The sequence below is a fragment of the Flavobacterium ustbae genome, assembly GCF_003946915.1.
Classification (GTDB): Bacteria; Bacteroidota; Bacteroidia; order Flavobacteriales; family Flavobacteriaceae; genus Flavobacterium; species Flavobacterium ustbae.
Genome location: NZ_RPOC01000001.1, coordinates 346,029 through 403,699, shown reverse-complemented (window position 1 = coordinate 403,699; position 57,671 = coordinate 346,029). Strand labels below are relative to the sequence as shown.

Genomic DNA, 57,671 nt, shown 5'->3' with positions numbered 1-57,671 from the left:
GTAGTTCTTTCAATAAATTCAAATCGACATCTACAATTAACGTCATTTCTGTGTTCGGAGTTGCTTCGGCTTTGATTCCGTTGCTTGGAAAAGCAAAATCAGATGGCGTAAATACAGAAGATTGCGCATATTGAATATCCATATTGTTTACTTTCGGAAGATTTCCAACGCAACCTGCTATGGCTACATAACATTCATTTTCGATCGCGCGCGCCTGCGAACAATGTTTTACACGTGTATATCCGTTTTGCGTATCAGTTAAAAACGGAACAAATAAAATATTCATTCCTTCATCTGCCAAAAGTCTAGAAAGTTCAGGAAATTCAACATCATAACAGATTAAAATTCCGATTTTACCGCAATCCGTATCAAAAGTTTTAAATTCAGATCCGCCTTTCATTCCCCAGTGAATTACCTCGTTTGGCGTAATATGAATTTTGGTATACATTTCTGAAGTTCCGTCTCTTTTGCATAAAAAACCAACATTATACAAATTTCCGCCTTCAAGATAGGGCATACTTCCAGTAATAATATTGATGTTATAAGAAATGGCAAATTCCTGGAAGCGCTTTCTAATTGGGTCAGAATGTCTTGCCAGTTCACGGATAGCTTCTGCTTCAGATAAATGATTGTAATCGGCCATTAACGGTGCGATAAACAATTCGGGAAATAAGGCAAAATCAGATCCATAGCCAGAAACGGCATCAATGAAAAATTCTGCCTGTTCAAATAAAGCTTCTACATTGTTTAACGGACGCATCTGCCACTGGATTAATCCTAATCGAATGATATTTTTCTTAAGATTAATCAGTTTCGGACTATCTTCGTAATAGATATTATTCCACTCTAATAGAACGGCAAATTCTTTTGATTCTTCATCGCCTTCCAAATAGTTTTTAATAATTCTTAAAACATGAAAATCATTGCTTAACTGAAAAGAAAGAACAGGATCGTACAATTCTTTAGTTCTAACTTTTTCAATATAAACTTTGGGCGTCATTTTTTTTGCATGTTCTCTGTAACTCGGGATTCTTCCTGCAAAAACAATCGCTTTTAGATTCAGCTGTTCGCAAAGTTCTTTTCTCGCATCGTACAATCGTCGGCCTAAACGAAGACCTCGATAATTTGGATGAATAAAAACATCTATTCCGTATAAAATTTCAGCATTTGGATTATGGGTAGAAAAGGTATAATCGCCACTAATTTGCTGATAATTATGCCTTTTTTCTACTAATTTTTCGTCAACAATAAGAGACAATGCAGAACCGACCACTTTTCCATCTACTAAAATCACAAGTTGTCCTTCCGGAAAAATAGAAAGCAATCTTTCTATATCGTCAGAACCCCAATAAGAATCGGCCATTTCAGGATACGATTCAATCATTGATTTTTTTAGTTGTTTATAGTCTTCAATTTCAAGATTTCGTAATTCGACTTTATTAATTTTTGCCTGCATATGGTAAGGTTTATCTCAAATATACAAAAAACAATTTCCAATTACAAACGCTTACAAATAGTTACAGTCGACAATAAATAGTTAATAACCGACTGTCGTTACTGGAGTTTTCATCTTTGCAGTGTTGAATTAGAGACATAGTTCAATTTAATAATAACAGTAAAATAATATAAGCCATGAATGCACTGAGAAACAAAGTACAATTAATTGGGAATGTAGGTAACGATCCTGAAATCAAAAATTTTGATAATGGTAAAAAAAATGCGCAATTGACTATTGCAACACACGAAAGATATACAAATGATAAAGGAGAAAAAGTAGAACAAACCGAATGGCATCGCGTAATTGCCTGGGGAAAAACTGCCGAACTTATTGAAAAATATGTTGTAAAAGGCAAGGAAATCGCTGTTGAAGGAAAATTAACTCATCGATCTTATGACGACAAAAACGGCGAAAAAAGATATGTAACAGAAGTAGTAGTAAATGAGATTTTACTGCTAAGTAAATAATCTTTTGCAAGCCTAACAGGTTTTAAACCTGTTAGGCTTATTAATTTTAAAGATTATAAGATAGATGCGCCGTTTGTATCTGTAGTAAGTACTTCGCTCATATAGTCAAAAAATGGACGCATATTTTTGAAAGCATCCAAAGCTAGTTCTAAAAATTGAGGACTCAAGACTTCTTTGTCTGTAAAACGCTTGATAACCAAATATTGTTTATAACGAAGCAAGTCAATGGCTGGATGGTCAATGTCGAAATCTTTTGGTTTTGTTTTGAGTTGTTCGCCTTGTAAAGTTCCAAAATTACTAACGAAAGATTTGGAGTTTAAAATTTTCTGAAATGTCTCGGGATCATTTGCAAATTCAGATCTTATTCTTTTTAAATCTGTAGCGTTTGGTCCCCAAAAGCCACCCGCAAAAAAACTGTTTCCTTTTTCGAGATGAAAGTAATAACCGCCACGTCTTGCTGCGGTCGCACGGGTGTAACTGCCGCCCCAAAATGTTTTAAAAGGCGTTTTATCTTTAGAAAAACGAATATCACGGTAGATTCGGTAAACGCTTTTTTTACCCGAAGCATTTTCTAAAACGTCGGTTTTGGAAAGTTCCTTGAGCAAAGCGTCGGCAAAATTTTCGATATGATTGAGTTCTATCAAATACTGTGGTTTATGCTCTTCAAACCAAGGTTTATTGTTGTTTTGTTTGAGCTCAACCAAAAAGTCAAGACTAGATTTGGGTATTGTAAAATCGTTTTTCATAATTGAATTTAAAAATCGAAAGTGAACTGCAATTTAAAACTAAAAAACCCACCAGAGAAATCTGATGGGTAATTCTATATGTTTTAAGCAGTCTTTTTGAATAAATCGAACATAGGACAGCGTGTGCAGCGTTTTTTCTCGCTCTTTTTGTATTTTTCACAGCAAGAAGATTTACGGTTTTCAATCTTCTTGATCTTATCAAGGATATCAGAATTCTTCTTTTTCTTTTTATCCTTTTTCTTGTCCTTGTCTTTTTCTTTCTTGCCCAATTTTCCTCTGTATTATAAAAACAGAGACAAATATAAACGAAAAAAGTTATTTGTAAATATTCTAAATAAACTTTAACTTTTTTATTTTGGATTAATAGCGATTGAACTTGTAACTGTTAACTGTTGAATATCACGATCAAACAAATAAAGTCCGCCTTTGTCATCACCAATTAAGTTGATTTTATCTAAAATAGATTTAGCTGTAGCTTCTTCTTCGATTTGTTCAGAAACATACCATTGTAAGAAATTGTGTGTAGCATAATCTCTGTCTTCAAAAGTAATATGCACCAGTTCGTTAATAGATTTCGAAACAAAAAGTTCATGATTATAAAGCTCTTCAAACATTTCTTTGAATGTAGTATAAGTAGTTTTAGGCGCTTTTAAATCTGTAACCTGAGCATGACCTCCGCGTTCGTTTACATATTTAACCAATTTAAGCATGTGTGCACGCTCTTCGTCTGACTGTGTGTACATAAATTGAGCAATTCCTTCCAATCCGTGTACTTCTGCCCAACAAGCCATAGCAAGGTAGGTTTGCGAAGATTCTGATTCGATACGGATTTGCTTATTTAAAGCCGATTCAATATTTTTTGATAGCATAATAGATGTCTTTTTTGTAAAATTAAGAAAAATTATTCATTTCATTTTTTTCAAAGCCTAGAAAACATAAGTGATTTGATTTCTTTTCAATAATTAATTGCGGTGTACTACTGCCAAAAAAAGTGTTTTGAGAAGTGAGGCACTATCATTACAAAATAAAAAGTCCTTAAGATAATTTATCTTAAGGACTTCGGTTTATAATTAAAAAAAGGAATTATTTAACAATAAACGTAACTCTTCTAGCTAATCTTCTAGCTTCTTCAGAATCTTTTTGAATTGTAGTATCTGCGCCATTAGCAATAACATTTAAACGAGAAGAAGCAATTCCGGCTTTTTCAAAAATAGTTTTAACGTTTGTTGCTCTAATATTAGATAGTTTTTCATTGTATTCTGCTTTTCCAACTTGGTCAGCATAACCAACAAGATCAAGATTAGCAGAAGGATTTCTTCTTAAGTAGTTTAAAACAACATCAATTGCTGCAGTTGAGTTATCGATTGGAGTTGTTTTATTAAAGTCAAAATACACACTGTAATATTTATCATTGATCATTCTTTTGATCAATTCATCATTAGTAAGCTGTGGATTGTTAACTTGTTTCTCAATAACTAACTCTTTTGGTGCAGGTATGTTCTTGATTTGAGCTTCAAGATCTGCTACCTTATTTTCTAAACCAGAAATATCTGCATTACCGTTGTTTTCTGTTACGATCCAGTCAGCATGTTTTTCGTTTTTACCTAAGTAAATGTTTAAACCAACAGTTCCGTTAAAAACTATTCCAGAAAAACCTCTGTTTCCTGGACGGTATGCGCCATCAAATGTACGATCTTGCGATGCATTCAAAATAGTAGAGAAATCTCCAGTAAGTGCTACTCTGTTTGATAATTTGATCTGTCCTGTTACTCCAGCAATGAAGTTACCAATTTCATCTGCTCCTTTGTAATTATCGTTTCTTAATTGAGCATAACCAAAACCTGCGTGTCCTAATAAACCTAAAGTATTAGTCCAAGTTTCAAAATTCATGATGCGGCCTAAGTTGGCAACAGCTTGTAAATCTACTCTGTAGTATTTTGAATCAAAATCGATAGAACTTCCTTTTGAAGTAAAACTGTTGTATCCAAAATCAGCTTTCAAACCAAATTTATTGTTTAACATATAACGAACACCTAAGTCTCCAGTCCAAGGGCTTATTGTGTTAGTTGAATACCCATCACTAAATGGTCGCTGCGGTTTGTTAACTCCAGCACCTAAGTCTATAGACCATTTGTTAAAACTTTTACTGTTCTCTGTTTGCGCACGCACTCCTGTTAACGCCAGGGCAAATGCAAGAGTCATAACAACTTTTCTCATCATTTTTAAATTTAAATTTTTGCTCAAAACAACAAAAAATTGTAAGCAAAAACTTTCTTTAAAAGTTTAAAAAGTATCATAATAAGGTCACTTGATGAAATCTAAAAATAATGAGTAGAGAAAAGAAAGTAAAAAAGAGAAATACTGTTTTGTAAGTTGTTGAAAATGAGTTTTTAATTAAATCCGTCGGTAAACTTTCGCAGGACAAATTGTTTGGCAACAATATCGTAATAATTTAAAATAGTGTAGTTTTTTAGCTTAAGCGTATTATAAAGAACGGCTTCTTTATGAGTATCTAAAAAGTAGAAAATTTTATCACTAGCAAATGGTTCATGCGTTTCTTGAGTCAATTCTAGTTTTTTGGTCCATATACTTTCAAAAAATACGGAGTAGTTGCTCTCAATATTATAATAATTGTTTGAAGGAAAATCTCCAAACGGATCATTAAAAGCGTTTATGGATATTGTATTAAAACTGCTACCCGTTCCTCCAAAGGTGATGAAGAGATTTTTTTCGTTTTTATATACAGAAACTCCTCCATCAAGAGCAGATAATTCTTTTAAAAATTTAGCCGTATTCTTTAATTTTCGGGGTTCTCGATTCTCAATCTGCAGCAGCAAAGGCGAATTGCTGAAGCGGATAGTGTCTTTTTTGGAAACCGAAAATGTTTTTATCGATTGGCCAGATTCATAGTCTTTAATATCAAACAAAAGCTCGTCGGCATTAACATTGAGTTGATATAGTTTATTTTCATGATAATACGAATTAGACGTTTTTGGGTTTTTCTCTCCAATTGGTTTTATAAATGTTTTCTCTTTTATTTCCAAACTTTCTAAATCGATATCAAACAATTGTGTTTTTCTAAAACTGTGGTCTAAAGTTAAGATTAAACGATTAGGCAGGGTATAAATTTTACTTTTGGCCGTAACTTTATATAGCGGATTGTATTCGCCAGCATCCATTTTTTCAATTGGATTTTCATTCAAAATTTGAGTGAATGTTTTAGGCTGGGTTTTTCTGTCTATAAATTTGAAAGAACTGAAATCTAAAAACTTTTCTTGAGCCATTCCGTTTTTAAATATAAAAGCAGTCAATGCGTCTCTAGTTCTTTCCTGCATTAGCAGATAGAAATTATTGTCTTTTTGATAATGTGTCAAAATAGCCTTGTCGTCAAGCGGAATTTGAAATTTTAGTGCTCTAGAAGTTTTGTTTTCCAGATAATACTTAATCAGAATCATCGTTTTTTCTTCTTTCGAAAACCAGTACAAAGTAGGATTTCCATCTTCGCTAAAACTATATCCCATAAGAGATCTGTTCTCAGTATACTGACGGTTGGTGACAAATTTATCTCTTAAAAATAAAGCGCTGTTGTATTTTAGTATAGAGAGACTGTCTGCACTTGCGGCAAAAACAAATACGTCATGCGTAACGGTGTTTTCTGCAGTTACAATTTCAGACTGGTCTATTTTATTTTTTAAATCGATGGCATAAGAAGTTAGCACTGTTTGACTAAGCAAAGTGGCACTGGAGATTAAAAATAAAAAAAGAAAAACTCGTTTCATGTGTTTTTGGGCTGCAAAAAGTATTCCGATTATTTTATTGATTCATAAGCTCTTGAAAAAGATCTACAAACTGGCCAACGTGCATTCCGTCCATTAAGCCGTGATGTACGTAGACAGCCATTGACATGGTTCTTTTGCCTGTTTCTGAAACCATCATTTTTCCAAAAGAAATTTTAGGACAGCTGTCTGGATATGTAAAACTGCGTGCGTGGGTTATAGAACTAAAATTCAGCCACGGAATTGCAGAAAAATGAATCAGATTGTCGTCGTCAAAAGATCGGGTGAAAAGTCCGGTTGTGTTTTGAATGCGTTCGATTTCTATTAATGCAATTTTTTCAAATGTTTTAAAATCTGGATCATATTCAATTAAAGAAAAACCAAAAGTTCCGTCTTCACGGCCAATTGTTGCCGATGCGTCAACGCGGTCATTAATGAAAATCTGGTTTTCTGAAATTCGATATTTAAAATTTTCAATGGCATTTATGGCAACCAATGTTTTGTGTAAATAGAAAATGAAAAAAGAGGCATTTTTGCTTTTTGCGTTTTGATATGCTTTGGTACAATCAATTTCTACCGTAACACCAAAAAAAGGTTCTTCCATTTGTTTAAAATGGGCAAAATGTTCTTTTCTATTCCAGTTTTCTAAGTCTAAAAGTGTTTTCATTATAATAAATTCGGAACCACTTCTGCGATAGTTTCAAAAGAACTAAAGTGCTCGTGTTCTATAGTATGATTAATTTTTTCGTGTTCCCACGTTGTGTGAAACGGAATATGAACGGCATAACCGCCAATTCCTAAAACTGGGAGAACATCAGATTTTAATGAATTTCCGATCATTAAAAACTCATGCGCTTCAATGTCTAAACGGCCTAAAAGTTTTTGATAATCAATTTCCTGTTTGTCTGACATTACTTCGATATGATGAAAATAATGACCCAAACCAGAACGGTGCAATTTGCTGTGCTGGTCTTTTAAATCGCCTTTTGTTGCAACGACCAATTTATATTTTCCTTTTAAAGATTCGAGAGTTTCTTCGATTCCGTCTAGAAGTTCAATTGGTTTTTCGAGTAATTCTTTTCCGTATTGAATTATTTTTTCAATGACTTCAACTGGTATTGTATTGTTTGAAATGTTCATTGCCGCTTCGATCATTGAAAGAATGTAGCCTTTAATTCCGTAACCGTACAAAGGTAGATTGGCAATTTCAATTTTGAATAATTCCTGCGAAATGCCTTGGTGTGAAAGATAGTCTTCCATCAAAGCACAGAATTTATGTTCTGTTTCCTCAAAATAAGGTTCGTTTACAAACAAAGTGTCATCGGCATCAAATGCGATTACTTTTAAGTTTGGAATTTTAGTTTTATGTAACATAATGTTTTTTGTTTCAAGTTTGTTAGCCACGAATTCAGGAATTTATTGAGAGAATAATTTCTAGAATTGGAAGGCGAAGTAATTTCACAAATTTTATTGCTTCTAATATATCTGTTAAGATAAAAAAAATCTGCTCAATCTGCAGAATCTGCTGGAGATATTTTGCCACAGATTAAAAGATTAAAAGGATTTTTTAAATCTGCTGAAATCTATTCAAATCTGCGTGAAATTTTTGTTAGCCACAACCCGAGCGATAGCGAACAGACGAAGCAATTGCACAAATTTTCACAAATTTCTTTAATATGAATAAATCTGCTGAATCTGCATAATCTGCGAGAGATAAATATTTGCCACAAATTAAAAGGATTAAAAAGATTAATTTAAAAAAGTAAAATCTGTTTGATCTGCTTAAATCACTTGGAATCTGCGTGAAAATCAATTCTTATAAAAAAGCCTTTTAAAAGAAATCGTTTTATCGTAGAAAGTAATTCGAATTCCGAAAAGCAGAATAATTCCGCCGAAAACCATCTGTAAAGTTATTTTTTCTTCCAAAAATAGCCAAGCTAAAATAGCAGTAATTACAGCCTGACTTAACAGACTCAATGAAACTCTCGTGGCTCGCATGTGCTGCGTGGCATAACTGATAGAAAGCCAGGCACACAATTGGCAAATTACGGCTTGTAAAATTAAAACAAACCAGCCTGTATCTGTAAAACCTATAAAAGGCTCGCCCAAAGCATAACAAAGAATTCCTAAATAAATACTTGAAGCCATTAAACTGATGGTCATAAAGGATAAAACATCGACTTGTGATAAAACATTTTTACTGATTAAAAGATAAATCGAATAGAAGATTCCAGACAAAACCGCAAAAAGAAAAGCTTTATCAAAGTTTAAATCGACAAAAAATTCAAAACCAACTAAAGTAATCATTCCAAAAAGCGAAACCACAGTTCCGATCCAGAAGTTGGTTGCGGGCCTTACTTTCAAAAAGAAAAAAGAACCAATGCCAACCCAAACTGGCGATAAATTTGTAAGCAGCGACGCCTGTGTAGCGCTCGATTCCTGAATGGCGATATTCCAAACCGCAACATCCGACGAGAAAATAACACCGCAAAGTGCAGCCAAAACCAGAAATTTAGGTTTTGGCAATTTAAAATTCCCAGACAGAATAGTATAAGGCAAGAGTAAAGTAACCGCAAAAGCCATTCGGTAAAATGCCGAAATTAATCCCGGAGTTAAGCGTAATTTTACCAAGATTGGAAAAATAGAAATACAAAGTATTCCGGCAATTAGGGCTAATCTTGGTTTGGTAAGTTTCATGCGTATTTTATTTGAGGTATTTTTTTTCAAAGATAGTTTAGAAAACGAATATCATAAAAGCAAAAACGCGAATCAATTACAAATGGCAATTGGTTCGCGCTTTTTTATTTTAAAAAGAAGGATTTTTATTCTTTTGTTTCTTCCACTTGAATGGTTGGAGGTGTTTCTGAAGGAGTGTCTTCACCCTTTAAATAAGTTGGTAAATTCAATCCAGCCATATTAAATAAATCATTTAAAGGCGGAACTGTTTTCATCATTCCAGAAACAAAATTGGCTGTCGACCCATTTTCGCCCTGACCATTTCCAGAATCCCAAACGGTGATTTTATCAATTTTAATGTTTTTAACAGCTTCAACTTGCGTTTTAACCAATTCAGGAAGTTTTTCTAATAATAAAAGTTGGAATGCTTTGCTTGGATCTCCGCCAGCTGCGGCTACAACTTCTTTGTAACCTTCTGCTTGTTTGGTCAGAATTTCTAATAAACCTTTTGCTTCGGCTTCCATTTTAGCAAAGATAGCATCGGCTTCTCCTTTTGCATTTTCTCTTATAGTTTCGGCTGCAGCTTGCGCTTCGATAATAGCTCTTTGTTTAGCAATTTCTGCAGGAATTACAATATTTGCAATTTGAGTAGAACGTTCTCTTTCAGAACGGGCCAGCTCGGCTTTTTGTTCTGCAAGGTAAGATTCTTCCAATGCTTTTGCCTGTTGTACTTTTTCAGCAGCAATTGCAATACGTAACGATTCTGCTTCTTTCTCTCTTCGGATCGCTTCAGAATTGGCGATAGCAATTTTCGCCTCGTTTTCTCCCTGAATCGCAATAGCGTTTGCTTCAGAAGTTTTTACCCTTGTATCTCTTGCTGCTTCTGCTTTACCAATTGTTTCATCTTTAGAAGCGGTTGCAATACTAATTTCTTTATCTTTTTGAGTAATGGCAATTTTTACATCACGATCTCTATGGGTTTCTGCAATTTGAGTATCTTTTTCTCTATCGGCAAGAGCTTTACCAATTTCTCCGATTTTTTCCTGCTCGGCAACACTAATTTTTGCTTCGTTGATTGCTTTTGCAGCGGCTTCTTTTCCTAAAGCTTCAATATAACCCGATTCATCGCGAATATCCGTAACGTTTACGTTGATTAGTTTAAGACCAATTTTCTTTAATTCGCTGTCTACGTTTTTAGAAATATTATCTAAGAATTTATCACGGTCAGAGTTGATTTCTTCAATAGTCATTGTGGCAATAACCAAACGAAGCTGACCAAACAAAATATCTTTTGCCAACTCTTGAACTTGTTCTGATGATAAACCCAATAATCTTTCAGCTGCAGTATTCATACTGTCAGATTCTGTAGAAATTGCAATCGTAAATCGACATGGAACATCGACTCTAATATTTTGACGGCTTAATGCATTCGTCAAATTGGCCTCAATAGAAAGCGGTTTTAAATCCAAAAAAGAATAATCCTGAATAACGGGCCAGATAAAAGCGCCTCCACCGTGTACACAACGTGCTGAGGTTCCGCCAGTACGACCATAGATTACTAAAATTTTATCTGAAGGACAACGTTTGTACCTCGAGATTAATGCTGAAATGGTTACGAATAGAACGATTGCTGCGACTGCAATCAAAATAATTGGGTTGATCATTATAGTTTATGTTATATGGTTTCTACAATTAAGAGGTTGTTATTTTCTATTTTAATAACTTTTACAGCAGTTCCAGAAGGAATTCTGGCATTTTCAGTCATTGCTTCCAATTCGTGAAAAGCCCCGTTTACGCTAATCATAATTTTACCTTTTCCAGTCTTGTTTTCTGGAATTGTTAAATAGACTTCTGCCGTTTTATTGATTGTATTGGTAATTTTAAAAGAATTGTCTTCGGCGAGTTTTTGCACTTGTTTGATAACGAAGAAAAACAAGAGTACAAACAAAACTCCAACAACCAATGCTAGAGTAATTAGAAACCAAGGTTTTTCGCCAAGTGTAGAATAAAATGAAATTCCTGTCCAGCTAAAACCTAAAAGAAAGTTGATTAGGTTTCTTAGCGAGAACCATTGAAAATCTCCTCCATCGTGTAGATGGGCGTCAAAATCGGTGTCGAAACCATCGGCAATATCAAGACCCGAAAAAGTAATGATGGTTTGAATAAGAAAAATTAAACTTGTTGGAATAGCGATATACCAAAAAGATTTCAGCAGGGTAGGCAAACTTTCTATTAGCTCCATAATTAACAGGTTTTTTCAAACATTTCGGTGCTAATATCTTAATTTTTATGAAAGAAAACTAATTTCAGAAAAAAATACGTCTACAGCTATCTGCAGGTAGAAAAATGAACAATAACTTTCTAAATTGTAGTTGCTATGTTTATAAATCTCTAACAAAAGGCTCTTTTATATATTATTCTGTTTTCTAATATTTAGTGCGATCTATGTCTTTAATATTGTTAAACAAATAGTACGAATCTATTAAAATTCAAGAGCTATAATATGCAATATGCTGTTAAGCATTAAATGTTGGTAGAAAAAGCATATTCACACAAATTAGTGTGCCGTAGGCACACAATAATGTTTTTGGTTTCGTACCTACGGCACGAAGATGAATTTTAAATCATAATTCTACCGATATTTAATGCCTAACGGCACAATTTGAAAGCTATTAACGAGAAATCGCGCTCGAAATTCAGCAACAAATTCTACCAGTATTTAATGCCTAACGGCATAACTTGAAAGCTATATTAACGAGAAATCGCGCTCGAAATTCGGCAACAAATTCTACCGGTATTTAATGCCTAACGGCACAATTTGAAAGCTATTAACGAGAAATCGCGCTCGAAATTCGGCAACAAATTCTACCAGTATTTAATGCCTAACGCCATAATTGAAGCTATATTAACGAGAAATCGCACTCAAAATTCAGCAACAGTGCTTGAATTCTTCGTGCGATTTCTCGTTTCGTTCCTCTAAATTAGAAACGATATGTTTATTATCTGAAAGTGTTTTAATTCACAGTTGCTCCATTTGGCGCATCAGCATCTGGATTTACAAAAACCAGTTTTCCTTCTGCATTGGTTGTCATCAAGATCATACCTTGACTTTCAACACCGCGTAAAGCTCTTGGAGCAAGGTTTGCTAAAACAGAAACTCTCTTTCCGATGATTTCTTCTGGAGAAAAACTCTCAGCAATACCTGAAACAATTGTGCGAACATCGATTCCAGTATCTACTTTAAGAACTAAAAGTTTGTTTGCTTTTGGCATTTTTTCAGCTTCTAAAATAGTTCCGATACGAATATCCATATTCGCGAAATCCTCAAATTGAATTAAATCTTTTTGCGGTTCTGCTTGTTTGCTTTCAGCCAAATTAGCTGTTTTTGTTGCTTCCAATTTATCTATTTGTTTTTGTATTTCTTCATCTTCAATTTTAGCGAAAAGCAATTCTGCTTCCCCAATTTTATGTCCAGCTGGCAATAAATCTGATTGCTCAGAAATGTCATTCCAACCTAATACTTTATCCAAAACAACATCTGTAGCTCCAGGATGATTTTCTTTCAAAAATTTGCTAAACCCTTTAAAATGTTCTTTAAGATCATTTAAGTTTAAGATTTTTGACAATTTAGCGGCTGTAAAAGGTAAAAATGGTTCAGCTAAAACGCTCAACGCAGCAGCGATTTGCAACGCTACATACATTTGCGTTTTTACACGCTCTGGATTGTCTTTCATCACTTTCCAAGGCTCTTCGTCTGCCAGATATTTATTTCCTAAACGAGCTACATTCATCAGTTCGCCCAAAGCTTCACGGAATCTGTAACGCTCAACCGAGCTTGAAATTACGGCTGGATACGCTTTTAATTCTGCTAAAGTCTGTTCGTCAACTTCTGTAAATTCGTTTGGCGTCGGGATAATTCCATCGTAATATTTGTTGGTCAAAACCACCACACGATTAATGAAGTTTCCGAAAACGGCAACTAATTCATTGTTATTTCTAGCTTGGAAATCTTTCCAAGTAAAATCATTATCCTTTGTCTCAGGTGCGTTTGATGTTAAAGCGTAACGTAAAACATCTTGCTTATCTGGGAATTCTTCTAAGTATTCGTGTAGCCAAACTGCCCAGTTTTTAGAAGTTGAAAGTTTGTTTCCTTCCAAATTCAAAAATTCATTTGCAGGAACGTTGTCTGGCAAAATATAGCTTCCTTCAGCTTTTAGCATCGCTGGGAAAATAATACAGTGAAAAACAATATTGTCTTTTCCGATAAAGTGAACCAATTTCGTTTCTTCATCTTTCCAATAGGGTTCCCAATCTTTTCCTTCGCGCGCAGCCCATTCTTTGGTAGACGAAATATAGCCAATTGGCGCATCAAACCAAACGTATAATTTTTTGCCTTCAGCACCTTCAACAGGAACATCAATTCCCCAATCTAAGTCACGTGTTACGGCGCGAGGTTCTAAACCAGCATCGATCCAAGATTTTACTTGTCCGTAAACATTCGTTTTCCAGTCGTTTTTATGGCCTTCTAAAATCCATTTGGTTAAGAAATCTGAATATCTGTCTAAAGGTAAAAACCAGTGTTTGGTTTCTTTAAGAATTGGAGTTTCTCCAGTAATAGTCGATTTTGGGTTGATCAAATCGGTTGCATTCAAAGTCGATCCGCATTTTTCGCATTGATCGCCGTACGCTTCTGGATTATCACATTTCGGGCAAGTTCCTACAACAAAACGGTCAGCCAAAAACTGATTCGCTTTTGCATCGTACAATTGTTCTGTAACTTCTTCGATAAAATCGCCTTTATCATATAATGTTCTAAAGAATTCCGAAGCCGTATCGTGATGAATTTTAGCAGAAGTTCTGGAATAATTATTGAATGAAATTCCGAAATCTTCAAACGATTTGCGGATAATTCCATCATATTTATCAATAACCTGCTGTGGTGTAACTCCTTCTTTTTTGGCTTTCATAGAAATTGCAACCCCGTGTTCATCGCTTCCGCAGATAAATGCTACATCTTTTCCTTGCAATCTTAAATATCTAGAATATATATCTGCAGGCACGTAAACCCCAGCCAAATGTCCAATATGGATTGGTCCGTTGGTGTAAGGCAATGCCGCCGTGATCGTATATCTTTTTGGATTCTGTGTCATTATATGAATTTTATGAAGTGCAAAAATAAGCAATAGAATTGAAATTTTACTATTCCGCAGAGATTCACAAAGAAAACACAGAGATTCACTAAGATTTTTTTGAGTTTTGCCACGAAGGCGCTAAGGCGCAAAGTTCTATTTGCCACAGATTGAAAAGATTAAAATGATTTTTTTACGAAGTGTTTTAAAATGAACCAACATTGTCAGGCTGAGCGTCCCGAGAATTCGGGAGAAGCCCCACCCATTGATTCAGCAAACGTGGCTTCTCCCGAATTCTCGGGACACTCCGCCTGACAAAACATAATGAAAAACTTTGCGGCTTCACATTTTGTGAGTTTTAAAAAGCTTCGTGCCTTAGCGTCTTTGTGGCAAAAGCATAAAAAGAAAAACTTTGCGCCTTTGCGTCTTTGCGAGATTTTTTCTGCGGTCTTAATAAAGAAACTTTGCGAATCTCGGAGAAAACCTTCGTGCATCTCTGTGAAACAATTATCTTATGGTCTTTTTGACTATATTTGAAAAAAAATATCAAAACCAACTTCAAATGAACAAAATATACCTTTCCGTTTTATTTCTATTAATTGTGTTTTCAGTCAATTCGCAATCACAATCCGACAAAATTTTAAAAGAAAACAAATTCAATAATCCGATTTTTGCAGGCGATTATCCCGATCCGAGTTTGCTGCGCGACGGAAAAGACTATTACGTTGTGCATTCTTCTTTCGATTATTATCCGGGACTTTTAATCTGGCATTCGACCGATTTAATGAATTGGGAACCCGTAACCAATGCGCTTCATAAATATGTAGGAGCTGTTTGGGCTCCAGATTTAATTAAATACAACAATAAGTATTACATCTATTTTCCGGCGAATAACACCAATTTTGTCGTAACAGCCGATTCTATAAACGGTCCATGGAGTGAACCTGTAGATTTGAAAATTGGAAATATCGATCCTGGACATGTTACCGATGATAAAGGGAATCGATTTTTGTATTTCAGTAACGGAGGTTATGTTGCACTTTCAAAAGACGGACTTTCGGTAACGAGCGAACTAAAACATGTTTACGATGGCTGGAAAATTCCGCGCGAATGGAGTATCGAATGCTTTTGTATGGAAGGTCCGAAATTATTCAAAAGAGGAGAATATTATTATTTAACCGTTGCCGAAGGAGGAACTGCAGGTCCAGCGACAAGCCATATGGTAATTTCAGCACGATCAAAATCGCCTTTAGGGCCTTGGGAAAATTCACCGCATAATCCCGTTGTTCGAACAAATAGCAGTTCTGAAACTTGGTGGTCAAAAGGACACAGCACCGTTTTTGAAGATGCAAACGGAAAATGGTGGATGATTTTTCACGGTTATGAAAATGGCTATTACAATCTCGGACGCCAGACTTTATTGCAACCTGTAGAATGGACAAAAGACGGCTGGTACAAAATTCCAAACGGAATAGAAACCGATAAACCAATTGCAAAACCAGAAGGGAAGAGGCTTCCAGAATTTTCTTTAAGCGACAATTTTAATGGCACTTCTTTAAAGCCACAATGGAAGTTTTATAACGGGGTTGAAAATTCGAGATTTAAAGTTGCTAATAATTCTTTGACCATACAAGGAAAAGGTGATGGAGTAGGAAACAGTTCGCCGCTTGTGGTTGTTCCTGGCGGACATTCGTATTCTGCTGAGGTTGAAATGGAAATTGAAGGTGATGCGACTGGCGGATTGGTGCTTTTTTATGATAAACAATATTATTCTGGAATATTAGCAGATCAAAACAACATTCTAGCCAACTTGAGAGGATGGCAGTTTCCAACGGAAAAAGATACACACAAACGCAAAGTCTTTCTTAAACTTAAAAATATTAAAAATACGGTAGATATGTTCTACAGCATTGATGGAAAAGATTGGAAAAAGATTGAAAACTCGGTAGAAGTTTCAGGTTACAATCATAATGTTTTGAGTGGTTTCTTAGGTTTAAGAATTGGTCTTTGTTCAATAGGAAAAGGAAGCGTGACGTTTAAGAATTTTGTTTATAAGGCACTATAAGGTTTTGCCACGAAGACACTAAGGCGCGAAGTTTTTTAATCTCGCAAAGTTTTGGGATTCATTTTAAAACACTTTGTAAAAAAATCATTTTTAATCTTTTCAATCTGTGGCAAACAAAACTTTGCGTCTTAGTGTCTTCGTGGCAAAATCGCTGAATCACTGTGCAGGCTTCTCCCGAATTCTCGGGACGCTCAGCCTGACAAACTTTGCGACTTCGCGCCTTTGCGAGATTATTTTAATTGTAATATAGAAGAAAACTTTGCATCTTAATGCTTTCGTGTCAAAAACATTATAACACCTATCTTTGTACTATTCAAAATTGATAGTTATGGCAAAAGGACCTCAAAAAGATTCAAAAAATAAAGCTTTGCATACCAAATTGCTAAAGCGTAAAAAAGCCAAAGTCCAAGAAGAGAAAAAAGAAAGAGCCTTAAAACTGAAAGAGATAATCAGAAAAATGAATGAGCAAAAGAAAAGTAACGAGGGAGAAAGTCAAAATGGTTAATTTTTTCTCCCGCAGATTTAGCAGATTAAAGAGATTTTATTCGTGATCTAATATCTGCCAAATCTGCTCAATCTGCGGGAAACAAAACTTCGCTCTGCAATTAAAAAAGAAAGAGCCTTAAAATTGAAAGAGATAATCACAAAAATGAATGAACAAAAGAAAGTAACGAGGGAGAAAGCCCAAACGGTTAATTTTTTCTCCCGCAGATTTAGCAGATAAGAGATTTTATTCGTATCTAATATCTGCCAAATCCGCTCAATCTGCGGGAAACAAAACTTAGCGAATCTCTATGGAATTCTTCCTAAAGTAGAACCAGTTTAAACTACGATCATCGCTTATAAATGCCAATATATTTCGCAACCTTTGCAGCCGAAAAAAAAACAAATTTATGAGCAAGACGAAATTAATCATCAATAAAAACGGATCTATCAAAATTGAAGGAGATTTTGAAATCATGGATCCAGAAGGAGCACTTTACGGATTACAAGGAAGATCTGCATTGGGACTTTGCCGTTGCGGACATTCTTCAAACAAGCCATTTTGCGATGGAGCACACAGAAATAACTTCGAACACGATTCAATTGCATTCGATTTACCGCCGATGAAAACGAACTAAGAACTTCTTTAGTTTTAAATATTTTAAACCGTATCCGGAAGGATGCGGTTTTTTTGTTTTAAGAATGATTAAAATTTGTGCACTATTAAATTGTAATAAAATTCTTCTATATTTATCCATTAATTTAATAAAAGCCAATTATGAAAAATTTAAAAAAAATCTTGTTTTTTGCTATTGCTGTTTTTGCATTAGTATTATCGTCGTCATGTAGCAGTAATGATTCAGAAGAGAGTTTACCACAAAATGATTTTGTGAAATTCAAGTATGAAGGAAAAAATTATTCTTTTGAGCCCGCTATTCTTATTTCTAACTCAATGAATATTATGGTTAGTGAGGGAATTGATGATACTTATAAAAAACTTTCCTTATGGTTACCACTAAATGCAGAAGTTGGAAGTCACCCCGTAGTCTATGATTTGTCAAATCTTACTACAACGTATCGTATCACTTTTAGTTTCATGCCTGAATTTAATAATGTAGATGTAAAGTCAGGAACGATAAATATAACAGTAAATAATGATAAAAAAATTGAAGGAACATTTAATTTTTCAGATACTAAGAATGAAAAAAAATATGAAGTAACTGATGGAAGTTTCAGTATATCTAAATTTTAAAAGATAAAAATAATTTTAGAGAGACAGTTCAGAAAAATGGGCTGTCTTTTTTTATGATTAAAGCTTTCTCAATAAAATAAGATAGTTACAATTCTATTATAATTCTACTTTTTACTTATATATAAAGTTGCCCCTTCATCGTAATAATCGAAGACCCACCAACCAAAATATCTTCTTCACGATTCATAACTTCAATAATAGAGGCTTGTTTTAATTTTACGCCTTGAAGAATTTTATATTCTTTGTCCGATTTAGTAAATTTCTTCTGTGTTAAAAAACCAATTAGAGAACCCGCTGCTGTTCCTGTAGCCGGATCTTCATTTATTCCGATTATAGGGTTAAAGAATCTCGTCTCAACTATGTGGTCTTGACCTTCATCAGCTGGAGCGAAACAATAAAATCCTTCAGAATTATACTCTTTAGAGATTTCGATTAAAAGCTGATTGTCTGGAACAAAGCTGTTCAAGATTTGACTGTTTTTTATAGGAACCATCGTGTGCGCGACTTCTGTTTTAACTATGGTTGGCACAAAAGAATTGACATCTAAATCTTCAATCTTTAAACCCAGAGCGACAGCAATTCTATACGTTGGGATTTCTTGTTTAATTACTGCCGATTTTTGATGCATTTGAACCAATGGATATCGCGTATCGGCATCAAAACTTACCGTTATAGGAATTGCCGAATGGTTCATTATTACAAATAATTCACTTTCGTTTTGTTCATCAAATATAGGCATCTCTTTTAGTAGAGCGCCACAGACCGCACCTAATAGATTGTGGCCTGCGCCATCAATTTCGATTCCAGTTGGGGTAAACGAACGAACTACAAGTGCTTTTTCTCGCGAGGAATAATAGACAAAAGAGGTTTCAGAATAGCCAAACTCTTTAGAAATGTCTTGATAAGCTTCTAATTTTAAATTTCCATCTGTAAAAACAACCGAAAGCGGATTTCCTTTATAACTTTCGTTTGAGAATACGTCTAAAACATAATATTCTAATGCTTTTCGTTCTTTCATATTTTTCTGTTTTGCCGCTAAATCTATTTTAGATGGAATAAAATTACGGTTTATTCTGGTATTTAACGGACGGATTTATATTTCGAGGATTATTTTAATATTACTTTTCGATTAAAGATTTGTTTTCGAAATCACAAAAAAACTTCGAAGGAAAAGAAATAGTATTGCTCACGATTAAAAAATAATTGCCTCCAGCCAAAACTGGAGGCAATCAAAAATATTTTTAAATAAGCAGTTGAGATTTTGTTCTGATAAGATTATTGTTCAAAAATAACTTTCTTATCTGTTTTGTCTGTTTTTATAATGTCGTAAGGTCTTGATAATTTTAAAGTGCTATTGCCATTTTTTAGCTTTTCGACTGTTACAATTATGGTGTTTCGATTTTCGGAAATTTTGACAATATCTATCGAATGTCCTTCTGTATTTTGGGTTTTATCAATAACGGCAATAACTTGGTATCGGCTAAAATCTATATTAGTTTCTTTAAAATCTTTAGATAAATTTGTAGAAACGTTCATTTCTGCCATTAAATTATCCCAAGCTTTTTGATCTTTTATGATTAAATGTCTTGGTGCAATACTTTCGTCATTAGGAAAAGAATCTCCTTTTGCTACAAGCGAATATTGCACGTCAGAGTTTGGCAAATCGTCATTTTCGCAACTTGTTAAAGCTAGCAGAATGCTAAATATTAGGATAATCCGTTTCATGACTTTGGTTTTGGTTGTGAAAACTTTATTTAAAGCTTTCTATATAACAGATGCATTTTATCCAAATAGTTGCGTTAAAGGTGTTTAGTTTTATCAGCATCTTTTATTAGATAAAGATAACGTTAATTTTGATTAAAGATTGTAAAAGGTTACCGAAATCTCTCAAAAACTTTAATTTCTACTCATTTATATTATTATTTCCCCCAACTTTGCAAAACAATTTTAAATAAAAACTCAAATGGAATTCGGTAAAATCATAATTTCAGAAACGGCGGCAAATAGTGAAAATCCGCAAGACGTTGTAAATTCGAATATTTCGGTAATCAATTTAATGCGTGAAGAAAAAATAGACGACGACTTGATTCACGAAGACGCCTTAATGAGTTACTATTTAGATTTTTATGCTTCTAAATATGCAGAAGGGAATTTTTCGAAATTCGTTTACGATTCTGGTTGGAATAAAGAATTGAATGAATTAATTGAAGAAGGTTTGTCCTTAATTGGTGCAGAGCAACATTTAGAGCTGTTTAAAGAACAATGCCGTAAACTGCGTTTGCAGAGCAACATCAAATTAGGGAAATTTCTAAAAGAAAAATACGATGTTCCAAGCGCTTTCAGAGATTTGCTTAACAACAATGCTTATTTTGAATTAGACGAAAATTTAGCCGAATTGAATGCTTCGTTTCTAAAATCGCATCCAGATACTGAAGTGCTTTCGGTCGAAGAAATGTTTAAAACACTGGAAGAGTTTGTAGGCCACGAAATTAAGAGAGATTAGTTTTTATTTTTTTTGCTATGGTTTGTAAGAAAATTATATATTTGAATGCCCTAAATTTCTAACAAACCAAAGCCTATGAAAAAAACAATTCTTTTGAGCGGTGTTTTGATGTTTTTGTTTTCCTGCGGGAAAAATGAAAAAGTTCCAAACGAAGCAGAAGCTCAGTATCAAGAACTGCTTTCGCAAACCGAAGCCAATCTTGGTGTGAATAAAAATCACATAAAAAAACTCATTTTTAAAAATCTGGATGAAATTGAAGATTCTAAAGAAATGAATCTACAGCTGCTCTCCAAAGTAGCCTCAAATCTCAAAATCAAATATTCAGATATTAAAATAAAAGAGTCAAGTTCGATCAATTATAACAATCAAACTACCTTTTTTATTCTCACAACCGTGGCGCACGATAAAAAAGCCTTTAGAACAAACGACAATGATGAAGAGCTTGGAGATTATTTTCAGCGAAAGTATTTATTTGTAAATCGAGAAGACGGAAGCATTATTGCTGAAGAATTTGACGAGAATTTAGGTTATTATGATAATGAAGCGATTCAGTTTTCGAAGTCACATATTTTAAAAGACCTGATATTTCTAAACGAAAAAACACCGGCCATTGCTTTTTATACTGAAGCAAAAGCAAGTAGCCGGATTGTATTGTATTCAGAACAAAAATTTACAATGGTTACTTTGGGCGATAAAGAAATTGTAAAGCTTTTATACGAATATCCGATTCAATTGACCAATGGCGATTCTAACGGAAGCGGGACTTTTCAAATAGAAACCTTAGAAACCGGAATGAGTTTTTCTGACCATAAAACCAATGGTTGTTTTGATCTTATTATCACCAAAAAGTTTTCTTATGAAGAAGCCGTAGAAGATGATTTAGAAAATGGAATTGAACAAAAGAGTGATTTGAAAATTAAAAAAGAGATTGAAAAGATAAAGTTTAACGGAAAAGACTATGCTTTTCATAGAGACGATAGACATCGTTTTTTAGAATAAAACATTACAAATTTAAAAATATAGCAAGAGCACTTTCGAAGTGCTTTTGCCGTTTATAGGAGATTTCGGTTTTCCTGAAAAAGTTTGTCCTTTTGTTAACAAACATTTCCTTAAATTTGCTTCCGTTATAAAAATACAATAGTTATAAAAAACAAGCTATGTTACAAATCGCATTTATTAGAGAAAATCAAGAGAAAGTAATCAAAGCTTTAGCAAAACGAAATATCGATGCTAAAAGCGTTGTTGAAGAAGTGGTTCAATTAGACGAAAATCGTCGTGCTGCACAAGTGGAATTAGACAATACTTTATCAGAATCTAATAAATTGTCCAAAGATATTGGTGAATTGATGAAAGCTGGTGAGAAAGCTAAAGCAGCAATCTTGAAAGAAAAAACAGTTTCACTAAAAGAAAAAAGTAAAGAACTGAGCGAAAAAGCAGAAGCTTTGGCTGTTGAGTTGACCAATAAATTATACACGTTACCAAACCTTCCGGCAGATATTGTTCCTGAAGGAAAAACTCCAGATGATAATTTGAATGTTTTCCAAGAAGGAGATATTCCAGTTTTACACGAAGGCGCACAGCCACACTGGGAATTGGTAAAGAAATACGATATCATTGATTTTGAATTGGGTGTAAAAATCACTGGAGCAGGATTTCCTGTTTACAAAGGAAAAGGAGCTCGTTTACAGCGTGCTTTAATCAACTACTTTTTAGACAAAAATACCGCTGCAGGTTACAATGAAGTTCAGGTTCCTCATTTGGTAAACGAAGCTTCGGGTTACGGAACAGGACAATTGCCAGATAAAGAAGGACAGATGTACCACGCAGGTTTAGATGATTTATATTTGATTCCTACGGCTGAGGTTCCAGTAACGAATTTATTCCGCGATGTTATTTTGAACGAAAGCGAATTGCCGGTTTTGCATACTGCTTACACGCCATGTTTCCGTCGTGAAGCAGGTTCTTACGGAGCGCACGTACGCGGATTAAACCGTTTGCACCAGTTTGATAAAGTAGAAATTGTTCGTGTTGAGCATCCAGACAATTCTTATGCCGCATTGGACGGAATGGTAGAACACGTAAAAAATATTCTTCAAGAATTGAAATTGCCTTATAGAATTTTACGTCTTTGCGGAGGCGATATGGGATTCACATCTGCGTTGACTTACGATTTTGAAGTGTTTTCTACTGCACAAGACCGCTGGTTAGAAATTAGTTCTGTTTCTAACTTTGAAACTTTTCAAGCAAATCGCTTGAAATTACGTTTTAAAGACAAAGACGGAAAAAACCAATTGGCACACACGCTAAACGGAAGTTCATTAGCGCTTCCTCGGGTTCTAGCTGGAATTATTGAAAACTACCAAACTCCAGAAGGAATCGTAATTCCAGAGGTTTTACGTCCTTACTGCGGATTTGATATTATAAACTAATTTCTGGTTTTAAGATATTATAAACCTGACAGGTTTTTATCCCGATTCCGAAATCTCGGAACGGGACTGTCAGGTTTTCTTAATTTTTAGAAATTAAAAAACTTCGACTAATGAAAAACGGAATATTAAATTGGAACGTTGATCCCGTTATATTTTGGATCACAGATACTTTTCCCCTTAAATATTACGGAGCTCTTTTTGCCTGCGGACTTCTTCTCGGGTTTTATATCGTTAGAAATATTTATAAAAAAGAAAATCTTTCTTTAGACAATCTAGATTCTTTATTGATTTATGTTATTGTCGGAACGGTTTTAGGAGCTAGGTTAGGACATTGTTTCTTTTACGAACCCGACTATTTCTTCAAACATCCAATAGAAATTCTTTTACCAATTCAAAAGATAAAAGGAGCTTACCAGTTTGTCGGTTATCAAGGATTGGCAAGTCACGGAGGTTCTATTGGAGTGATTACGGCAATGATTTTATACTGCCGAAAATACAAAGTACAATTTTTAGGGCTTTTAGATAAAATGGCAGTTGCAGTACCTGTAACGGGCGCTTTTATCAGAATGGGGAATTTTATGAATTCTGAAATTTATGGAAAACCAACCAATGGAAATTGGGGCGTTGTTTTTCAGAGAGACGATGTGATTCCGAGACACCCGACACAATTATATGAAGCATTTGCTTACTTACTGATTTTTGGAATTCTGTTTTATATGTACAAATCAGAAAAAATCAGAAAGGCACAGGGATTAATCTTTGGAACTTTCTTAACTTTATTATTTACGGCTCGTTTTATAATTGAATTTTTCAAAGAAAATCAAGAAGCTTTTGAGAATGATATGCTGATTAATATGGGACAGATCTTAAGTATTCCGTTTATTTTAATTGGTATAGGATTGATTTTTTGGAAATCTAAAAAGCAATTGGCAATTTAAGCATAGTCTCAATCAAAGTTTTCATTGCTTTAATCGTAAACTAAAAACTGCAATATGAAAGACATATTGATTTGTATCGTTTTATTATGTTCTGGTTTTGCATTTGGACAAAACGAGCAATTGGCGCAATATTATTATGACAAAGGTGATTTCGAAAAAGCAAAAATGAGTTATGAAGAACTTTTAAAAAATGCACCTTCTAATACCCAATATTTTTTAAGAACAGTCGATTGTTACCAGCAGTTACAGCAGTTTGCAAATGCTGAAAAGGCAATTCAAGATCGTTATAATAGATACAAGCAAGGTGTTTTTTTGGTTGAAATGGGATATAATTTTCAATTGCAGAAAAATGATTCGAAAGCTAAAAATTACTACGAACAGGCTATTGAAAAAATAAAAACAAATCCGAACGATGTTTACGGAATTGCAAGTTCGTTCGAGAAAAAAGTATTGTTAGAATATGCTTTAAAAGCGTATCAGACGGCAATGCAGGTTCAGCCGAATTTTAATTTCAATTTCCAAATCGGAATGCTTTACGGTCAGTTAGGCAAAACCGATTTAATGATCGATTTATTATTGACAGAATCCTTCACAAATCCGCAGAACACCAATCTGATTCAGACACAACTGTCTCGATTTATGAATGGCGAAACCGACAACACGGCTTTTAAGGATGCCATGCGTAAAGCTCTAATCTTGAAAACGCAGAAAGATCAAGATGTTTTTTGGAATCATTATTTGAGCTGGTTTTATGTCCAGCAGAAAGAATTTGGGAAAGCATTTATTCAAGAAAAAGCCATTTACAAACGCGAACCAGAATCGTTGATGAGTATTGTCAATTTGAGTCAGTTTGCCATGAACGAAGGAGACAACGATACGGCAGAAGAAATTCTGAACTTTATTCTTCAAAACACTAAAGATTTAGATTTATTGATTCAGTCGAATGCATTTCTAATGCATATTAAGATCGAAAAAGCACAGGAAAAAGATTATCCGGCCATCAGTCAAGAATTGCAGCAATTATTGACCACTTACGAAATCAGTCCTTTTACCTTATCTTTGCAAATCATTCAAGCCCATTTTCTGGCTTTTAATTTGAAAAAGACAGAAGAAGGAAAAGCGGTAATCAAAAAGGCTTTAGAATTAAATCTAAACGAATATCAAAAAGCCGATGCTAAAATGGAATTGGCCGATATTCTGCTTTTGGAAGAAAAATTTAATCAGGCGTTAATTTATTATTCGCAGATTCAATTGGATTTAAAGAATGATGTCATGGCGCACGAAGCAAGTTTGAAAGCAGCAAAAACAAGTTATTATAAAGGCGATTTTGAATGGGCTAATAAGCAGTTTAAAGAATTAAAAGCCGCAAATACGCAGTTAATCGCCAACGACGCTCTAGAATATTTTTTATTGATCAATGATAATACGGCCGCAGATTCGACTCAAGTGGCGCTGAAAGCATTTGCAAAAGGCGATTTTTTAATTTATCAGAATAAAAAACAGGAAGCTATAACGCAGTTTCAGAATATTTTAAAGACTTATAAAGGTCAGGAAATAGAAGCGGTGACTTTACTGCGTTTAGGTAAAGTTTACGAAAGTCAGAAGGATTTTGCTTCGGCTTTAAGCCAATATCAGCAAATTATTGACAATCATAGCGACGGAATATATGTAGACGAAGCGCTGTTTTTCTCAGCAGAAATTTACAATGACGAATTAAAAGATGTAGAAAAAGCAAAACCATTATACGAAAAAGTAATTTTCAATCATCAGGACAGTATTTACTTTGTTGATGCGAGAAAGAAATATAGAGAATTAAGAGGGGACAAGAACTTATAGTTCAGATTTTAGATTGTAGATTTCAGATTTTTATAGCAATCTAAAATCTAGAATCTGGAAAAACCTTTGAAACTTAGTCCCTCAGAACCTTAGAACCTAAAAAAAATGATTATATACAACGTTACCACCAATATACACGAAAGCGTTCACGACCAATGGTTAAAATGGATGCAGGAAAAACACATACCAGAAATTCTAGCAACTCAAAAATTTTCATCGGCACGAATTGTAAAAGTTTTGGTTGAAGAAGAAATGGGCGGCATTACCTATTCTGTACAATATGTAACTGATAGCAAAGAAACTTTAGATAAGTTTTATATCGAAGATGAACCAGAATTTCACAGAGAAGCTTTGGGTTTATTTGCAGATAAAATGCTTTCCTTCAGAACGGAATTGGAGGTTGTTTCGGAGCATTGATTTTTTTAGTGTTCAGTGGTCAGTCCCGATCCCGAAGTGTCGGGACGGGATAGTGTTCAGTTAAAATTCGAACTTATGGAAATCAGATTTCAAACTAAAGAAGAAAGTAACAGACAACAGCAAGAAGATTTTTTAAAATTGTCTGGTGCTGAACGTGTGCGTAGTTTTCTTAGATTAAGTGAAAGAATAAGCAGATTTCCTGTGAAAAACAAGGTGGATAAAAATAAAGACAATTTTTTGATAATAATAAAACCAAGATAAAATGTCAAAAATGTGGGATCAAAATATTGATGAATTCATTTCGTTAGCCACTAAACACAATGTAAGGATGTTGATGGTTGGAGGAGGAGCTGTAAATTTTCACGGTTATCAAAGACACTCTGCAGACGTTGATTTTTGGATTGATACTACAGAAGAAAATTTCAAAAAATTAGTGCTTGTCTTTAATGAAATGGGATATGAGATAGATGATTTTCCAGAAAATGTTAAACAACAGCAACAAAACATATCTGTAAAGTTTTCACCAGCTGACCTAGATTTAGAATTGATTACCAAATTTTCTGTGAATAGGACTTTTGATGAGGCGTATAATGATAGTGAAATTGTAACGGTAAATGATAAAACATTTTTAAAATGGAACGTTTTATCTTTAGAAGATTTAATAACTAGCAAAGTTAAAGCGAATAGGAGTAAAGATTTATTGGATATTCAACAACTTCGAGAGATTAATAAAAAATAAAATTTTGTGCCCTCGTGTGGCAAAATAAATAGGCGTCTTCATGCCTTTGTAGCAAAATAATTTAGCATACGTAGAGCCTTTCCAATAAAAAAGAATACTTTTGCGCCCTTGTGGCAAATAAGATAATGAAATGGAAAAAGTAAAAGCCAAAAAACATTTAGGTCAGCACTTTCTTAAAGATGAAAGTATTGCAAAAGCTATTGCAGATACTTTGACTTTTAAAGGATATGATGAGGTCTTAGAAATAGGACCAGGTATGGGTGTGCTTACTAAATACTTACTTGAAAAGCCAATTACTACACACGTTATTGAGATCGACACCGAATCTGTAGCGTATCTTGATGCCAATTACCCAAAATTAAAAGATAAAATTATCTCTCAGGATTTCCTGAAGTATAATATAAATGAAGTTTACCAAAACAAACAGTTTGCTATAATAGGTAACTTTCCATATAATATTTCTTCTCAAATTGTTTTTAGAACACTGGAACTTAGAGACCAGATTCCAGAATTTTCTGGAATGTTTCAGAAAGAAGTTGCCGAGCGTATCTGCGAAAAGAAAGGCTCAAAAACATACGGAATATTATCAGTACTAGCTCAGGCTTTCTATACTACAGAGTATCTGTTTACGGTTGATGAAAACGTTTTTATTCCTCCGCCCAAGGTTAAATCGGGTGTGATGAGAATGACCCGAAAGGAAGATTATAGTCTTCCTTGCAGCGAAAAGTTGTTTTTTACAGTTGTAAAAACCGCTTTTCAGCAGAGACGAAAAACATTACGTAACAGTTTGAAAACATTAAATTTATCTGATAAACTGCGAGAAGACACTATCTTTGATAAACGTCCGGAACAGCTCAGTACAGAAGAATTTATTGAACTAACTCTAAAAATAGAAGCCGATGGAGTTCAAAGTTAGTAAAGAATTTATACATCAATTAGAAGAGCTGATTATTAGTAAAAACGACAAGGAACTTGAAGTTTTATTAAATGATCTGCATCATGCCGATATTGCCGAAATCTTAGATGAATTAGATTTCGACGAAGCAACCTACATTTTCAAGGTTTTAGATAGTGATAAAACAGCAGAAATTCTTCTGGAACTGGAAGAAGATCTGCGTGAAAACATCTTAAGCCGACTTTCACCAAAAGAAATTGCGGAAGAGCTTGATGAGCTTGAAACCAATGACGCTGCCGATATTATCGCAGAACTTTCGCAGGAAATCAAAGCCGAAGTAATCTCCGAAATGATTGACGTTGAGCACGCCAAAGATATTGTCGATCTTTTGCGTTACGACGAAAACACCGCCGGTGGTTTGATGGGAAAGGAGCTTGTAAAAGTAAATGAAAACTGGAACGTATTAACCTGTGTGAAAGAAATGAGAATTCAGGCAGAAAATGTATCCAGAGTTCATTCTATTTACGTAGTTGATGACGAAAACCGATTAAAAGGCAGATTATCACTAAAAGATTTATTGACTTCTTCGACCAAAACCCAAATTGGTGAGGTTTATATCAGAAAACTAAATTTCGTAAATGTAGATACCGAAGATGTTGAGGTTGCTCGTATCATGCAGAAATACGACTTAGAGGCCATTCCTGTTGTGGATGAATTAGGACGTTTGGTTGGAAGAATTACGATTGACGACATTGTAGACGTAATCAAAGAAGAAGCAGATAAAGATTACCAGTTAGCAGCCGGTATTACACAAGACGTTGAATCTAATGACAGTGTTTACGAACTAACAAAAGCACGCCTTCCGTGGCTTTTAATCGGAATGGTGATTGAGATTGTAGCTTCTTTTGTTTTGAAAGGAAATGAAAGCACATTTCAAAAATATTCAACTTTAATCATATTTGTGCCATTATTGTCTGCAACTGCAGGAAATATTGGAGTTCAAGCTTCGGCAATCGTTGTACAAGGTTTGGCAAACGGAACTTTAAAAGATTTTAGCCGTGGTTATTTTACGAAAGAAATTACCGTTTCTATGATATCGGGAAGTATTATCTCTTTGCTGCTATTGGGGTATCATTCTATAATGTATCAGCAGTACTTGGTAGGATTTGCGATTTCGATTTCTATGATTGTCGTTATTCTTTTTGCTGCGACTTTAGGAACTTTAGTACCGCTTTTCCTTAACAAAAATAAAATTGACCCCGCTATTGCTACAGGTCCCTTTATTACAACAACCAACGATGTTTTTGGAATTATGCTCTACTTTGGAGTAGCTAACTTGATTCTTGGATTTTAGATTTTTGCCACAAAATAATAGATTGCAGTGATTTAAGATCTCTAAAATCTGCGTAATTTACGGGCGGAAAAAAAAGCTGTTTATAGCCAGAAATAAATTAAAGCCAACCAAAATGAAAGTACACATTATTGGAGGAGGAAACCTTGGGGTTTCTATCGCCTTGGGAATTGCTAAATTCTCAAAAAAGAACCAAGTTACTGTTACAAGAAGAAATATCGCCAGTATTCAATATTTATCAGAATATGGCATTACTGTTTCTAACGATAATAAACACAATATCGAGGAAGCTGATGTTGTCATTTTAACCATAAAACCGTATCAGGTAGATACTGTTTTGGCTGAAATTTTGCCAGCTATTCAAAACAAAACAATTGCTTCTGCCGTAAGCGGTTTGTCTTTGGATATGCTACAATCTAAAACCAATTTTGAATATCCAGTGGTGCGCATTATGCCAAATATTGCGGCTCAGTTTGGAGAATCGGCTACTTGTATTTCTTTCCCAGAAAAATATGCAGCAAATGCTTCGCCAATTGTTGATTTATTCCAAGATTTAGGAACAGCTCCCGTGATCGACGAAAAATTAATGGATGCGGCGACAGTTTTGGGTGCTTGCGGAACGGCTTACGCTTTACGTTATATTCGTGCTTCTATGCAAGCCGGAATCGAAATTGGATTTGATTCTAATACTGCTTTAGCTATTGCCGCGCAAACGGTAAAAGGAGCAGCTAAAATGCTTTTAGAAGAACGTGTGCATCCAGAACAATTAATCGACCGTGTAACAACGCCTCAAGGCTGTACAATTGTCGGTTTGAACGAAATGGAGCATAATGGTTTCAGTTCGTCATTAATTAAAGGAATCAAAACTTCTTTGAAACAGATTAAAGGTTAGATTATTTAAAACTCAATATTTTAAAATTCCAAATTCCAATTTTATTGTTGGGATTTGGAATTTTTTTGTTTTGCGATGATTGAATTGATACATGAGACCCGAACGAAAGCAAATAGATGAAGCAAATCGAACTATAAATTAGACAAAGATTATCAAACATAGCCTAAGGTTTCAACCTTGGGAACGCATTGTGAATCACGTTATGTTTAACCTTGGGAGTGCATTCACGTTGCGTTTACGTTGTGTACCCAAGGTTGAAACCTCGGGCTATGTTTAACCAAAATGAGAATAAAATTATGGTTTGCTATTCGAGGAACGAGAGAATGAACAGTAGTGAACTGGCAAAGCAAACCACACTAGAAATTCGACAAAGATTATCAAGCATAGCCCAAGGTTTCAACCTTGGGTACGCATTGTGAATCACGTTACGCGTATGTTGTGTACCCAAGGTTGACACCTTGGGCTATGTTTAACAAAATGAAGATAAAATTATAGTTTACCATTCTAGGAACAAGAGCACGAGTAATAGAGAACCGGCGAAGCAAATCGAACTAGAAATTCGACAAAGATTATCAAACATAGCCTAAGGTTTCAACCTTGGGTACGCATTGTGACTCACGTTACGCTTACGTTGTGTACCCAAGGTTGAAACCTTGGGCTATGTTGATAAAAATGAGAATAAAATAATAGTTTTCATTCCGAGTTGCCCAATGTTTAAATTGGAATTTGGAATTTTGTCAATTGGAATTTAAAAAATTGAAATTTACTTTTTACTCAAAGTGAATTTCAAATAAATAATTCCAAGAAGTCCAGCTATGAAAGAAGCGATAAGAATTGCTATTTTAGAAAAGACAATAATCTCTGGGTTTTTGAATGCTAAGACGGTAATGAAAATCGACATGGTAAAACCAATTCCGCCGAGCATTCCAGCACCTAAAATATGTGCCCATTTTAAATTTTTGGGTAAAATGCATAAACCAGAAGTCACCCCAACCGATGAGAAAAGCAAAATTCCAAGCGGCTTTCCAACGACAAGTCCAAGAATGATTCCGTAAGTATTGACATGATTTAAACCTTCATGCCAGTTTTCGGTAAATGGCAAAGCGGTATTGGCAATTGCGAATAAAGGCAAAATGAAAAAAGCTACTGGCTGATGTAGAAAATGCTGTAATCGATACGAAGAGGTTTTCTCGCTTCCATCGCCAAACGGAATAACAAAAGCTAAAATTACACCCGTAATTGTGGCATGAACTCCTGAATTAAGCATGAAATACCACATTACAGCCCCGCCAACGAGATACGGAATAAGATTGTGAATTTTCATTCGGTTTAAAACAAAAAGAAAACACCAGATTCCCAATGCAATTCCGAGATTTAGAAAAGAGATTGATGTGGTATAAAAAATAGCAATAACGATAATAGCGCCTAAATCGTCGATCACGGCAAGGGCCGTTAGAAAAACTTTTAAGGATGCGGGAACTTTATTGCCCAAAAGTGATAAAATTCCAATTGCAAAAGCTATATCTGTCGCCATCGGAATTCCGGCTCCGTTTTGAGTTGTTGTTCCGTAATTTAAAGCTAAAAATATGGCGGCAGGAACCAGCATTCCTCCAAAAGCAGCCATTATCGGCAGCGATGCATTTTTAATATTAGACAATTCACCGTGGTAGATTTCTCTTTCCAACTCCAAACCTATCAAAAGAAAGAATATTGTCATTAACCCATCATTGATCCAATGCGTAATAGAATGATCTGCTATTTCTTTTTCCCAAAACGCAACATAGGGAATCTGAAAAGAAGAATTGGCAAGAATTAAAGACAAAAGCGTGACAAAGAGCAAGATAAAACCTCCTGATTTTTCGTTCTCAAAAAAGGATTTAAAAGTCTTAGTTAATTTCATTTTCAAAGATTTTGTGAAGTATTAATGCATAGGATGAAAAAATCCCAATATCTTCAAAGTTAGAAAAAATCTGACCAATAAAAAACTCTTTATGAAGTGGAAGGGAAATAAACGATATAAGTGATATAAGTTTATTCAAGTAAAATTTACGAAGAATAGCACATTCAGGAAAAACTTAAAAAATGAGCTTATATCACTTATATGGTTCAAAACCTTTTCACTTAAACATAATTTTGAAGAATTACCGTATTTTTGTTTTATAATAAATTCAATAAAAATGAGTATAAAAATTCTTCATATCGATAGTAATAATCCAATTCTTTGGAATCAGTTAGAAGAAGCCGGTTTTGAAAATCATGCCGATTTTAAATCTTCAAAAGAAGAAATCGAAGCAAAAATCCATGAATATAACGGAATTGTAATTCGCAGCCGTTTCAAAATTGATAAGGCTTTTTTAGATAAAGCAGCAAAGTTGCAGTTTATTGCAAGAGTTGGCGCAGGTTTAGAAAGTATTGATTGTGAGTATGCTTCTGCAAAAGGAATTCATCTCATTGCGGCGCCAGAAGGTAATCGCAACGCTGTTGCAGAACATTCGCTTGGTGTAATTTTGTCTTTATTTAATAATTTGAACCAAGCTGATGCCGAAGTAAAAGCAGGACAATGGAATCGCGAAAGTAATCGTGGCCACGAGTTGGATCTAAAGACTGTCGGAATTATCGGTTACGGAAATATGGGCAAAGCTTTTGCTAAAAAACTTAGAGGTTTTGACGCAGAAGTTTTGTGTTATGATATTTTGGATAACGTTGGTGATGAAAATGCGAAACAAGTTTCTTTGGCAGAACTTCAAGAAAAGGCTGATGTTTTGAGTCTTCATTTACCTTGGACACAAGAGACAGATAAAATGGTGAATACAGAATTTATAAACGCATTTAAAAAGCCATTTTGGATTATAAATACTTCTCGCGGTAAAAATATAGTTACAGCCGATTTGGTTGAAGCCATGAAGTTAAAAAAGGTATTAGGAGCAGGTTTGGATGTTTTGGAATATGAAAAACTTTCGTTTGAAACCCTTTTTCAGGACAAAAACACGCCAGAAGCTTTTCAGTATCTTCTTGAAGCAAAAAATGTATTACTCACGCCTCATATTGCAGGTTGGACTTTTGAAAGCCACGAGCGTCTGGCTCAAGTAATTGTAGATAAAATTAAAGCAATTTACGATAAAAAATAGCCTACAGCGCTTAGATTTTAATAACGAGTTTTTTCCTGTAAATTTTATTTAGCAAGATTAGTTTTATTTGTTAATTTTTAATAATATTGTTTCCGAATTTTAAAGAATGAATCTAAATAGAGCGTTTTTTGAAGTTCGGGGAAAACCGAAAATCCCGAGAGTAGGCCAAAACAAAGGATTAAAAATTATGATTGAATGGTATAAAATAGCCATGTTCCAGAACTATGCAAACTTTAACGGAAGAGCAAGAAGAAGTGAATATTGGTATTTTCGTCTTGTAACATCACTTCTCTTTTTTGTATTTGTTTTTTTAGGACTAATGTTATCTGCTGTTTTAGGCACAGAAGCTGGCTTACCAATTGCAATAGGATTATTTTTTCTGTTTGCGATCGCTTCTATAATTCCATCATTGGCTGTTACAGTTAGAAGAATGCATGATATAGGCAAAAGCGGATGGACTATTCTAGTTTCTTTAATTCCGTTTGCTGGGCCAATCTGGATGTTAGTTTTATTGGTAACAGAAGGAGAATATGGAGAAAACTATTATGGTTTAGATCCTAAAAATACTATTGAAGAAATTGATGAAATAGGAATTAATAATTAACTAAATATTATAAAAATGGAAACTACAAAACCAGAAAGCTGGAATACTCCATCTCAACCAAGACAAGAGAATAAAAAAGTATTAGCAGGAATTATGGGAATAATTTTTGGATATCTAGGTGTTCATAAATTTATCTTAGGATACACTCAAGAAGGAATTATCCAAATCGTAATTACAATCGTAACTTGCGGAGTAGGAAGCATCATTGGCTTCATTGAAGGAATTATCTACTTAACAAAGTCAGATGAAGATTTTTACCAAACTTACCAAGTTGGTAAAAAAGGCTGGTTTTAATCGAGCACTTGTACATATTAACATCCCGCTCAAATCTGAGTGAGATTTTTTTTAAAATAACTTTGTCTTTTTATTATAGCGAAAGAACTTTTATGGGTGCTCATAGTTTATTTTTTTTTGTGAAATTACATTTTTTAAATTAGTTGTAAAAAGCTAATTGGAAAACCAAATGATAAAATATTAAAAAGTTTAATTATGTTAGAAATGTTTAAAAAAGTAGTTTTTGAAAACTATGCAAATTTTGATGGAAGAGCCAGAAGAAAAGAATATTGGATGTTTGTCTTGTCTTTTTATCTAATAATATTCTGCATCGCATTTATTGGAGGAGCCAGTGAGGCAATTAGTTCAACATTGTCAGGTGTTATGACGGCTTTACTTGGTCTTTTATATTTAGGATTAATTATTCCAATGATAGCAGTTTCTGTTCGAAGAGTACACGATACAGGAAAAAATGGCTGGTTTGTATTGATACCTTACTATAATCTATATTTAATGGTTATAAAAGGAGACGTAGGTTCAAATGCATATGGGCCAGATCCTAAAAATGAATTAGAAGAAATTGACGAAATCGGAAAAGAATAAAACCTTCCGATTCTAGATAAAAATCCCATTTAATGGGATTTTTTTATGTCTAATAATAAACTCAGACTTTTTTTCTTCATTTTATCTTCATTTAAAGACCGTAATATTGGAGGTTATTTCAGACACTAAATAATGTTTGAAAATAGTTGATTTATGGATTTTAAATAATGAGTATGCTGAAGATTTACAAAAGTGTTTTTTTTGAAAACTATGCCAATTTTAAAGGAAGATCTAGAAGAAAAGAATTTTGGATGTTTTTCTTAGTAAATTGGGCTATAAGTTTTATTATAAATTTAATCTCTCCAACAACAGATTTGTATCTGAATATTTTTTTGATCATCATTTTTATTCCTTCAATTGCAGTTGCTATAAGAAGAATGCATGATATTAATAAAGAATGGTGGTGCATTTTAGTGCCATTTTTTAATGTTTATTTATGGACTGTTATGGGCGATGTGGGAGAAAATACATACGGTTCAGATCCAATTAGCGAATTGGAATATTTGATGGAACTCGGAAAAGATCTTAATTAGCTCTAAACGGCTTTTTAATAATGTTTATTTGTTTTTAAATTCTTGCTGATATCCAAATAAAGTTGTTTCTTGAATTATTGTTTTACATTAAAAAGAAATAATAGTAAATGGGATTGTTTAGCAGAAATAGTAATAAAATTGAAAAGCCGAAGGTTCTTCTTGAAGTGAGAAGTCCTAATTGTCCAATAACAGCCGTTGTAGAACAAGATAATAGAACTGCTTATTTCTATCTATTTGGCGATCATGAAGATTTTGGAATAAAAAGCTGTTGGATTAGAAATTTGACGGCCGCACCAGAGGAAATAGAAACAAAATTGATGGAGAAAGGCGTTCCTCCTATGTTGATAAAAGAGTTTTGTAAATTTCCTGAAGGACAGTCGCCGCTTAGAGAACAAAACCTAGAAGTTGTATGGCTAGAAGAGGGAGATGGAGCTGCGTTATTAGAAAATGGAGAAATTTTGGCTATAATTCCTAGTTGGGGCGGCAATGATGGATTTCTTGGATATGCGCGTGATTGTAAGGGCGAAGGACATTTCGCTTGGGAGCTTTCCACAGATAATGAAATGCACCAGCGTGTTAAAAGTGCATCTGCTTTTGTAAAAGCATGGGATGAAGAAGTAAATCCGTTTCAGTTTCTTCAGCCGGAAATTTTAAATTATTACGACGAAATTTTTGGTCAAAGTGATAAATATTACGCGATTGATAATTCAGAATGGCCTCCAAAAGGACTGTATGTGTACGAAGGTGCTGAGAAAATTGTTTTTGCGATTGTTGCAGTATCATTACGTCCGCAGCCCAAAATTGAAATGTATTTTGAAAACTCAAGCGAAATAAACCGAATTGAACTTGGAATTATTTTAAGGACTGGATTGACAAATGACCAAATCAATAATGTGGCAAGTCTTGTAAGTGGCATTACGGCGATACCGTGGGATAATATTACATTCTTGGCTCAAGGACATACTGTCGAGTTTCATACTACGGCTAGTGAAAAATTTAAGTACGGAATTTTGACTAACAAATTAAAAGTGCTGCCTAAAATGAACGTGCCTGCTTTTGGAAATTCAAAAACTTCTTTTTTATGGGTTGTGCCTATTTCAGATAGAGAATGGGAACTGCTGAGAGAATCGGGTTCGCAAGAGCTACTAGACAAATTAGATGAGATAGGAGAAGAAATTTTCAGTTTTGAACGAGAAGAAGTGGTTTAAATATTTCGCATAAAAAAAACTCATAAGTTTAAACTTATGAGTTTTTAGTTTTTATAAATAATCTTAATCTTCTTTCTCAGATAATTTCTTTTCCAGTTCAATCTGAAACTCTTCGATAACCGGTTTCATGGTGCTTTCTGGAATATCTGCAATTCGAATATACATTAAACCATCAATAGCATTGTTGAATAGAGGATCGACGTTAAATGCGACTACTCTTGCATTTTGTTTGATGTATTTCTTAATTAAAACGGGAAGGCGTAAGTTTCCTGGTTCTAATTCGTCAATAATTTTATCGAATTTATTTAAGTCAGATTCTGCTTCATCAAAGATAAAATCTTTATCAGCGTCTTTCAGTTTTACTTTATAAGCTTTTTTCGGGTGAATATATTGCGCAATATACGGATCGTAATAGTTTGACTTCATAAACTCAATCATAAGCGACTTAGAGAAGTCTGAAAACTGATTACTGATACTTACACCGCCAACTAAATATTTGTGTTCAGGATGGCGTAAAGTAGTATGAATAATACCTTTCCATAATAAGAACAAAGGCATTGGTTTTTGCTGATATTCTTTTACAATGAAGGCACGCCCCATTTCGATAGATTTGTGCATCATATCGTGAAGTTCCGGTTCAAATCTGAATAAATCTGTTAGATAGAAACCTTCGATTCCATATTTTGGATAGATTTCAGAACCTAATCCCATACGATATGCACCAGCAATTTTTTTGGTTTCATCATCCCATAAAAACATATGGTGATAATATTGGTCGTATTCGTCTAAATCGATAGATTCATTGGTTCCTTCACCAACTTCACGAAAAGTGATTTCGCGCAGACGGCCAATCTCGTGTAAAATATTCGGAATTTGTTTCGCGCTTGCAAAGAAGACTTCATAGTTTTTGCTTTGCAAAAATCTGCTATCATTATTTCTTAAAGTCTGAACTTCATCAATCAATTTTGATTCGTTGGCTGCAGTAGCGATTTTTTTAGGCGCTTTCGTAATTTTCAAACTCGCAGTGTCAATTAGTTTGGTGTCTTTTTCAAACGGATTGGCAAGCATATAGGTTTTCTTTCTTAAGAACTCTGAATATTCTTCAAAAGATTCGATTTCGTTTTGCTCGTTTACAGAAATTGGTTTTCCAATACGAACTTTTATTACTCGGTCTTTCTGCGTTAAAAGCTCAGACGGAAGTTTTGCAGTTCGTAAAGTATCATCAATTTTAGAAAGCCAGTAGAATAATTTACTGTTTTTGGCATGAAAATAAATTGGAACAACTGGTACTTTTGCTTTTCTAATTAGCTTAATTGCACCTTCTTCCCAAGGTTTGTCTACTACCAATTTTCCGTCTTTGTAAGTCGAAACTTCACCAGCAGGAAAAATTCCCAATGGTTTTCCGTCGCTTAAATGGCGTAGCGTTTCTTTAATACCGATCACGCTCGATTTTGCATCCTTATGGTTTTCAAAAGGATTAACCGGCATAATGTATTTTTTCATCGGAACAATTCTGTGTAACAGGAAGTTTGCAATGATTTTGAAATTTGGTTCTCTTTCAAGCATTAATTTCAAAAGCAAAATTCCGTCAATTCCTCCAAGCGGATGATTAGAAATGGTAATATAGGCACCATCTTTGGGCAGACGCTTTAAATCTTCTTCTGGGATTTCAAACTTAATTTCCATTTCATCCAAAATTCCATTCAAAAAAGCAAGGTCTTCCAAATGTTTATTACGATCGTAAATTTTATTAAGGGTCGAGATCTTAAGAACCTTCATAAGAATCCAGCCAGAAAACGTACCGAAAACTCCGTACTTTTCAACATTTATTGCTTTTGCAACTTCTTTCGCGGTAACTAAACCCATGTAGTACTTTTAATTTATTAGAACAGCGAACAAAGATAACAAAAAAGTCTACTTTTCGTTGTTTCCAAGACAAACTTTGCACTTTTTTATTACATTTGAAATCCTAAAAAAATCACTGATGAAAATTATTTCTTATAATGTAAACGGAATTAGAGCGGCAATAAACAAGGGGTTTATCGAGTGGCTGCAACAAGCAAATCCTGATGTAATATGTCTTCAGGAAATAAAAGCAACACAGGATCAAATTCCCGTAGATGACATTACTGCAGCAGGTTATCCATTTCAATATTATTATCCAGCAAACAAAAAGGGGTATAGCGGAGTGGCGATTCTTTCTAAAACCAAACCTAATAATATTGCTTATGGAACAGGAATTCATCACATGGATTTTGAAGGCAGAAATCTTCGTGCAGATTTTGATGATGTTTCTGTTATGAGCTTGTATCTTCCGTCTGGAACAAACATTGAAAGGCTCGATCATAAGTTTATGTTTATGGATGATTTTCAAACATATATTAATGAATTGAAATTGACGATTCCGAATCTAGTGATTTGCGGAGATTACAATATTTGTCACGAAGCGATTGATATTCACGATCCTGTTCGCAACAAAACCGTTTCTGGGTTTTTACCGCAAGAACGCGCTTGGTTAGACGCTTTTATGAAATCTGGATTTATTGATAGTTTCCGTCATTTCAATAAAGACCCGCATCATTATTCTTGGTGGAGTTACCGCGCTGGAGCAAGAGGAAATAACAAAGGTTGGCGTATCGATTACAATTTGGTAAGCAACGCGTTAGAAAATAGATTAAAACGTGCGGTTATTCTTCCAGATGCCATGCATTCAGACCATTGTCCAATTTTAGTCGAGATTGACTAATTTTTGGTATTGTTCTTGTGAAGTAAAATGCAATTTAAATTTCAAGAATAAATTCAGATTCTTGTTTTTAGAATTTACAATTTAAAACTTGGAGTTTGAAGGTTTAGAATTATTAAACGCCAAAAATAAAACGAATTAAAGATGATTAAAAAAGCTTCTATCGGATTGCTAGCATTAGCTTTGTCCACAACGTCATGTGTTTCTAAGAAAATTTACAATGATCTTGAAACCAAATACTCAGATTTGAAGAAAGAGAACCGTTCTATTGCAGATGAAAATGAAAATTTAAAGAAAGCAAAGAACCAGTTAGAAATCGATCGTGATAAACTGACAAAAGATTTAGCAAATGCTAATGATGATTTGGCAAAACAAAAAGCAAATTTAGCAGCAGAGCAGAAGAAATATAAAGTTTTGCAAGATTCTTATAATGCATTAGAGAAAAACAGCAACGATGCATTGGAGAAAAACTTGGCTAAAAACCGTGAATTGCTAGCGCAATTGGAAGCAAAAGGAAAAGCCCTTGCGGACGAACAAGCTCGTTTGGACAAAACCGCAAACCGTTTGAAAGAACTAGAAGATATGATTGCGGCCAAAGAAGAAGCAATGCGCAAACTAAAAGAAACTTTATCTAAAGCATTAAATGGTTTTGAAGGCAAAGGTCTTACAGTGGAGCAAAAAAACGGAAAAGTTTACGTTTCTATGGAAAACAAATTACTTTTCAATTCTGGAAGCTGGGCAGTTGGAACGGAAGGTAGAAAAGCGGTTACAGAACTTGGAAAAGTTTTAGGAGATAATCCAGATCTTTCTGTTTTAATCGAAGGACATACAGACGACGATCCTTATGCTGGTTCTGGACCAATTGCAAACAACTGGGATTTATCAACAAAAAGAGCAACAGCAATCGTAGCGATTTTGAGCGAAAACCCAAAAATCAATAAACAAAAATTAACAGCTGCGGGAAGAAGTGAGTTTTCTCCTCTTGCAAGTAACGCTACTCCAGAAGGAAAAGCTAAAAATAGAAGAATCGAAATCATCTTAACTCCAAGATTGGATGAAATTGCGGAGATGCTTAATAGTATTAATTAAGGTGCTAAGGTTCTGAGGAACTAAGCTTCTAAGATTTAAAAAAGGTTCAAGTTTTACTTGAGTCTTTTTTTTGTGTCAAATAAAAACCTTAGAAGCTTAGCGCCTTAGCAACTCAGAGCCTCTAAAAAAAAGAATCTTTTGCTTTTTTTAACCTTTGCTACTTTTCCATTTGAAAAATCCCTTTGTATCTTTGAAACTTCAATAAAAACAAAGTAAAAAAGCTTAGAACCTTAGCATCTTAGCAACTCAGAACCTTAAAAAGATGAAATACACTACATTACCCAACACCGATATAAAAGTCTCAAAAATATGTCTTGGAACGATGACTTTCGGACAGCAGAATACAGAAGCAGAAGGACACCAACAAATGGATTATGCGCTTGAAAGAGGAGTAAACTTCTTTGACACAGCCGAAATGTATTCAGTTCCAGCGAGCGAAGCGACTTACGGAAGCACAGAAAAAATTATCGGAACCTGGTTTAAGAAATCTGGAAATCGCGATAAAATAGTCTTGGCTTCTAAAATTGCGGGTCCGAATCCGAATTTTGGATACATGCGTGAGAAACTGGATTTTTCGCCAGCGAGTATCAAATTTGCCGTTGAGCAAAGTTTAAAAAGACTTCAGACCGATTACATTGATTTGTACCAAATGCATTGGCCGGAAAGAAAAACCAATAATTTTGGAACGCGCGCTTTTCACGGACATGATGATGTTTGGGAAGACAACTTTAGAGAAATCCTTGAAACTTTTGACGGATTAATTAAAGAAGGAAAAATTAGACATGTTGGAGTTTCTAATGAAAACGCTTGGGGAATGATGCGTCTTTTGGAAGAAAGTAAATACAACAATCTGCCAAGAATCAAAACCGTTCAAAATCCGTATTCTTTGTTGAATAGATTATTTGAAGTAAATTCTGCAGAAGTTTCAAAATACGAAAATGTTGGTTTATTAGGATATTCGCCTTTAGCGTTCGGAGTTTTGACTGGAAAGTTTTTAACGGGTGAAAGTCATCCAAAAGCGAGAATTAACCTTTTTCCGCAATACAAACGTTACAATAGTGCTCAATGTACCGAAGCGACGAAACTGTATCTAGAAATCGCTAAAAAACATGGTTTAACATTAACGCAATTGGCAATGGGATTTGTATTGGCACAACCGTTTTTGACAAGCGCGATTATTGGAGCTACAACTATGGAACAACTAAAAGAAAATATTGATACAATTGATGTTGTACTTTCGAAACAAATCTTAGCAGAAATTGATGCTGTTCAGGCTATAATTCCTGATCCTGCGCCTTAATTTTTTTTAGCCACTAAGACACGAAGCTTTTAATCTTACTTTGCGATTTCGCGTCTTTGCGAGCAAATTTCATTTAAGATTATTTACTTAAAGTTTTAATATCGCAAAGACGCAAAGACGCAAAGTTTTTTTGTTTCACGCAGATTTTAAAAGATTTAAGCTGATTTTTTTTAGTCTCATTTTTGTCATCCGGAGGAACGAATGATCTCCATAAGTAACTCCACAAAGTCAATCAATCTTTGTCGAGCTTCTAGCGGAGATCCTTCGTTCCTCAGGATGACAAACAGTACGATTACTTTGATAATAACTTTGCGACTCTGCGTCTTTGCGAGATTAATTTAATAAAGTGTAAACAAAAAACTTTGTGGCTTCGTGGCAAACTTAAACTTTATAAATCAAATTCATCATCTACAGCTAAAGAATCGGCTTTGATTGCTGTAGAATCTGGAGCTTTAATACGAATTAAAGAACGTGCGTTTCCAGAAATATAAACCGGCAATAATCCAATTGTGTCTTCAGGAATTAAAAGGCCTCTTCTAAACATTAGATTTTTCAAGAATTTCTGATTTTTAATGGCGTAATCTTTCAAATTACCTTGATCATTAAACTGATACATGAATTTTCTTGGTTTCGGAATAATTGTCGCCAAGTACAAACATTCGTCAACATTTAAAGCCGATGGACTTTTTTGGAAGTAAAAATGACTTGCTTCGCCAATTCCGTATACATTTGGTCCCCATTCTATAATGTTGAAATACACTTCCAACATTCTTTCCTTGCTTACAATTCGGTTATTTTCTAAAATATAAACTAATAAGATTTCTTCCAGCTTTCGCGAAAGCGTTTTTTCTCTCGTCAAGAAAACATTCTTTATCAGCTGCATACTTATAGTGCTTGCGCCTCGTGAGAATTTTTTGGTTCGAATGTTTTTTAGAATCGATTGTTTGAAAGCTTCATTTATAAAACCTCGATGCGAGAAGAATGACGGATCTTCAGTCGTTAAAACAGATTTTCTTAAATAAGGAGAAATCTGATCCAAAGGTGTGTAATTCGGATTCGCATTTCCGACTAAAATAGGTCTTTGCAAAACATTCTGAATAATCGCGCGATAAACAAATTCACCGTTTAATTTATTCAGATCGGCTTCGCCATATTTGGTAATTCGCAAATCTTCTTTGTTGAGTTTGCTATCGAAAACTAAAGTGTTAGGTTTGTTTTTATTGAATTTGAAATCCAGTTTGTAATCGAAATTTCCGGTCGCCTGCATTCCTTGAAAGTGTGTAAACAATCCGTCTGGAAGCGAAACGATAAAATCCTGCGCTTTCATTTTTGGGATATCGACTTTTAAAGTATAAACCGTATCTTTTTCGGTATCATAAGAAATATACGGACGTACTTTTATCTTATTCAATTGCATAGTCGAAGAACTGTCAATCGAAATAAAACTGTCTCCTAATAAAAAACGGTAATCAAAACGGGCATTTTTAATGACAACATTCTTGCTGGCAATTTTTGGGTGATTAATGGTAAGATTTGCGATAGAAGTATATCCGTCAATATGCAATTCGCCACCACTTTTATTGATGTTTCCAACATTTAAACGAATAGAATCGAAACTAGCTTTTAAGTTGTAACGCTGATCTAAATAAGGAACTCGAATTGCTCCCGTATCGAGATTAAAAAATCGAATATCAGCTTTTTTGTTTCTCGGATCTGCAAAACCTTTAATGTTCCAACGCTGATCAAAATCTTTTGCCTGAACGTGGAGATTGGTTTCTAGTTGTTTGTTGGCTAAAACGAGTTTGTTTACATCAATAGAAGTGTGTTTTCCGTTGTCATCGATTTTGAATTTAAAGTTTTTCAAATCCATATCGGTCGGAACCAGGTTTAAAATCTTCGAAATAATATTATAAGCAAACGAAGCATATTTACGTTTTTCATTTGAATTGGTATCGTCTTTTTCTCTTTTTAAAAAGGCATCAAAATTTCGTTTTTTTCCTTTTTTTACCAATTGAATATAACCGTTGTCAATTTTTAAAGTCCCAACCTGAACATCTCCAATTAGTAAACTGCTTAAACTGATACTCGTTTCAACGTTTTTAATTTTGCAAAGTGTATCGGCATTAATCGGAGCTAAAACTATGTCGGTTAACTTTATAGTCGATAAACCATCAAAAGAAGCCTCTTTTACAGAAAAATTACTGTTGTACTGTACGGCCATTTTGTGCTCTACTTTGGCGATCGCTTGCTTAAGAAGTGAATCACGGAAATAATACAATCCTATGCAAAGCACAACAACGATTATTCCTAGTATTTTTAATGCTTTGTATATTTTTTGTTTTGGAAAATTCATAGAGTTGAATTTACAATATTTTTTAGTTTTTGAGGGTAGGTTTTTCCGCCACGAATTCACGAATTTTTTTTTTCTTTTGCCACAGATTAAAATGATTAAAAAGATTAATCTGTGGAAATCCTCTTAATCTGTGGCGAAAAATTCGTGGCGGAAAAAAACTATCCGAAAAGAATACTTGCTACATCTTCAATTTTTGCCACAAGTTCTATTTTGATTCCGGTATTTTTTAAAGCGATTTTATTGTATTTCGAAACAAAAATCGTGTCAAAACCTAATTTTTCGGCTTCTTGAATTCTTTGGTCAACTCGGTTTACAGGACGAATTTCGCCAGAAAGTCCCACTTCGCCGGCAAAACAAAATCCTTTGCCCACTGGGATATCTTCGTTAGACGATAAAATTGCAGCGACAACTGCTAAATCAATTGCTGGGTCATCAACAGAAATTCCGCCCGTAACATTCAGGAAAACGTCTTTTGCGCCTAAACGAAATCCAGCTCTTTTTTCTAAAACAGCCAAAATCATGTTTAAACGTTTCGCATTATAACCTGTTGTGCTTCGTTGAGGTGTTCCGTAAACTGCGGTGCTTACCAAAGATTGTATCTCGATCATTAACGGACGCATTCCTTCAAGAGTTGTAGCAATGGCAGTTCCTGATAATTCTTCATCTTTATGAGAAATAAGAATTTCAGATGGATTATTGACTTCTCTTAATCCGCTTCCTAACATTTCATAAATTCCAAGTTCGGCTGTAGAACCAAAACGGTTTTTTAGCGAACGCAAAATTCTATAAACGTGATTTCTGTCGCCCTCAAACTGAAGAACGGTATCTACCATATGTTCCAGAATTTTTGGTCCGGCAATATTTCCGTCTTTGGTAATGTGACCGATAAGAATCACAGGCGTATTACTTTCTTTAGCAAACTTGATCAATTCTGCGGTTGTTTCTCTAATTTGAGAAATACTTCCGGCAGTTGATTCTATATAATCAGTATGCAAAGTCTGAATCGAATCGATAATGACCACTTCTGGCTGCATCGTTTCAATCTGTTTGAAGATATTTTGCGTTTTGGTTTCCGTTAGAATATAACAATTTTCGCTGTTAGGCGTAATTCTTTCGGCGCGCATTTTTATTTGTTTCTGACTTTCTTCTCCAGAAACATATAAAGTTTTATAAGGTAATTTAAGTGAAATCTGCAGTAAAAGTGTACTTTTTCCGATGCCGGGTTCTCCGCCCAAAAGCGTTAAAGAACCAGGAACAAGTCCGCCGCCTAAAACGCGGTTCAATTCGCTGTCGGTCGTGTCCATTCGAACTTCCTGAGCCGAATCAATTTCGTTAATTTTTAAAGGTCTTGGCGCTTTGCTTGTTGAAGTGGATTCACTTTTCCAAGCTACTTTTTCTTGTTTCTGGATAATTTCCTCAGCAATCGTATTCCATTCTTTGCAGGCATTGCACTGGCCTTGCCATTTAGAGTATTGCGTTCCGCAGTTCTGACAAAAAAAGGAAGTTTTAACTTTTGACATTATTTACTTTTTTTTAGCAAGCGTATTCATCTCGTCGATTTTCTCATACATCAAATCTTTATTCAAATCTCCAATTGGTTCCATTTGAGAAGCATTTTGGTATTTTTTAGACGCATGTTTCGGATCTCCTTGTTTTTCATACATTAAACCTAATTCATATTCTCCTAACATGGCTTTTGGATAATTTACGTTTCCAATTTCAGCCATTTTTGCTAGTTCACTGTAAGCATTCTTTTTTAAAATGATATTTTCTATTACCTTAAAATCGGTCATTCTTACTGGAATTTGCACTCCCATAACTTCAGACATGGTGTTGTACTTTTGTTCCAAATATTCTGCGTAACCCGATTCAAGGACAGCAATTTTTTCGTTGTATTCTGCCGAATTTATTGGTCGGTATACTTCAAAAATCTGGTACAATGCGCTCGGTATAGAATGCAATACTTCTGTATAATGTGTAGCGCCTTTGAAAACATCGTATTTATAATTCACTAACGGATTATTTGCGATTTTAATATTGCTGTTTAATTTTTCTATTGGTTCTTTTATTTTTTTAATATCACCTTCTCCGGCAGAAAGATAATAGTAAACAGGGCTTTTTATTTTAGCAAACTTTTCTGCAATACGCACTTCCATTTTTGGAGCAAGTTCTGGACTTAAACAGATGTATGCATTGAAAAGCGGAATTTCTTTATATAAATAAAAATTGGCAAAACTTGCAGTTAAATCGTGACCTGCAATAAGTCTGAAAGGCGAGGTGCGGTATTTTTTTTCGATATAAGGAACTAATTCGGCTCCGATAAATTCAAAAAATTTTGCTCCTTTTTCAAAAGGAAGGCCTTCATTCTGGTCAATTGTCGTGTCGTCAAAACGCTCTCCGTCTTTGTTTTGATGAATTCCGATAATGATCATTTCTGGAATATCATCCCAGTAAGAACCATAACTCACAGCTCCAGAAAACGGATCGAATAAATAATCTCCATCTAATAAATAAAGAACCGGATATTTTTTGTCTTTGTTGGTTTCGTAAGAAGCTGGAAGTCCGATTGTAATTCTACGCTCTTCTCCGAGTTTCTCCGATTTAATGTTATCGAACGTTTTTTGGGCAAACGACGAAAACGAAATTAAAATAAACAGTAGGTAAACTTTTTTCATGATTTGTGGCATTTCAGTGAATTAAAAAGTATTGAATATAGTGTGGCAATATACTATTTTATTTGTTCTTTTTATTAAGGAAAAAAGGAAACAAAGAGGTATAGCGTAAATCTTTTCTGATTTATACCAATAAGAAATGCTTTGTTCAAAAAATATTGGACAAAGCATGTGTTTTCAAAAAATGAAAATTATTATGTTAGTGAATTGTCATTTTCGTTAGGGAAAATAATCCATGGCTTAAAAGTTTTTGCTTCTTCAAACTCTAGGGTCGCATACGAAATGATAATAATGATATCGTCTTTCTGAACTTTTCTTGCTGCAGGACCATTTAAAGTGATTTCTCCCGAATTTTTTTCGCCTTTAATAGCATAAGTTTCAAAACGTTCTCCATTATTAATGTTAACAATAGATACCTTTTCGCCTTCAATAATATTTGAAGCTTCTAGTAGCGTTTCATCAATAGTAATGCTGCCAATATAATTTAAATCGGCTCCGGTTACTTTAACACGATGAATTTTTGATTTTATAACTTGAATTTGCATGGTGCAAAGTTAGATTAATTTAATGAAATGGTGTCAATCAGTCTGATAGAATTAACAAATACTGCTATAAATGCTCTGTATTTTTTGTCATTCTCTTTCTTATCGATAGATAAAAGTGTAGATTCGTCAGCAATAACAAAATACTCTAATTCGAATTCGGTATTGTCTTTAAAAGAATTTTCTACAAATTCGATTGTTTCTTGCGGACTTTGATTTTGAAAAATCTCTTTTGCTTCGGTCAGAGTTTTGTAAATAATTGCGGCATCTTTTCTTTCTTGATCCGTCAGGCGTTCATTTCGCGAACTCATCGCAAGTTGGTTTTCTTCTCTAAAAATAGGACAGCCTACAATATTGACTGGTAATTCTGTTTTTTCGACTAATTTCTTGACAATCTGCAATTGCTGAAAATCTTTTTCGCCAAAATAAGCATTTGTTGGAGTTACGATTTCAAAGAGGCGTTTCACAATTGTTCCGACACCGTTAAAATGACCAGGTCTGAATTTTCCTTCCATCTGGTTTTCTAATCCGTCAAAATCAAAAGATTGCGAAACTGTATTTCCTTCATAAATATCTTCGACAGAAGGAGCGTATAAAATGATTTTATCACTTAATGTACGCATTTTCTTAATATCTTCTTCAAGTGTTCTTGGATATTTTGCTAAATCTTCGGGGTTATTAAATTGTGTTGGATTGACAAAAATGCTCACAACTGTGTCGTCGTTTTCTTTTAGCGAACGCTGCATTAAAGCCAAATGTCCTTGGTGTAAAGCGCCCATTGTTGGTACAAATCCGATGGTTGAATTTGCAGTTTTGATAGTTTTAAGATAGGCTATCAAGGCTGCTTTACTGTAGAAAATATGCATCGAGGTATTATTAAAATTTAGTGCAAACATAATATATTAGTTATAAACTGCATAAATTTTTGTAATTTTGCGACGTTTTTATTACCAAAATTAAGTAAAATACTATTATGAAAGATAAGAGGATATTATATGTATCATCTGAAGTCGTGCCTTATTTGGCTGAAAATGAGGTTTCTTTAATGTCTTATGACGTTCCGAAAATGATTAATGACCAAGGCGGCCAGATAAGAATTTTCATGCCAAGATATGGGAATATAAATGAGAGAAGACATCAATTGCATGAAGTGATTAGACTTTCAGGGATGAATTTGGTAGTGAATGACTTAGATATGCCATTGATTATTAAAGTAGCATCGATTCCGAAAGAAAGAATCCAAGTTTATTTTATTGATAATGATGAATATTTCAAACGTAAAGCAACCTTTACAGATGAAGAAGGCGCTTTATATCCAGATAATGACGAAAGAGCAATTTTCTTTGCAAAAGGCGTTGTAGAGACTGTAAAAAAATTAAACTGGGTTCCAGATATTATACATGTTCACGGATGGCTTGCTGCAATGCTTCCGATTTATATGAAGCATTATTACAAACATGAAGCCTTGTTTTCTGAAACTAAAATTATTACTTCTGTTTACGGTCAATCATTTGATGAGAATCTAGATTTAGAAATGATTAATAAAGTTAAGTTTGATGGTGTGCCTCATGAATCGGTATCAGACTTAGAAGTGCCAAATTACGAGAATGTTTTAAAAGCCAGTATTTTGCATTCAGACGGCGTGATCATTGCATCAGAAAATGTTTCTCCAAGTTTAACAAAATTTATAGAATCTTCAGGAAAACCTTTTTTACCTTTCGCAACGAAAGATGCATTTGCTGAGGCTTATACAAATTTCTACAGAACATTTGGACTTTAAATTTTAATTTTATTATTAGACATGTATAATACTTCTTTTATTAAGAAAACGCTATTGGCTGTAATTGCTGTTTTTTTATATTCTTGTGACAAAGATTTTAATGCGATTGGTGAAGGTTTGGTTGGTGATGATCATTTTGGACTTGAATCTGAAAAATATGATGTTTTAGCATATAATCAAGAAGTGACTCCCATTCAGTCGAATGTTATGACTCCAAATGCTCTGGGTATCTTTGATAGCCCTAATTTTGGAACTACAACTGCAAATTTTGTAACACAACTAACGCTTGATACATACGCTCCAACAATTGGAGAATCTCCAGTAATTGAAAGTGTTGAACTTGAGATTCCGTATTACAGCCATCAAACAGCTGTAGATAATGAAGGAAATACTACTTATGAGTTAGATTCTATTTATGGGGACAAAAACGGAAAACTTAAGTTGAGCATTTACGAATCGAAGATTCAGATGCGAAACAGCTATTTTAGCGGTGGTAGCCAAATACCTCAATTTTATTATACAGATCAAAACACTGATTTTTTTAATAATGCTGATAAAACCTTATTATTAAATAATGGTGGGGTTTTAGAGAATGAACAATTCTTTTTTGATGCTAAAGAAATTGTAATAAAAACAACTGATCCTGATACAAAAAACGAGACAGTAGAAAGAAAAACGCCTAGGATGAGACTGCAGCTTAATAAGGAATTTTTTCAAAGAAAAATATTAAAAGCTGATGCTTCAAAACTTTCTACGCAAGATCTTTTTCAAGAATATTTTAGAGGGTTATATTTTAATGTTGAAAAGTCTGGCTCTAATCCGACCAACATGGCATTAATAAATTTTAGTGAGGGTACAATTACAATTAAATACAAGGCTAAAACCGAATCTAAAACCGATACAGATACTACAACTGAAGACAAACAGATTGTATTGAATTTGGCAGGGCCTAGTACGGCGAGTTTCCTTTCAGATGCCCGAAATGCAGATTATACAAGTGCTATAACGACTAATGTCAATAAAAAAGACGGAGACGAGAGACTTTATTTAAAAGGAGGTCAGGGATCTTTGGCGGTTATAAAGCTTTTTGATCAAACCGATGTGTTGAGTTACAATGCTCAAGGGGAGCCAGTAAATGGCGCAAATGGAGTGCCTGATCAATTAGATTTAATGAGAAGCAATGCTACTGTTAAAAATTGGAAAGTAAACGAGGCTAATTTAGTTTTTTATATTGATACCGAAAAAATGAAAGGAACAAAAAAAGAGCCAAACCGAGTTTATTTGTACAATTTGACAAATAATACCGTTATAGCAGATTATTCTACAGATGTTACTTCTGCTTATGGTGGCTTAATTAGCTTGGATTCTGATAAAAGAGGGAAAAGTTATAAAATTAGAATTACAAGCCACATTCGTAACTTGCTAAAAGATGCGACGGCGAAAAATGTAGATTTAGGTCTTGTTGTTTCCCAAAGTCCAACAGTACTAGCATTTAATGCGTTGAAGAATAGGATTCAAACTAATACTAATCCAATTGAATATTTTTCTGCAGCACCAAGAACTTCAGTTATGAGTCCTTTAGGGACAGTCTTGTTTGGAGGAAAAAAGGGAGGAACTCCTGAATCAGACCAAGAGAAGAAAAGATTGAAACTTGAAGTTTACTACACGAAACCAAATTAATAAATATATATGTGTGGAATTGTTGGATATATCGGTCATCGAGATGCCTATCCTATTGTAATAAAAGGATTAAAGCGTCTTGAGTACAGAGGATATGATAGTGCCGGCGTTATGTTGTATGATAACGAGTCGGGCATTAAAGTTTGCAAAACAAAAGGTAAAGTTTCTGATCTTGAGGCTAAAGCTGTTGAAGGCTTTGCAACAAACGGAAATATTGGTATTGGACACACGCGTTGGGCAACTCACGGTGTTCCAAATGACGTGAATTCGCATCCCCATCTTTCGAATTCTGGAGATTTAGCAATCATTCATAACGGAATTATTGAGAATTATGCGCCTTTAAAAGAAGAGCTTATCAAAAGAGGCTATACTTTTAAATCGGATACAGATACTGAGGTTTTAGTAAATTTAATAGAAGAAGTTCAGAAGAAAGAAAATATTAAATTAGGTAAAGCGGTTCAGGTTGCATTAAACCAAGTTGTTGGTGCATATGCAATTGCTGTTTTTGATAAAAAAAATCCAAACGAAATTGTAGCGGCAAGATTAGGAAGTCCGTTAGCAATTGGAGTTGGGGAAGGCGAATACTTTATTGCTTCTGATGCTTCTCCATTTATCGAATATACTTCTAATGCAGTGTATTTAGAAGATGGCGAAATGGCAAATATCAGATTGCATAAGCCAATTAAAATTAGAAAAATACAAGACGACTCTTTAGTAGATCCTTATATTCAAGAACTTCAAATGAATTTGGAGCAAATTGAAAAAGGAGGGTATGATCATTTCATGCTTAAAGAAATCTATGAGCAGCCAAGTGTAATTAAAGATACTTACAGAGGAAGACTTCATGCAAATGAAGGAATTGTTCAAATGGCTGGTGTAGAGGATAATTTAGAGAAATTCTTAAATGCAAAAAGAATTCTTATCGTAGCGTGCGGAACTTCATGGCATGCTGGTTTAGTTGCAGAATACATCTTTGAGGAATTTACAAGAATTCCAGTAGAGGTAGAATATGCTTCTGAATTTAGATATAGAAATCCAATTATCAATAAAGATGACGTAGTTATTGCTATTTCTCAATCTGGAGAAACTGCAGATACTATGGCGGCTATTAAATTGGCTAAAGAAAATGGAGCCTTTGTATTTGGTGTTTGTAACGTTGTAGGTTCTTCTATTTCAAGAGAAAGTCATGCAGGTGCTTATACACACGCTGGACCAGAAATTGGAGTAGCTTCTACAAAAGCATTTACTACTCAGATCACAGTTTTAACTATGATTGCTTTGAGATTAGGAAAGGCAAAAGGAACGTTGTCAAATACAGATTTCCATACTTATCTTCAAGAATTGGAAATAATTCCTGAGAAAGTGTCTGAAGCGTTAGAAACAGATGCTAGAGCTAAAGAGATTGCTGCTGCCTTTAAAGATGCGCCAAACTGTCTTTATTTAGGTCGTGGCTATAATTTCCCGGTAGCTTTAGAAGGAGCTTTAAAACTAAAAGAGATTTCGTATATTCATGCAGAAGGATATCCTGCAGCCGAAATGAAACACGGTCCGATTGCTTTAATTGACGAATTTATGCCAGTTATTGTCATTGCTCCTAAACAAGGACATTATGATAAAATTGTAAGTAACATTCAGGAAATTAAATCGAGAAGCGGTAAAATTATCGCAGTTGTGACTAAAGGTGATACACAAGTTCGTGAATTAGCAGATTATGTAATCGAAATTCCAGAAACTTCAGATGCGTTGTCTCCATTAGTAACTACGATTCCGTTGCAATTGCTTTCTTATTACATTGCTGTAATGAGAGGTTGTAATGTAGATCAGCCACGTAATTTGGCGAAGTCGGTTACAGTAGAATAAGAAATTATTTAAAATATAATTGTTTAAAAAGCGAGACTTATGTCTCGCTTTTTTATCTTTAGTAAGCGATGAAAATATAACCTGCTTGTTTTGTAGCGTTGCCATTGTTGTAATACTCTAGAGTATAAAAGTAAGTGCCTCCTGGTAGTTTTTCTCCTTTCATAAAAGTCGATGGAATTGTTTATGGTAGAGACAACGTATGCAGAGATATTATTGCTAGTTATTGCCGGTGAAAAACTACCTTGAAGCCCTGAAAAGCTAATGTTTGAGGTGCCGTTAAAACGTACAGAAGGATGAAAATTAAATATATTTTCCTGATAGATAGGATTTAGAACTGTTTGAGAAAACATTGGCGTAGTATATTGAGCATCTTCTCCTGAGCCAGTTTGGCTTCCCCAATTTGTTACATTACCGCCCTGAATGGCAGGTGTAACATTCGAGTCTGCTTTGAGCCACAATCTAAGATTGGATGATATTCCACCTGGACTTTGTGCGTTTGCTGTAAAACAAAATCCGACAAAAAAAATCCATTTTAATAAAGGGCAAATAAAATTTCGTTCAGTAAAATTCGTCATGGTGAATTAGGTTATCTGTTCCACTTTGCTTATAATACTTTTTAATAATGATTTATGTACTTGTAATTCTGATATTGGGCTGAATGTTGACTCTTTGTAAAAGGCTTATATGTAATATTTGAAAAATCCTTTACGAAGGATGAAGCAAGACTTGCAAAAATAAAGCAAGCTTTTTTTCGATGTTGTAAATTAATAAATACTTAAAATTCTCTATAATAAGAATATAGGAACTCAATTGTTAAGATATTGGGCATAAAACTGAAGTTGGCAAAAATGGGTAAATCATTTACGAATAGTTGTAATTCGATAACTTCAATGTTGGCGAAGAAATATTTAATTCAAATTGGCTTTTATCCTTAAATAAACTAAAATGATAATAACTTTTAAGTGTAGATGTTATGTAACATAATATAGTTAAAATTAACATAATATTAGATTTAAAGAAAATATTTTGTTAATGAATAAATAGTTTTTCAGTTTTTTTAGACAATAATTTTATATTGTCAATAATTTTTTTGTGCATATGTATTTTTATGAAATTTTCATTTTTTTGACAAAAATTTATATGTATGCATAGTATTTTGGTTTTTCTTCTCGATTTCTTTGTTTTTATTTTAATAAATTCAATTAACAAATAGTTAATATATTGTAAAAAACGATGATGATTATTAGTTTTATTTAACGTTTTTTTATGCATATTAAAATATTTGCTTATTTTGGCTACATATACTAACAAAAAAACTAACCCAAAATGAGAGTCTACTTGCTAATTATGTTGTTGTTCAGCGGAATATCTTTTGCGCAGAATACAATTACAGGTTCGGTTACAGATAGTAACAAACAATCTATTCCTGGTGCCAATGTTGTCGTCGTTGGAGAAAACAGCGGAGCTTCTACAGATTTCGACGGATCGTTTAAATTGACTACTAATGCTAAGGTGCCTTTTTCTGTAAAGGTTTCAGCAGTAGGATTTGAATCGAAAACGATCAATGTAACAGCGGCAAATCAAAAAATAAATGTGGTTTTAAAAGATGAAGAAACGAAATTGGATGAAATTGTAGTTTCTGCATCGAGAACGCCTGAAAGGGTAATTGAGTCTCCTGTTACCATTGAGAGAATGGGAATTCAGGAAATAAAAAATACTACGGCCGCTACCTTTTATGATGGGTTAGAAAATTTAAAAGAAGTAAATTTCAATACGAGCAGTATTTCTTTTAAGTCTGTAAATACCCGTGGTTTTGCTACTGTGGCAAATACTCGTTTTATGCAGCTGGTAGATGGTATGGATAATTCTTCTCCTGCTTTAAATTTTGTTTTGGGTAACTTAATTGGAGTTTCAGACATTGATGTTGCCAGTGTTGAGCTTTTGCCAGGTGCTTCTTCTGCACTTTATGGGGCAAACGCTTTCAACGGAATCATGTTTATGAGTAGTAAAAGTCCTTTTACAAACGAAGGAATAACGGCTTACTATAAATATGGTCAAACTAGCCAAGATGCAGCAGGAACAAATGATTATAATGATTTTGGAATTAGAGCCGCAAAAGCATTTACAAAGCACTTTGCCATGAAGGCTAATTTCACTTACATGGAAGCAAGTGAGTGGATTGCAAATGACGCAAGAAGTATGACTGGAGGTTCTGTTGGTCATGCTATGAATCAGAATTATGACGGATTGAATATTTATGGAGACGAGGTAACGACTTTTATTCCAAATGTAGGACAGGTTAGTAGAACAGGTTACCGTGAGCAAGACTTAACAGATAATAAAGTGAAAAGTATGAAAGCTGATTTCAGTGCGCATATTAAGCCATGGGCAGATGATACAGAATTTATACTGCAATATAAAATTGGTACAGGAAGTACAATTTATCAAGGAGCAAACAGATACGCGTTAAAAGATTTCTTAATGCAGCAAGGTAAATTTGAAGTAAAAGGTAAAAACTTTTTTGGTAGAATATATTTTACAAGTGAAGACGCTGGAAACTCTTACGATATGAGATTTGCTGCATGGAACGTAAACAGAGCTGCAAAATCTGACCAAGAATGGTTTACAAACTATGCAACTGCTTATCAGTATGCTGGTGCGGTTATGGGAACAGATGCAAATCAATCTGCCGCTATCGCTAGAAATTTTGCAGATTATAATGTTTTGCCTGCGCAAATTTCATTTATTCCAACACCAACAGGTTCTGCAAGATTTGAACCAGGAAGTGCGCAGTTTAATCAGGCGTTGAAAACAGTTGTGGCAAATCCAGATTTAACTCAAGGATCAAAATTTATTGATCATTCAAAATTATATCATTCAGATGTAAACTATAATTTTAGAGATATTATCAAATGGGCAGAAGTTCAAGTTGGTGGTTCTTGGAGAAAATATGTAATGGATTCTGAAGGAACGATTTTTACAGATTATGATGGTCCAATTGAATATAAAGAATATGGAGCATATGCTCAACTTCAGAAAAAATTCTTAGAAGACAGATTGAAATTTACAGGGTCTTTGCGTTATGATAAAAGCCAGAACTTTGACGGGAATGTTTCGCCAAGAGTATCTTTTGTTTACTCAGCGGGAGCAAGTAAAAATCATAACTTCAGATTGTCTTACCAAACAGGTTTCCGTAACCCAACGACACAAGATCAATATATTGGTTTAGATTTAGGGCCATTTGCTTTAATTGGTTCAGCGCCAGAAAACTTAGATCGTTTTCAAGAAACTGTAAATGTAAGTGCGGCAGGACAAGCAGCGGGACAGCCTGCTACAATTGGAATGTCAGGACAAAATGCTTATCGTAATGCATATACAGTAGCTTCAGTTCAGGCTTTTGCAGCTTCTTCAAACCCAGGTGATCTTCAAGTTGCTGATATCGGATTGGTAAAACCAGAACAAGTTCAAGCTTTTGAGGTAGGATATCGTACAGTAGTTCAAAATGATTTATCTGTAGATTTAAATGCTTATTATAATATTTATAATGACTTTATGAATACAGCAAGAGTTATATCTCCTTATTACGGAACGGTAGGTACAGATCCTACAAATCCAGCAGTACAACAAACGTATCAAGCAATTGCATTTGGAGATAGAAGAGTGTATCAAGTATATACTAATACAACGGCTCAGATTTCTTCTTTTGGTTTTGGAGCTGGTTTAAATAAAAAAGTATATAAAGATTTTGAAGTAGGGGTAAATTATAATTATTCTCAATTTAATTTTGATCAGTCAGAAGATCCAGATTTCGTAGCTGGATTTAATACGCCAAAGCATAGAATTAAAGCTTCTTTTGGAAATGCAAAAGTGACTAAAAACTTAGGTTTTAATGTGAATGTAAGATGGAACTCTGAGTACTTATGGGAGTCTTCTTTCGGAGATGGAATGATTCCAGAAAATACAGTGCTAGATGCTCAGGTAAATTATGCGATTCCAAAATGGAAGTCGATTGTTAAAGTAGGAGCAACTAACCTTTTTGGATCAGATTATCTTCAAGTAATTGGAGCGGGAGCAATTGGTCAAATGTGGTTTGCTTCATGGACAATCAATCCTTAAGCTCTAGTTTATTATGAAATTGACATAGCTTCTTTGAGGTTATTTGTGAAAGTGAAGAGATGATAATTTAAAAGTACTAATTATGAAAAAAAATATAAAAACGCTGCTGTTGGTTTCTTTAGCCTTTGTTGCAGCTTGTAATAATGATGATAATAATAATACTCCAGAAGAAGTTCCTGTAGTTCCAGGTTCTGCGGTATTTACAAAGTATGTGGCGTTGGGAGATTCTTTTGCAGCGGGTTATAGTGATAATGCTTTATTTAAAAAAGGACAGGAGAATTCATATCCGAATATTTTGGCTCAGCAGTTTGCTGCTGCAGGTGGAGGAGCCTTCACACAGCCACTTATGAATGATAATATCGGAGGTCTTTTGTTAGGAGGAAATGTAATAGCGGGAACTCGTTTATATTTTGTTGGTCAAACACAAACTCCGACAAATGTGCAAGGAAAACCAACTACTGAGGTTACGGCTCATCTTTCAGGAACATTCAATAACTTAGGCGTTCCGGGAGCAAAAAGTTATCATTTATTAGCAGCAGGTTATGGTAATGTTGCGGGAGTGGCGCTTGGTGCGGCAAATCCGTATTTTGCCAGATTCTCGAGTGCTTCTAGTACAACTGTTTTGGCAGATGCTGTGACTCAAGATCCAACATTTTTCTCTTTATTTATTGGAGGGAATGATGTGTTGGCATACGCAACTTCTGGCGGAACAGGAAAAGATCAAACAGGAAATCCTAACCCAGCGACTTACGGATCAAGCGACATTACAGATCCGACCGTTTTTGCAAACGTATATGGCGGTCTGGTTACTGCTTTAACAGCGAAAGGAGCAAAAGGTGTTGTGGCAAATTTACCTTATATTACTGCTTTGCCTCATTTTACAACAGTTCCTTATAATCCGCTTACGCCTAAATTAATAGGGAAAAATAATGAAGCGGTTGGTGTCGCTACTATAAAAGCTCTTAATGCGCAGTTGTATGGACCGTTAAAAGCGGTATTGACAGCATTGAATGCAGGGGATCGAATTAATTTGCTTTCTGAGACAGGCTCCAGTCCGATGTTAATAAAAGACGAGAGTTTAACCAATTTAGCAAA

Annotated in this window: 51 protein-coding genes (2 of these 51 cut by a window edge); 30 read left to right on the top strand and 21 right to left on the bottom strand. The window is 34.4% G+C overall.

What is annotated here, in order from left to right; all coding sequences use genetic code 11:
• On the bottom strand, positions 1-1,456 hold the 5' portion of the coding sequence (locus EG814_RS01705; protein ID WP_125718275.1) for a bifunctional GNAT family N-acetyltransferase/carbon-nitrogen hydrolase family protein. The gene continues 80 nt to the left of window position 1, outside the view; the window shows 1,456 of its 1,536 coding nt (coding positions 1-1,456); the start codon lies at positions 1,454-1,456; the stop codon falls past the left edge of the window.
• Between the two features lie 176 nt (positions 1,457-1,632).
• On the opposite strand from EG814_RS01705, the gene EG814_RS01700 reads away from it, so the two are divergent.
• Positions 1,633-1,965 (top strand): single-stranded DNA-binding protein, encoded by a 333-nt coding sequence (locus tag EG814_RS01700; RefSeq protein WP_125718273.1) that lies wholly within the window; start codon positions 1,633-1,635, stop codon positions 1,963-1,965.
• A 53-nt stretch (positions 1,966-2,018) separates the two neighbouring features.
• Here the strand turns inward: EG814_RS01700 and EG814_RS01695 are convergent, their stop codons facing one another.
• The 10 genes from EG814_RS01695 to metG all read right to left on the bottom strand — a co-directional run bounded on the left by EG814_RS01695 (position 2,019) and on the right by metG (position 14,313).
• A complete protein-coding gene (locus EG814_RS01695) occupies positions 2,019-2,711 on the bottom strand; it encodes a DUF2461 domain-containing protein (RefSeq protein ID WP_125718271.1) in 693 nt (230 codons plus the stop codon).
• A gap of 350 nt (positions 2,712-3,061) precedes the next feature.
• On the bottom strand, positions 3,062-3,580 hold the full coding sequence (locus EG814_RS01685; protein ID WP_125718267.1) for a ferritin: 519 nt from the start codon (positions 3,578-3,580) through the stop codon (positions 3,062-3,064).
• Between the two features lie 214 nt (positions 3,581-3,794).
• Positions 3,795-4,931, bottom strand: coding sequence for an OmpA family protein (locus EG814_RS01680; protein WP_235830887.1), 1,137 nt, complete (start codon positions 4,929-4,931; stop codon positions 3,795-3,797).
• A gap of 170 nt (positions 4,932-5,101) precedes the next feature.
• Positions 5,102-6,490, bottom strand: coding sequence for a hypothetical protein (locus EG814_RS01675; RefSeq protein ID WP_125718265.1), 1,389 nt, complete (start codon positions 6,488-6,490; stop codon positions 5,102-5,104).
• 34 nt (positions 6,491-6,524) lie between these two features.
• A complete protein-coding gene (locus EG814_RS01670; RefSeq protein WP_125718263.1) occupies positions 6,525-7,154 on the bottom strand; it encodes a chloramphenicol acetyltransferase in 630 nt (209 codons plus the stop codon).
• Positions 7,154-7,861, bottom strand: coding sequence for an HAD family hydrolase (locus EG814_RS01665; protein ID WP_125718261.1), 708 nt, complete (start codon positions 7,859-7,861; stop codon positions 7,154-7,156). Before EG814_RS01665 ends, EG814_RS01670 begins: the two co-directional genes overlap by 1 nt.
• A gap of 435 nt (positions 7,862-8,296) precedes the next feature.
• A complete protein-coding gene (locus EG814_RS01660; protein ID WP_125718259.1) occupies positions 8,297-9,184 on the bottom strand; it encodes a DMT family transporter in 888 nt (295 codons plus the stop codon).
• Positions 9,185-9,309: 125 nt separating this feature from the next.
• On the bottom strand, positions 9,310-10,827 hold the full coding sequence (locus EG814_RS01655; RefSeq protein ID WP_125718257.1) for a flotillin family protein: 1,518 nt from the start codon (positions 10,825-10,827) through the stop codon (positions 9,310-9,312).
• A gap of 11 nt (positions 10,828-10,838) precedes the next feature.
• Positions 10,839-11,405: an NfeD family protein gene (locus EG814_RS01650; protein ID WP_206430284.1), complete on the bottom strand. Its 567-nt coding sequence runs from the start codon at positions 11,403-11,405 to the stop codon at positions 10,839-10,841.
• A 772-nt stretch (positions 11,406-12,177) separates the two neighbouring features.
• On the bottom strand, positions 12,178-14,313 hold the full coding sequence (gene metG, locus EG814_RS01645; protein ID WP_125718253.1) for a methionine--tRNA ligase: 2,136 nt from the start codon (positions 14,311-14,313) through the stop codon (positions 12,178-12,180).
• 541 nt (positions 14,314-14,854) lie between these two features.
• On the opposite strand from metG, the gene EG814_RS01640 reads away from it, so the two are divergent.
• The 4 genes from EG814_RS01640 to EG814_RS01630 all read left to right on the top strand — a co-directional run bounded on the left by EG814_RS01640 (position 14,855) and on the right by EG814_RS01630 (position 18,092).
• The gene (locus EG814_RS01640; RefSeq protein WP_125718251.1) at positions 14,855-16,357 is read left to right on the top strand and encodes a family 43 glycosylhydrolase; all 1,503 of its coding nucleotides are present in this window, start codon (positions 14,855-14,857) and stop codon (positions 16,355-16,357) included.
• 328 nt (positions 16,358-16,685) lie between these two features.
• Positions 16,686-16,862: a hypothetical protein gene (locus EG814_RS20935; RefSeq protein ID WP_164515256.1), complete on the top strand. Its 177-nt coding sequence runs from the start codon at positions 16,686-16,688 to the stop codon at positions 16,860-16,862.
• Between the two features lie 388 nt (positions 16,863-17,250).
• Positions 17,251-17,478, top strand: a complete 228-nt coding sequence (locus tag EG814_RS01635) for a CDGSH iron-sulfur domain-containing protein (RefSeq protein ID WP_125718248.1) — start codon at positions 17,251-17,253, stop codon at positions 17,476-17,478.
• 140 nt (positions 17,479-17,618) lie between these two features.
• The gene (locus EG814_RS01630) at positions 17,619-18,092 is read left to right on the top strand and encodes a DUF6252 family protein (protein WP_125718246.1); all 474 of its coding nucleotides are present in this window, start codon (positions 17,619-17,621) and stop codon (positions 18,090-18,092) included.
• Positions 18,093-18,207: 115 nt separating this feature from the next.
• Here the strand turns inward: EG814_RS01630 and EG814_RS01625 are convergent, their stop codons facing one another.
• Both EG814_RS01625 and EG814_RS01620 read right to left on the bottom strand, forming a co-directional pair.
• Positions 18,208-19,110 carry a PhzF family phenazine biosynthesis protein gene (locus EG814_RS01625; RefSeq protein ID WP_125718244.1) on the bottom strand — a complete coding sequence of 301 codons (903 nt, stop codon included), beginning with the start codon at positions 19,108-19,110 and terminating at the stop codon, positions 18,208-18,210.
• A gap of 257 nt (positions 19,111-19,367) precedes the next feature.
• Positions 19,368-19,817 (bottom strand): protease complex subunit PrcB family protein, encoded by a 450-nt coding sequence (locus EG814_RS01620; protein ID WP_125718242.1) that lies wholly within the window; start codon positions 19,815-19,817, stop codon positions 19,368-19,370.
• A 238-nt stretch (positions 19,818-20,055) separates the two neighbouring features.
• Between EG814_RS01620 and EG814_RS01615 the strand changes: the two genes are divergently transcribed.
• The 11 genes from EG814_RS01615 (at position 20,056) to proC (ending at position 30,092) form a co-directional block, all read left to right on the top strand.
• Entirely contained in the window at positions 20,056-20,595 is a 540-nt protein-coding gene (locus tag EG814_RS01615; RefSeq protein ID WP_125718240.1) for a DMP19 family protein, read from the top strand.
• Between the two features lie 75 nt (positions 20,596-20,670).
• Entirely contained in the window at positions 20,671-21,594 is a 924-nt protein-coding gene (locus EG814_RS01610; RefSeq protein WP_125718238.1) for a hypothetical protein, read from the top strand.
• Positions 21,595-21,752: 158 nt separating this feature from the next.
• Entirely contained in the window at positions 21,753-23,024 is a 1,272-nt protein-coding gene (gene serS, locus EG814_RS01605) for a serine--tRNA ligase (protein ID WP_125718236.1), read from the top strand.
• A 110-nt stretch (positions 23,025-23,134) separates the two neighbouring features.
• Positions 23,135-23,962, top strand: coding sequence for a prolipoprotein diacylglyceryl transferase (gene lgt, locus EG814_RS01600; RefSeq protein WP_125718234.1), 828 nt, complete (start codon positions 23,135-23,137; stop codon positions 23,960-23,962).
• 54 nt (positions 23,963-24,016) lie between these two features.
• A complete protein-coding gene (locus EG814_RS01595) occupies positions 24,017-25,798 on the top strand; it encodes a tetratricopeptide repeat protein (RefSeq protein WP_125718232.1) in 1,782 nt (593 codons plus the stop codon).
• 105 nt (positions 25,799-25,903) lie between these two features.
• On the top strand, positions 25,904-26,215 hold the full coding sequence (locus EG814_RS01590; protein ID WP_125718230.1) for a DUF4286 family protein: 312 nt from the start codon (positions 25,904-25,906) through the stop codon (positions 26,213-26,215).
• 75 nt (positions 26,216-26,290) lie between these two features.
• A complete protein-coding gene (locus tag EG814_RS01585; RefSeq protein ID WP_125718228.1) occupies positions 26,291-26,476 on the top strand; it encodes a hypothetical protein in 186 nt (61 codons plus the stop codon).
• Position 26,477: 1 nt separating this feature from the next.
• Positions 26,478-26,954: a nucleotidyl transferase AbiEii/AbiGii toxin family protein gene (locus EG814_RS01580; protein WP_125718226.1), complete on the top strand. Its 477-nt coding sequence runs from the start codon at positions 26,478-26,480 to the stop codon at positions 26,952-26,954.
• Positions 26,955-27,084: 130 nt separating this feature from the next.
• The gene (gene rsmA, locus EG814_RS01575) at positions 27,085-27,870 is read left to right on the top strand and encodes a 16S rRNA (adenine(1518)-N(6)/adenine(1519)-N(6))-dimethyltransferase RsmA (RefSeq protein ID WP_125718224.1); all 786 of its coding nucleotides are present in this window, start codon (positions 27,085-27,087) and stop codon (positions 27,868-27,870) included.
• Positions 27,854-29,203, top strand: a complete 1,350-nt coding sequence (gene mgtE, locus EG814_RS01570) for a magnesium transporter (protein WP_125718222.1) — start codon at positions 27,854-27,856, stop codon at positions 29,201-29,203. The genes rsmA and mgtE overlap by 17 nt, the downstream gene beginning before the upstream one ends.
• Positions 29,204-29,315: 112 nt before the next feature.
• A complete protein-coding gene (gene proC, locus EG814_RS01565) occupies positions 29,316-30,092 on the top strand; it encodes a pyrroline-5-carboxylate reductase (RefSeq protein ID WP_125718220.1) in 777 nt (258 codons plus the stop codon).
• Between the two features lie 763 nt (positions 30,093-30,855).
• Here the strand turns inward: proC and nhaA are convergent.
• Entirely contained in the window at positions 30,856-31,992 is a 1,137-nt protein-coding gene (nhaA, locus tag EG814_RS01555) for a Na+/H+ antiporter NhaA (protein ID WP_125718218.1), read from the bottom strand.
• Positions 31,993-32,269: 277 nt separating this feature from the next.
• Here nhaA and EG814_RS01550 point away from each other — a divergent pair, with 277 nt between their 5' ends.
• From EG814_RS01550 to EG814_RS01525, 6 genes are all read left to right on the top strand, one after another.
• Positions 32,270-33,220, top strand: a complete 951-nt coding sequence (locus EG814_RS01550; RefSeq protein WP_125718216.1) for a 2-hydroxyacid dehydrogenase — start codon at positions 32,270-32,272, stop codon at positions 33,218-33,220.
• 187 nt (positions 33,221-33,407) lie between these two features.
• Complete coding sequence (locus tag EG814_RS01545; protein WP_125719074.1) at positions 33,408-33,824, top strand: DUF805 domain-containing protein; 417 nt, start codon at positions 33,408-33,410, stop codon at positions 33,822-33,824.
• 15 nt (positions 33,825-33,839) lie between these two features.
• On the top strand, positions 33,840-34,118 hold the full coding sequence (locus EG814_RS01540; protein WP_125718214.1) for a TM2 domain-containing protein: 279 nt from the start codon (positions 33,840-33,842) through the stop codon (positions 34,116-34,118).
• Positions 34,119-34,313: 195 nt separating this feature from the next.
• Positions 34,314-34,700: a DUF805 domain-containing protein gene (locus EG814_RS01535; protein ID WP_125718212.1), complete on the top strand. Its 387-nt coding sequence runs from the start codon at positions 34,314-34,316 to the stop codon at positions 34,698-34,700.
• 173 nt (positions 34,701-34,873) lie between these two features.
• Entirely contained in the window at positions 34,874-35,233 is a 360-nt protein-coding gene (locus EG814_RS01530; protein WP_125718210.1) for a DUF805 domain-containing protein, read from the top strand.
• A 107-nt stretch (positions 35,234-35,340) separates the two neighbouring features.
• The gene (locus EG814_RS01525) at positions 35,341-36,441 is read left to right on the top strand and encodes a suppressor of fused domain protein (RefSeq protein WP_125718208.1); all 1,101 of its coding nucleotides are present in this window, start codon (positions 35,341-35,343) and stop codon (positions 36,439-36,441) included.
• A gap of 63 nt (positions 36,442-36,504) precedes the next feature.
• Here the strand turns inward: EG814_RS01525 and EG814_RS01520 are convergent, their stop codons facing one another.
• A complete protein-coding gene (locus EG814_RS01520) occupies positions 36,505-38,307 on the bottom strand; it encodes a GNAT family N-acyltransferase (RefSeq protein ID WP_125718206.1) in 1,803 nt (600 codons plus the stop codon).
• Between the two features lie 118 nt (positions 38,308-38,425).
• On the opposite strand from EG814_RS01520, the gene EG814_RS01515 reads away from it, so the two are divergent.
• The 3 genes from EG814_RS01515 to EG814_RS01505 all read left to right on the top strand — a co-directional run bounded on the left by EG814_RS01515 (position 38,426) and on the right by EG814_RS01505 (position 41,573).
• The gene (locus EG814_RS01515) at positions 38,426-39,187 is read left to right on the top strand and encodes an exodeoxyribonuclease III (RefSeq protein WP_125718204.1); all 762 of its coding nucleotides are present in this window, start codon (positions 38,426-38,428) and stop codon (positions 39,185-39,187) included.
• A 141-nt stretch (positions 39,188-39,328) separates the two neighbouring features.
• Complete coding sequence (locus EG814_RS01510) at positions 39,329-40,273, top strand: OmpA/MotB family protein (RefSeq protein ID WP_125718202.1); 945 nt, start codon at positions 39,329-39,331, stop codon at positions 40,271-40,273.
• 262 nt (positions 40,274-40,535) lie between these two features.
• On the top strand, positions 40,536-41,573 hold the full coding sequence (locus EG814_RS01505) for an aldo/keto reductase (protein WP_125718200.1): 1,038 nt from the start codon (positions 40,536-40,538) through the stop codon (positions 41,571-41,573).
• A gap of 388 nt (positions 41,574-41,961) precedes the next feature.
• Here EG814_RS01505 and EG814_RS01500 read toward each other — a convergent pair whose 3' ends face one another.
• From EG814_RS01500 to panC, 5 genes are all read right to left on the bottom strand, one after another.
• A complete protein-coding gene (locus tag EG814_RS01500; RefSeq protein ID WP_125718198.1) occupies positions 41,962-43,926 on the bottom strand; it encodes a transglycosylase domain-containing protein in 1,965 nt (654 codons plus the stop codon).
• A gap of 158 nt (positions 43,927-44,084) precedes the next feature.
• The gene (radA, locus tag EG814_RS01495) at positions 44,085-45,446 is read right to left on the bottom strand and encodes a DNA repair protein RadA (RefSeq protein ID WP_125718196.1); all 1,362 of its coding nucleotides are present in this window, start codon (positions 45,444-45,446) and stop codon (positions 44,085-44,087) included.
• A gap of 3 nt (positions 45,447-45,449) precedes the next feature.
• Positions 45,450-46,601, bottom strand: coding sequence for an alpha/beta hydrolase (locus tag EG814_RS01490; RefSeq protein WP_125718194.1), 1,152 nt, complete (start codon positions 46,599-46,601; stop codon positions 45,450-45,452).
• 191 nt (positions 46,602-46,792) lie between these two features.
• Positions 46,793-47,143: an aspartate 1-decarboxylase gene (panD, locus tag EG814_RS01485; RefSeq protein WP_026727479.1), complete on the bottom strand. Its 351-nt coding sequence runs from the start codon at positions 47,141-47,143 to the stop codon at positions 46,793-46,795.
• A 14-nt stretch (positions 47,144-47,157) separates the two neighbouring features.
• A complete protein-coding gene (panC, locus tag EG814_RS01480) occupies positions 47,158-48,036 on the bottom strand; it encodes a pantoate--beta-alanine ligase (protein WP_125718192.1) in 879 nt (292 codons plus the stop codon).
• A 77-nt stretch (positions 48,037-48,113) separates the two neighbouring features.
• Here panC and EG814_RS01475 point away from each other — a divergent pair, with 77 nt between their 5' ends.
• The 3 genes from EG814_RS01475 to glmS are packed head-to-tail and all read left to right on the top strand — an operon-like array spanning position 48,114 to position 52,460.
• A complete protein-coding gene (locus EG814_RS01475; protein WP_125718190.1) occupies positions 48,114-48,920 on the top strand; it encodes a glycogen/starch synthase in 807 nt (268 codons plus the stop codon).
• A 21-nt stretch (positions 48,921-48,941) separates the two neighbouring features.
• Positions 48,942-50,600 (top strand): DUF4270 domain-containing protein, encoded by a 1,659-nt coding sequence (locus EG814_RS01470; RefSeq protein WP_125718188.1) that lies wholly within the window; start codon positions 48,942-48,944, stop codon positions 50,598-50,600.
• A gap of 9 nt (positions 50,601-50,609) precedes the next feature.
• Positions 50,610-52,460 carry a glutamine--fructose-6-phosphate transaminase (isomerizing) gene (gene glmS / locus EG814_RS01465; protein WP_125718186.1) on the top strand — a complete coding sequence of 617 codons (1,851 nt, stop codon included), beginning with the start codon at positions 50,610-50,612 and terminating at the stop codon, positions 52,458-52,460.
• Between the two features lie 23 nt (positions 52,461-52,483).
• On the opposite strand, the gene EG814_RS01460 is transcribed toward glmS, so the two are convergent.
• Positions 52,484-53,035 carry a hypothetical protein gene (locus tag EG814_RS01460; protein ID WP_125718184.1) on the bottom strand — a complete coding sequence of 184 codons (552 nt, stop codon included), beginning with the start codon at positions 53,033-53,035 and terminating at the stop codon, positions 52,484-52,486.
• A gap of 751 nt (positions 53,036-53,786) precedes the next feature.
• Here EG814_RS01460 and EG814_RS01455 point away from each other — a divergent pair.
• A complete protein-coding gene (locus tag EG814_RS01455; protein WP_125718182.1) occupies positions 53,787-56,576 on the top strand; it encodes a TonB-dependent receptor in 2,790 nt (929 codons plus the stop codon).
• A gap of 82 nt (positions 56,577-56,658) precedes the next feature.
• Positions 56,659-57,671, top strand: partial view of an SGNH/GDSL hydrolase family protein gene (locus EG814_RS01450; RefSeq protein ID WP_125718180.1) — the 5' portion only. It continues 562 nt past the right edge of the window; the window shows 1,013 of its 1,575 coding nt (coding positions 1-1,013); it begins with the start codon at positions 56,659-56,661; its stop codon lies off the right edge, out of view.

Bases quoted from the DNA above. Each gene is read 5' to 3' on its own strand.
- EG814_RS20935 (WP_164515256.1), top strand. From the start codon at position 16,686: ATGGCAAAAGGACCTCAAAAAGATTCAAAAAATAAAGCTTTGCATACC.
- EG814_RS01660 (WP_125718259.1), bottom strand. From the start codon at position 9,184: ATGAAACTTACCAAACCAAGATTAGCCCTAATTGCCGGAATACTTTGT.
- EG814_RS01630 (WP_125718246.1), top strand. From the start codon at position 17,619: ATGAAAAATTTAAAAAAAATCTTGTTTTTTGCTATTGCTGTTTTTGCA.
- EG814_RS01475 (WP_125718190.1), top strand. From the start codon at position 48,114: ATGAAAGATAAGAGGATATTATATGTATCATCTGAAGTCGTGCCTTAT.
- EG814_RS01595 (WP_125718232.1), top strand. From the start codon at position 24,017: ATGAAAGACATATTGATTTGTATCGTTTTATTATGTTCTGGTTTTGCA.
- EG814_RS01460 (WP_125718184.1), bottom strand. From the start codon at position 53,035: ATGACGAATTTTACTGAACGAAATTTTATTTGCCCTTTATTAAAATGG.
- proC (WP_125718220.1), top strand. From the start codon at position 29,316: ATGAAAGTACACATTATTGGAGGAGGAAACCTTGGGGTTTCTATCGCC.
- mgtE (WP_125718222.1), top strand. From the start codon at position 27,854: ATGGAGTTCAAAGTTAGTAAAGAATTTATACATCAATTAGAAGAGCTG.
- EG814_RS01700 (WP_125718273.1), top strand. From the start codon at position 1,633: ATGAATGCACTGAGAAACAAAGTACAATTAATTGGGAATGTAGGTAAC.
- EG814_RS01640 (WP_125718251.1), top strand. From the start codon at position 14,855: ATGAACAAAATATACCTTTCCGTTTTATTTCTATTAATTGTGTTTTCA.
- radA (WP_125718196.1), bottom strand. From the start codon at position 45,446: ATGTCAAAAGTTAAAACTTCCTTTTTTTGTCAGAACTGCGGAACGCAA.
- EG814_RS01585 (WP_125718228.1), top strand. From the start codon at position 26,291: ATGGAAATCAGATTTCAAACTAAAGAAGAAAGTAACAGACAACAGCAA.
- lgt (WP_125718234.1), top strand. From the start codon at position 23,135: ATGAAAAACGGAATATTAAATTGGAACGTTGATCCCGTTATATTTTGG.
- EG814_RS01525 (WP_125718208.1), top strand. From the start codon at position 35,341: ATGGGATTGTTTAGCAGAAATAGTAATAAAATTGAAAAGCCGAAGGTT.
- EG814_RS01620 (WP_125718242.1), bottom strand. From the start codon at position 19,817: ATGAAACGGATTATCCTAATATTTAGCATTCTGCTAGCTTTAACAAGT.
- serS (WP_125718236.1), top strand. From the start codon at position 21,753: ATGTTACAAATCGCATTTATTAGAGAAAATCAAGAGAAAGTAATCAAA.
- EG814_RS01670 (WP_125718263.1), bottom strand. From the start codon at position 7,154: ATGAAAACACTTTTAGACTTAGAAAACTGGAATAGAAAAGAACATTTT.
- EG814_RS01685 (WP_125718267.1), bottom strand. From the start codon at position 3,580: ATGCTATCAAAAAATATTGAATCGGCTTTAAATAAGCAAATCCGTATC.
- EG814_RS01540 (WP_125718214.1), top strand. From the start codon at position 33,840: ATGGAAACTACAAAACCAGAAAGCTGGAATACTCCATCTCAACCAAGA.
- EG814_RS01675 (WP_125718265.1), bottom strand. From the start codon at position 6,490: ATGAAACGAGTTTTTCTTTTTTTATTTTTAATCTCCAGTGCCACTTTG.
- EG814_RS01535 (WP_125718212.1), top strand. From the start codon at position 34,314: ATGTTAGAAATGTTTAAAAAAGTAGTTTTTGAAAACTATGCAAATTTT.
- EG814_RS01520 (WP_125718206.1), bottom strand. From the start codon at position 38,307: ATGGGTTTAGTTACCGCGAAAGAAGTTGCAAAAGCAATAAATGTTGAA.
- EG814_RS01530 (WP_125718210.1), top strand. From the start codon at position 34,874: ATGCTGAAGATTTACAAAAGTGTTTTTTTTGAAAACTATGCCAATTTT.
- rsmA (WP_125718224.1), top strand. From the start codon at position 27,085: ATGGAAAAAGTAAAAGCCAAAAAACATTTAGGTCAGCACTTTCTTAAA.
- EG814_RS01500 (WP_125718198.1), bottom strand. From the start codon at position 43,926: ATGAATTTTCCAAAACAAAAAATATACAAAGCATTAAAAATACTAGGA.
- metG (WP_125718253.1), bottom strand. From the start codon at position 14,313: ATGACACAGAATCCAAAAAGATATACGATCACGGCGGCATTGCCTTAC.
- panC (WP_125718192.1), bottom strand. From the start codon at position 48,036: ATGTTTGCACTAAATTTTAATAATACCTCGATGCATATTTTCTACAGT.
- EG814_RS01580 (WP_125718226.1), top strand. From the start codon at position 26,478: ATGTCAAAAATGTGGGATCAAAATATTGATGAATTCATTTCGTTAGCC.
- EG814_RS01615 (WP_125718240.1), top strand. From the start codon at position 20,056: ATGGAATTCGGTAAAATCATAATTTCAGAAACGGCGGCAAATAGTGAA.
- glmS (WP_125718186.1), top strand. From the start codon at position 50,610: ATGTGTGGAATTGTTGGATATATCGGTCATCGAGATGCCTATCCTATT.
- EG814_RS01665 (WP_125718261.1), bottom strand. From the start codon at position 7,861: ATGTTACATAAAACTAAAATTCCAAACTTAAAAGTAATCGCATTTGAT.
- EG814_RS01610 (WP_125718238.1), top strand. From the start codon at position 20,671: ATGAAAAAAACAATTCTTTTGAGCGGTGTTTTGATGTTTTTGTTTTCC.
- EG814_RS01680 (WP_235830887.1), bottom strand. From the start codon at position 4,931: ATGATGAGAAAAGTTGTTATGACTCTTGCATTTGCCCTGGCGTTAACA.
- EG814_RS01510 (WP_125718202.1), top strand. From the start codon at position 39,329: ATGATTAAAAAAGCTTCTATCGGATTGCTAGCATTAGCTTTGTCCACA.
- EG814_RS01470 (WP_125718188.1), top strand. From the start codon at position 48,942: ATGTATAATACTTCTTTTATTAAGAAAACGCTATTGGCTGTAATTGCT.
- EG814_RS01490 (WP_125718194.1), bottom strand. From the start codon at position 46,601: ATGAAAAAAGTTTACCTACTGTTTATTTTAATTTCGTTTTCGTCGTTT.
- EG814_RS01545 (WP_125719074.1), top strand. From the start codon at position 33,408: ATGATTGAATGGTATAAAATAGCCATGTTCCAGAACTATGCAAACTTT.
- EG814_RS01515 (WP_125718204.1), top strand. From the start codon at position 38,426: ATGAAAATTATTTCTTATAATGTAAACGGAATTAGAGCGGCAATAAAC.
- EG814_RS01625 (WP_125718244.1), bottom strand. From the start codon at position 19,110: ATGAAAGAACGAAAAGCATTAGAATATTATGTTTTAGACGTATTCTCA.
- nhaA (WP_125718218.1), bottom strand. From the start codon at position 31,992: ATGAAATTAACTAAGACTTTTAAATCCTTTTTTGAGAACGAAAAATCA.
- EG814_RS01655 (WP_125718257.1), bottom strand. From the start codon at position 10,827: ATGATCAACCCAATTATTTTGATTGCAGTCGCAGCAATCGTTCTATTC.
- EG814_RS01455 (WP_125718182.1), top strand. From the start codon at position 53,787: ATGAGAGTCTACTTGCTAATTATGTTGTTGTTCAGCGGAATATCTTTT.
- EG814_RS01650 (WP_206430284.1), bottom strand. From the start codon at position 11,405: ATGGAGCTAATAGAAAGTTTGCCTACCCTGCTGAAATCTTTTTGGTAT.
- EG814_RS01550 (WP_125718216.1), top strand. From the start codon at position 32,270: ATGAGTATAAAAATTCTTCATATCGATAGTAATAATCCAATTCTTTGG.
- EG814_RS01505 (WP_125718200.1), top strand. From the start codon at position 40,536: ATGAAATACACTACATTACCCAACACCGATATAAAAGTCTCAAAAATA.
- EG814_RS01635 (WP_125718248.1), top strand. From the start codon at position 17,251: ATGAGCAAGACGAAATTAATCATCAATAAAAACGGATCTATCAAAATT.
- EG814_RS01590 (WP_125718230.1), top strand. From the start codon at position 25,904: ATGATTATATACAACGTTACCACCAATATACACGAAAGCGTTCACGAC.
- panD (WP_026727479.1), bottom strand. From the start codon at position 47,143: ATGCAAATTCAAGTTATAAAATCAAAAATTCATCGTGTTAAAGTAACC.
- EG814_RS01695 (WP_125718271.1), bottom strand. From the start codon at position 2,711: ATGAAAAACGATTTTACAATACCCAAATCTAGTCTTGACTTTTTGGTT.